The 57,022-nt window shown below is 45.8% G+C and carries 48 protein-coding genes, 2 rRNA genes, 1 other RNA gene and 2 pseudogenes; 19 read left to right on the forward strand and 34 right to left on the reverse strand.

Annotated features, from left to right (window positions below; all coding sequences use genetic code 11):
* The 4 genes and pseudogenes from L5M28_RS18020 to L5M28_RS18035 all read left to right on the forward strand — a co-directional run.
* Nucleotides 1–195, forward strand: a pseudogene (locus tag L5M28_RS18020) (IS5/IS1182 family transposase); the annotation flags it as partial.
* A 55-nt stretch (nt 196–250) separates the two neighbouring features.
* A pseudogene (speC, locus tag L5M28_RS18025) lies at nt 251–1,753 on the forward strand (ornithine decarboxylase); the annotation flags it as partial.
* A gap of 86 nt (nt 1,754–1,839) precedes the next feature.
* Entirely contained in the window at nt 1,840–3,159 is a 1,320-nt protein-coding gene (potE, locus tag L5M28_RS18030; protein ID WP_105250509.1) for a putrescine-ornithine antiporter, read from the forward strand.
* Between the two features lie 124 nt (nt 3,160–3,283).
* Complete coding sequence (locus L5M28_RS18035; RefSeq protein ID WP_263204114.1) at nt 3,284–4,438, forward strand: porin; 1,155 nt, start codon at nt 3,284–3,286, stop codon at nt 4,436–4,438.
* A gap of 374 nt (nt 4,439–4,812) precedes the next feature.
* Here the strand turns inward: L5M28_RS18035 and L5M28_RS18040 are convergent, their stop codons facing one another.
* A complete protein-coding gene (locus L5M28_RS18040) occupies nt 4,813–5,388 on the reverse strand; it encodes a gluconokinase (protein WP_411569184.1) in 576 nt (191 codons plus the stop codon).
* A gap of 70 nt (nt 5,389–5,458) precedes the next feature.
* Between L5M28_RS18040 and gntU the strand changes: the two genes are divergently transcribed.
* Entirely contained in the window at nt 5,459–6,802 is a 1,344-nt protein-coding gene (gene gntU / locus L5M28_RS18045) for a gluconate transporter (protein WP_105250511.1), read from the forward strand.
* Nucleotides 6,803–6,855: 53 nt separating this feature from the next.
* Here the strand turns inward: gntU and gntR are convergent, their stop codons facing one another.
* The 3 genes from gntR to L5M28_RS18060 form a co-directional block, all read right to left on the reverse strand.
* Nucleotides 6,856–7,854, reverse strand: coding sequence for a gluconate operon transcriptional repressor GntR (gntR, locus tag L5M28_RS18050; RefSeq protein WP_113941439.1), 999 nt, complete (start codon nt 7,852–7,854; stop codon nt 6,856–6,858).
* Between the two features lie 222 nt (nt 7,855–8,076).
* Entirely contained in the window at nt 8,077–10,512 is a 2,436-nt protein-coding gene (locus L5M28_RS18055; protein ID WP_263204116.1) for a YgiQ family radical SAM protein, read from the reverse strand.
* Nucleotides 10,513–10,727: 215 nt separating this feature from the next.
* Nucleotides 10,728–11,138, reverse strand: coding sequence for an MAPEG family protein (locus L5M28_RS18060; protein ID WP_263140982.1), 411 nt, complete (start codon nt 11,136–11,138; stop codon nt 10,728–10,730).
* A 157-nt stretch (nt 11,139–11,295) separates the two neighbouring features.
* Between L5M28_RS18060 and L5M28_RS18065 the strand changes: the two genes are divergently transcribed.
* Nucleotides 11,296–12,516, forward strand: coding sequence for a threonine/serine exporter ThrE family protein (locus tag L5M28_RS18065; RefSeq protein WP_105250515.1), 1,221 nt, complete (start codon nt 11,296–11,298; stop codon nt 12,514–12,516).
* Nucleotides 12,517–12,707: 191 nt separating this feature from the next.
* The gene (locus L5M28_RS18070) at nt 12,708–14,354 is read left to right on the forward strand and encodes a hypothetical protein (protein WP_263204117.1); all 1,647 of its coding nucleotides are present in this window, start codon (nt 12,708–12,710) and stop codon (nt 14,352–14,354) included.
* 64 nt (nt 14,355–14,418) lie between these two features.
* Here the strand turns inward: L5M28_RS18070 and L5M28_RS18075 are convergent, their stop codons facing one another.
* Complete coding sequence (locus L5M28_RS18075; protein WP_263196824.1) at nt 14,419–15,123, reverse strand: DJ-1/PfpI family protein; 705 nt, start codon at nt 15,121–15,123, stop codon at nt 14,419–14,421.
* 238 nt (nt 15,124–15,361) lie between these two features.
* Between L5M28_RS18075 and L5M28_RS18080 the strand changes: the two genes are divergently transcribed.
* Nucleotides 15,362–15,988 (forward strand): TetR/AcrR family transcriptional regulator, encoded by a 627-nt coding sequence (locus L5M28_RS18080; RefSeq protein WP_263196822.1) that lies wholly within the window; start codon nt 15,362–15,364, stop codon nt 15,986–15,988.
* Nucleotides 15,989–16,016: 28 nt separating this feature from the next.
* Here the strand turns inward: L5M28_RS18080 and L5M28_RS18085 are convergent, their stop codons facing one another.
* The 6 genes from L5M28_RS18085 to L5M28_RS18110 form a co-directional block, all read right to left on the reverse strand.
* Nucleotides 16,017–16,271 carry a hypothetical protein gene (locus L5M28_RS18085; protein WP_263204118.1) on the reverse strand — a complete coding sequence of 85 codons (255 nt, stop codon included), beginning with the start codon at nt 16,269–16,271 and terminating at the stop codon, nt 16,017–16,019.
* Nucleotides 16,272–16,282: 11 nt separating this feature from the next.
* Nucleotides 16,283–16,786 (reverse strand): hypothetical protein, encoded by a 504-nt coding sequence (locus tag L5M28_RS18090; protein WP_131525396.1) that lies wholly within the window; start codon nt 16,784–16,786, stop codon nt 16,283–16,285.
* Nucleotides 16,787–16,795: 9 nt separating this feature from the next.
* Nucleotides 16,796–17,119: a DUF883 C-terminal domain-containing protein gene (locus L5M28_RS18095; protein WP_113941447.1), complete on the reverse strand. Its 324-nt coding sequence runs from the start codon at nt 17,117–17,119 to the stop codon at nt 16,796–16,798.
* 193 nt (nt 17,120–17,312) lie between these two features.
* Nucleotides 17,313–18,596, reverse strand: coding sequence for an anaerobic sulfatase maturase (locus tag L5M28_RS18100; RefSeq protein WP_263196820.1), 1,284 nt, complete (start codon nt 18,594–18,596; stop codon nt 17,313–17,315).
* 86 nt (nt 18,597–18,682) lie between these two features.
* Nucleotides 18,683–20,221, reverse strand: a complete 1,539-nt coding sequence (locus tag L5M28_RS18105; RefSeq protein ID WP_411569185.1) for an arylsulfatase — start codon at nt 20,219–20,221, stop codon at nt 18,683–18,685.
* 185 nt (nt 20,222–20,406) lie between these two features.
* Nucleotides 20,407–22,143, reverse strand: a complete 1,737-nt coding sequence (locus L5M28_RS18110; protein ID WP_263204119.1) for an N-acyl-D-amino-acid deacylase family protein — start codon at nt 22,141–22,143, stop codon at nt 20,407–20,409.
* Between the two features lie 204 nt (nt 22,144–22,347).
* Between L5M28_RS18110 and L5M28_RS18115 the strand changes: the two genes are divergently transcribed.
* Nucleotides 22,348–23,376 carry an AraC family transcriptional regulator gene (locus tag L5M28_RS18115; RefSeq protein WP_263196815.1) on the forward strand — a complete coding sequence of 343 codons (1,029 nt, stop codon included), beginning with the start codon at nt 22,348–22,350 and terminating at the stop codon, nt 23,374–23,376.
* A gap of 45 nt (nt 23,377–23,421) precedes the next feature.
* Here L5M28_RS18115 and rnpB read toward each other — a convergent pair.
* Nucleotides 23,422–23,773, reverse strand: an RNA gene (gene rnpB / locus L5M28_RS18120) — RNase P RNA component class A.
* 65 nt (nt 23,774–23,838) lie between these two features.
* Nucleotides 23,839–24,681: a 16S rRNA (cytidine(1402)-2'-O)-methyltransferase gene (gene rsmI, locus L5M28_RS18125; protein ID WP_263196813.1), complete on the reverse strand. Its 843-nt coding sequence runs from the start codon at nt 24,679–24,681 to the stop codon at nt 23,839–23,841.
* Nucleotides 24,682–24,769: 88 nt separating this feature from the next.
* On the opposite strand from rsmI, the gene L5M28_RS18130 reads away from it, so the two are divergent.
* From L5M28_RS18130 to dolP, 4 genes are all read left to right on the forward strand, one after another.
* Entirely contained in the window at nt 24,770–26,665 is a 1,896-nt protein-coding gene (locus L5M28_RS18130) for a penicillin-binding protein activator (protein WP_113941449.1), read from the forward strand.
* Nucleotides 26,662–26,988: a YraN family protein gene (locus L5M28_RS18135; RefSeq protein ID WP_105250524.1), complete on the forward strand. Its 327-nt coding sequence runs from the start codon at nt 26,662–26,664 to the stop codon at nt 26,986–26,988. The genes L5M28_RS18130 and L5M28_RS18135 overlap by 4 nt, the downstream gene beginning before the upstream one ends.
* A 108-nt stretch (nt 26,989–27,096) precedes the next feature.
* Entirely contained in the window at nt 27,097–27,690 is a 594-nt protein-coding gene (locus L5M28_RS18140) for a phosphoheptose isomerase (protein WP_105250525.1), read from the forward strand.
* Nucleotides 27,687–28,253: a division/outer membrane stress-associated lipid-binding lipoprotein gene (dolP, locus tag L5M28_RS18145; protein ID WP_105250526.1), complete on the forward strand. Its 567-nt coding sequence runs from the start codon at nt 27,687–27,689 to the stop codon at nt 28,251–28,253. Before L5M28_RS18140 ends, dolP begins: the two co-directional genes overlap by 4 nt.
* A 75-nt stretch (nt 28,254–28,328) precedes the next feature.
* Here dolP and L5M28_RS18150 read toward each other — a convergent pair whose 3' ends face one another.
* Entirely contained in the window at nt 28,329–29,213 is an 885-nt protein-coding gene (locus tag L5M28_RS18150) for a DMT family transporter (RefSeq protein WP_131525400.1), read from the reverse strand.
* 120 nt (nt 29,214–29,333) lie between these two features.
* On the opposite strand from L5M28_RS18150, the gene L5M28_RS18155 reads away from it, so the two are divergent.
* Nucleotides 29,334–30,206 (forward strand): LysR substrate-binding domain-containing protein, encoded by an 873-nt coding sequence (locus L5M28_RS18155; protein WP_173248100.1) that lies wholly within the window; start codon nt 29,334–29,336, stop codon nt 30,204–30,206.
* 61 nt (nt 30,207–30,267) lie between these two features.
* On the opposite strand, the gene trpS is transcribed toward L5M28_RS18155, so the two are convergent.
* The 3 genes from trpS to rpe form a co-directional block, all read right to left on the reverse strand.
* Nucleotides 30,268–31,266: a tryptophan--tRNA ligase gene (trpS, locus tag L5M28_RS18160; protein ID WP_113941452.1), complete on the reverse strand. Its 999-nt coding sequence runs from the start codon at nt 31,264–31,266 to the stop codon at nt 30,268–30,270.
* Nucleotides 31,267–31,334: 68 nt separating this feature from the next.
* Nucleotides 31,335–32,012, reverse strand: coding sequence for a phosphoglycolate phosphatase (locus L5M28_RS18165; protein ID WP_173248102.1), 678 nt, complete (start codon nt 32,010–32,012; stop codon nt 31,335–31,337).
* Between the two features lie 2 nt (nt 32,013–32,014).
* Nucleotides 32,015–32,689, reverse strand: coding sequence for a ribulose-phosphate 3-epimerase (rpe, locus tag L5M28_RS18170; RefSeq protein WP_012090481.1), 675 nt, complete (start codon nt 32,687–32,689; stop codon nt 32,015–32,017).
* 276 nt (nt 32,690–32,965) lie between these two features.
* On the opposite strand from rpe, the gene L5M28_RS18175 reads away from it, so the two are divergent.
* Both L5M28_RS18175 and L5M28_RS18180 read left to right on the forward strand, forming a co-directional pair.
* Nucleotides 32,966–33,331 carry a hypothetical protein gene (locus L5M28_RS18175; protein WP_105250531.1) on the forward strand — a complete coding sequence of 122 codons (366 nt, stop codon included), beginning with the start codon at nt 32,966–32,968 and terminating at the stop codon, nt 33,329–33,331.
* Nucleotides 33,331–33,516, forward strand: coding sequence for a DUF2970 domain-containing protein (locus L5M28_RS18180; RefSeq protein ID WP_105250532.1), 186 nt, complete (start codon nt 33,331–33,333; stop codon nt 33,514–33,516). Before L5M28_RS18175 ends, L5M28_RS18180 begins: the two co-directional genes overlap by 1 nt.
* 18 nt (nt 33,517–33,534) lie before the next feature.
* On the opposite strand, the gene L5M28_RS18185 is transcribed toward L5M28_RS18180, so the two are convergent.
* The 9 genes from L5M28_RS18185 to L5M28_RS18225 all read right to left on the reverse strand — a co-directional run bounded on the left by L5M28_RS18185 (nt 33,535) and on the right by L5M28_RS18225 (nt 42,537).
* The gene (locus L5M28_RS18185; RefSeq protein ID WP_131525404.1) at nt 33,535–34,374 is read right to left on the reverse strand and encodes a Dam family site-specific DNA-(adenine-N6)-methyltransferase; all 840 of its coding nucleotides are present in this window, start codon (nt 34,372–34,374) and stop codon (nt 33,535–33,537) included.
* Between the two features lie 48 nt (nt 34,375–34,422).
* Nucleotides 34,423–35,841: an AAA family ATPase gene (locus tag L5M28_RS18190; protein WP_263196805.1), complete on the reverse strand. Its 1,419-nt coding sequence runs from the start codon at nt 35,839–35,841 to the stop codon at nt 34,423–34,425.
* A gap of 18 nt (nt 35,842–35,859) precedes the next feature.
* Nucleotides 35,860–36,936 carry a 3-dehydroquinate synthase gene (aroB, locus tag L5M28_RS18195; protein ID WP_113941457.1) on the reverse strand — a complete coding sequence of 359 codons (1,077 nt, stop codon included), beginning with the start codon at nt 36,934–36,936 and terminating at the stop codon, nt 35,860–35,862.
* A gap of 9 nt (nt 36,937–36,945) precedes the next feature.
* On the reverse strand, nt 36,946–37,461 hold the full coding sequence (gene aroK / locus L5M28_RS18200) for a shikimate kinase AroK (protein ID WP_006083542.1): 516 nt from the start codon (nt 37,459–37,461) through the stop codon (nt 36,946–36,948).
* Nucleotides 37,462–37,677: 216 nt separating this feature from the next.
* A complete protein-coding gene (locus L5M28_RS18205; RefSeq protein WP_113941458.1) occupies nt 37,678–39,729 on the reverse strand; it encodes a type IV pilus secretin PilQ in 2,052 nt (683 codons plus the stop codon).
* A 21-nt stretch (nt 39,730–39,750) separates the two neighbouring features.
* Nucleotides 39,751–40,266 (reverse strand): pilus assembly protein PilP, encoded by a 516-nt coding sequence (locus L5M28_RS18210; RefSeq protein ID WP_105250537.1) that lies wholly within the window; start codon nt 40,264–40,266, stop codon nt 39,751–39,753.
* Nucleotides 40,266–40,889: a type 4a pilus biogenesis protein PilO gene (locus tag L5M28_RS18215; protein ID WP_105250538.1), complete on the reverse strand. Its 624-nt coding sequence runs from the start codon at nt 40,887–40,889 to the stop codon at nt 40,266–40,268. Before L5M28_RS18215 ends, L5M28_RS18210 begins: the two co-directional genes overlap by 1 nt.
* The gene (locus tag L5M28_RS18220) at nt 40,886–41,470 is read right to left on the reverse strand and encodes a PilN domain-containing protein (RefSeq protein WP_105250539.1); all 585 of its coding nucleotides are present in this window, start codon (nt 41,468–41,470) and stop codon (nt 40,886–40,888) included. The genes L5M28_RS18215 and L5M28_RS18220 overlap by 4 nt, the downstream gene beginning before the upstream one ends.
* Nucleotides 41,458–42,537, reverse strand: a complete 1,080-nt coding sequence (locus tag L5M28_RS18225) for a pilus assembly protein PilM (protein ID WP_105253014.1) — start codon at nt 42,535–42,537, stop codon at nt 41,458–41,460. Before L5M28_RS18225 ends, L5M28_RS18220 begins: the two co-directional genes overlap by 13 nt.
* A 188-nt stretch (nt 42,538–42,725) precedes the next feature.
* Here L5M28_RS18225 and L5M28_RS18230 point away from each other — a divergent pair, with 188 nt between their 5' ends.
* Nucleotides 42,726–45,260, forward strand: coding sequence for a penicillin-binding protein 1A (locus L5M28_RS18230; protein WP_263196803.1), 2,535 nt, complete (start codon nt 42,726–42,728; stop codon nt 45,258–45,260).
* Nucleotides 45,261–45,360: 100 nt separating this feature from the next.
* On the opposite strand, the gene argH is transcribed toward L5M28_RS18230, so the two are convergent.
* The 5 genes from argH to argC form a co-directional block, all read right to left on the reverse strand.
* Complete coding sequence (argH, locus tag L5M28_RS18235; RefSeq protein WP_263196802.1) at nt 45,361–46,728, reverse strand: argininosuccinate lyase; 1,368 nt, start codon at nt 46,726–46,728, stop codon at nt 45,361–45,363.
* Nucleotides 46,729–46,836: 108 nt separating this feature from the next.
* On the reverse strand, nt 46,837–48,075 hold the full coding sequence (locus tag L5M28_RS18240; RefSeq protein ID WP_168826067.1) for an argininosuccinate synthase: 1,239 nt from the start codon (nt 48,073–48,075) through the stop codon (nt 46,837–46,839).
* 60 nt (nt 48,076–48,135) lie between these two features.
* Nucleotides 48,136–49,041 carry an ornithine carbamoyltransferase gene (locus tag L5M28_RS18245; RefSeq protein WP_105250543.1) on the reverse strand — a complete coding sequence of 302 codons (906 nt, stop codon included), beginning with the start codon at nt 49,039–49,041 and terminating at the stop codon, nt 48,136–48,138.
* Nucleotides 49,042–49,053: 12 nt separating this feature from the next.
* Nucleotides 49,054–49,836, reverse strand: a complete 783-nt coding sequence (gene argB, locus L5M28_RS18250; protein ID WP_212601371.1) for an acetylglutamate kinase — start codon at nt 49,834–49,836, stop codon at nt 49,054–49,056.
* Nucleotides 49,837–49,867: 31 nt separating this feature from the next.
* A complete protein-coding gene (argC, locus tag L5M28_RS18255) occupies nt 49,868–50,848 on the reverse strand; it encodes an N-acetyl-gamma-glutamyl-phosphate reductase (protein WP_263196800.1) in 981 nt (326 codons plus the stop codon).
* An 884-nt stretch (nt 50,849–51,732) separates the two neighbouring features.
* On the opposite strand from argC, the gene ppc reads away from it, so the two are divergent.
* Together ppc and L5M28_RS18265 are read left to right on the forward strand one after the other, a co-directional pair.
* A complete protein-coding gene (gene ppc, locus L5M28_RS18260; protein ID WP_219251825.1) occupies nt 51,733–54,402 on the forward strand; it encodes a phosphoenolpyruvate carboxylase in 2,670 nt (889 codons plus the stop codon).
* A complete protein-coding gene (locus L5M28_RS18265) occupies nt 54,402–54,947 on the forward strand; it encodes a DUF1439 domain-containing protein (protein ID WP_263204120.1) in 546 nt (181 codons plus the stop codon). Before ppc ends, L5M28_RS18265 begins: the two co-directional genes overlap by 1 nt.
* A gap of 90 nt (nt 54,948–55,037) precedes the next feature.
* On the opposite strand, the gene L5M28_RS18270 is transcribed toward L5M28_RS18265, so the two are convergent.
* The 3 genes from L5M28_RS18270 to L5M28_RS18280 form a co-directional block, all read right to left on the reverse strand.
* A complete protein-coding gene (locus tag L5M28_RS18270; RefSeq protein WP_219251827.1) occupies nt 55,038–56,312 on the reverse strand; it encodes a CinA family nicotinamide mononucleotide deamidase-related protein in 1,275 nt (424 codons plus the stop codon).
* A 311-nt stretch (nt 56,313–56,623) separates the two neighbouring features.
* A 5S ribosomal RNA gene (rrf, locus tag L5M28_RS18275) occupies nt 56,624–56,739 on the reverse strand.
* A gap of 137 nt (nt 56,740–56,876) precedes the next feature.
* Nucleotides 56,877–57,022: ribosomal RNA gene (locus L5M28_RS18280) — 23S ribosomal RNA — on the reverse strand; the annotation flags it as partial.

Raw genomic sequence — 57,022 nt, forward strand, 5'->3', positions numbered from 1 at the left:
AAGCAGTGGAAAAAACGATATGGTTATCATCGCCGTTCAATCTCAGAAACCGCCATGTACAGGATAAAACAACTGCTAGGAGGCACGTTGAGCATGCGGAATTATAACGCTCAGGTGGGAGAAGCTTACGCGATGATTAGGGCTTTGAACAAGCTTACTGGGCTAGGTATGCCTGAAACCCACTATGTAGCTTGATATTTGAACAATGATGAGAGTTTTGTTCGCTGACTCGATTTAGGAAACAAAGCCCCGCAATAACCACAAATCAAACCACCATGGCGCATTAATTCAAGCTGGTGCTACACCTGTTTATTTAGAAACGGCACGTAATCCCTTCGGATTTATTGGTGGCATTGATGCCCACTGTTTCCAAGAGTCCTATTTAAGAGAGCAAATTCGTGAAGTCGCGCCAGAAAGAGCCGATGAAAAACGCCCATTCCGCTTGGCGATAATCCAACTCGGCACCTATGACGGCACCATCTACAATGCTCGACAAGTTATTGATAAAATTGGCCATCTTTGTGACTACATCTTATTTGACTCGGCTTGGGTGGGTTATGAACAGTTCATCCCTATGATGAATGACTGCTCACCACTCTTGCTCGAACTGACTGCTGAAGATCCAGGCATTATCGTGACTCAGTCGGTACATAAACAGCAGGCGGGTTTCTCACAAACCTCGCAAATCCATAAAAAAGATAAACATATCAAAGGCCAAGATAGATATTGCAACCATAAACGCTTCAACAACGCCTTTATGATGCATGCCTCTACCAGTCCCTTCTATCCTTTATTTGCGGCGCTAGATGTAAACGCGAAAATGCATGAAGGCGCAAGCGGTCGTTATCTGTGGCGCGAAGCGGTAAAAGCGGGTATCGAAGCACGTAAGCTATTGCTCAAAAAGTGTAAATATATCAAGCCATTCGTGCCAACAATGATCGACGGCCGCCTATGGCAAGACTATGAAACCGAACAAATGGCCGATGACTTACGTTTCTTCGAATTCGAACCTGGTCAGAAATGGCACTCCTTCGAAGGTTATGAAAAAGGCCAATACTTTGTTGACCCTTGTAAGTTCTTATTAACAACACCGGGCATCGATGCTGAAACAGGCAAATATACCGAATTTGGTATTCCAGCGACTATTCTGGCTAACTTCTTACGGGAAAATAATATTATTCCAGAGAAGTGCGACTTGAATTCGATTTTATTCCTAATGACACCTGCGGAAGATATGGCCAAGATGCAACATCTGGTATCACAAATATCTCGTTTCGAGAAATTAGTCGATGAAGATGCGCCATTATCTGAAGTATTACCTAACGTTTATAACGCCAATAAAGCCCGTTATAAAAACTATTCTATCCGCCAACTCTGCCAAGAAATGCACAATCTTTATGTCAGCCATGACGTAAAACAACTGCAGAAAGAAATGTTCCGTAAAGCGCATTTTCCTACAAAAGTGATGGACCCGCAGGAAGCAAACCTAGAGTTTATTCGTGGCAAAGTAGAATTAGTCCCACTCTCGCAAATTGAAGGAAGAATTGCAGCAGAAGGCGCACTCCCTTACCCACCAGGCGTGTTATGTATGGTGCCAGGTGAAATATGGGGCGGTTCTGTTCAGCGTTATTTCCTTGCCCTTGAAGAAGGCATCAACCTATTACCTGGATTCTCACCAGAACTGCAAGGTGTTTATCTCGAAAATACCGCAGACGGCAAAATTCAAGCAATGGGCTATGTACTAAATAAATAATGAAGACTGACTGCAGGGTTTATTAACCCCACTCTGCAGTCAAATTCATGCCTCCTATAATAAGTCACCTAAATTAGGTTATTAGTATGAGTAAATCAGAAAATAAAATTGGCGTCGTCCAATTAACTATTATCACCATAGTCAACATGATGGGTTCGGGCATTATTATGCTACCAACCCAATTAGCTCAAGTCGGTACTATCTCCATTTTATCTTGGTTAGTAACAGCAGCAGGGTCAACTGCCCTCGCCTTCGCCTTTGCTAAGTGCGGTATGTTCAGTAAAAAATCCGGTGGTATGGGCGGTTATGCCGAGTATGCCTTCGGCCGTTCTGGCAACTTTATGGCCAACTACACCTATGCCGTCTCGCTGTTAATCGCCAACGTCGCGATTGCCATCTCTGCCGTGGGTTACGCAGCCGTGTTGCTGGAAGTTAACTTAAGCCCGATGGCAATTTGTCTTGCGACCATTGGCGTACTTTGGTTGGCAACCATTGCTAACTTCGGTGGTGCACGTATCACGGGTCGCGTCAGTAGCGTGACTGTGTGGGGGATTATTCTGCCAGTGATTGGCGTATCTTTAATTGGTTGGTTCTGGTTTGACATCGACCTCTATAAAGGCGCATGGAACCCGCATGATATGCCATTCTTCAAAGCGTTAGGCGGTTCTATCGCTATGACTTTGTGGGCGTTCCTCGGTTTAGAATCGGCCTGTGCAAACTCAGAAGCCGTCGATAACCCAGAAAAAAACGTACCTATCGCCGTGATGGGCGGTACCTTAGGTGCAGCAGTGATTTATATCGTTTCCACTAACGTCATTGCTGGTATTGTGCCAAATGCCGAGCTTGCCATGTCGAATGCGCCATTCGGTTTAGCCTTTGCACAAATGTTTAATCCAGTAGTCGGTAAAATCGTGATGGCCTGCGCCATTATCTCCTGTACTGGATCACTCTTAGGTTGGCAGTTCACTATTGCCCAAGTGTTTAAAGCCTCTGCTGATGAAGGATTTTTTCCTAAAATATTCTCTAAAGTCAGTAAAGCCGATGCGCCAATTTGGGGCATGACTATTATCGTCTCGATCCAAACAGCATTATCACTGATGACCATTAGCCCATCACTGAGTAAGCAGTTCGAAGCACTCGTTAACCTCGCCGTCGTCACCAACATTGTGCCTTATATCTTATCTATGGCCGCGCTTGGCATAATGCAAAGACAGCAAAAAGTGCCTATCAATAAAGCCCGCGTTGCCAACGTGATCGCCGTAATCGGTGCGTTATATAGCTTCTACGCTCTGTACAGCTCAGGCGAAACCGCAGTGATGCTTGGCGCCATAGCCACCTTCTTCGGTTGGACAATTTTCGGCGTGATCTCAAACCAAGCGCCTGTTGCCGACACACGTCCAGCCTAAATACGGCTAACGCATGATCGGAAACAATTAATACCAACATCCACATCAAGACTAACGATAACTCAGGGATCATAGGCCAAGCCTATGATCCCCTGGAGAATACTTGCTCATTATCGGGGGATTTATGAATAAGACTTGTCTCGCTTTAGTGTTACCTATGCTATTAACGGCCACCAGCAGTCAGGCGGTTGAACTCTATAAAGATCAAAAAAACACCTTAGATTTAACGGGTTGGTTAGGGTTTGCAGCATTAAATGACAGCCACGATACTTCAGTTATCGACGACTCGTCACGCCTAAGATTCAGCTTCGAGCGCAGCGAGAAAAATGGCTGGACCGCTTTCGCTACCACAGAATGGGGGATCAACATGGTCTCCAGCGACGATGGGCTAGTGATGCAAGGGGGCAAACTCGCCGCCGAAAAAACCGATGATTTTCTCTATAACCGCTTAGGTTATGTTGGCATGTCCCATGATACATGGGGCAACCTGAGTTTCGGTAAACAATGGGGCGCCTATTACGATGTCGCAGGCACTACAGATTTACCGAACGTATTTGCAGGTTACAGCGTTGGCGCTTACACCTTCGGTGATGGCAGTCTCACAGGTACAGGCCGTGCCGATTCCGCCTTCATTTACCGTAATCATTTAGGCCCAGTACAAATCGCCCTGCAATATGCAGCCAAAACCAATGGTGATGTCAGCCTAAAAAACGATGACGGTAGCGAGATGACCAACTCAGAACTGAGTTTTGACAGCAGCTACGGCGCCAGTATCACTTATGCGGTAACCGATAAATTTAAGCTACTCGCAGGTTTTAACCGCGGTGATTTTGAAGGCCACTTAGGCAATACTCAAGTCGATGAAACCAATGAAATTGTCGGCATTGGTGCCATGTATGGTGACTACTATCACTATGCCGAAGGACGTGAGGCCAACGGTCTCTATGTGGGCTTTAACGCTCACAAAAGTAAAAATAATGAACTGGTCAACGGCGATCTCTACGACGCCACTGGTGCCGAGTTGATGACGGCCTATCAATTCGACAACGGTTTTGTGCCTATGGTTGTACTCAGTTATTTAGATTTAGACACAGATGCAACTACGCCTATCCAAGGTAAATGGACTCGCCAATTTGCCATGCTGGGACTGCATTATCGCTACAGTAACGACACTGTGATGTTTGCCGAGATGAAGCTAGATTTCAGTGATATGGATGATCCTGCACTCGAAGCACAGGAAGACAACAGCTTCGCAGTCGGGATTAATTACTTCTTTTAAGGCTCAAGGGGATATTAACCAAGGTTGCTAAAGCGCTCATTCAACTTTGGCATTCCTTAGTCGCATGAAGCAGGACGATTTTGAGTATAAGTCTTTAGTGACAGTTCTAATCACATGTTGAGTTAAATCATGTTTAGCAGGATAGGCAGCTCGCGTCATCGCTCATATGCGTGAGCTTATTTGAGACTGAGGTGCGGCGCACGTTCCGTCTACAAACACTCGCCGTAACACTCATTGGATGGTACCGCAGGCTTACCATTATCTCTACGCCACTCCAAGTTAGTTTCTGGAGTGGCTTTTTTTCTAAAAAATTGAGCGGTTTAAGCCGATGTGCATTACGACTTTGCGCTTGACTTCAATGGCCAACGTTGACCTTACCCTTCGCCATTTATCGCATTAATACAGCGTTGTACGACTTCTTCGAAAGTGCCATCTATGCTCACTTGGATAACGTCAGCTTCATCGGTCGCGGGCATTTCCAGCGTGTCGAACTGACTCTTGAGTAGCTCAATCGGCATAAAGTGGGCTTTTCTGGCAAACATGCGTTCTTTGACTAATTCAAAATCTCCATATAGATGAATGAACACCAGCTTGCTGTTGTTCTGACGGATTAAGTCACGATACTGACGACGCAGTGCAGAGCAGACAATAACCCCCTCTTCACCCTTTTGCTCAATGCTATACACAGCATCGTTGATGCGCTCAAGCCAAGGAGCACGATCGCTATCATTGAGCGGTGAGCCAGATTTCATCTTGATAATATTGGCTCTAGGATGCAGATCATCACCATCAATAAATTTCGTCTCTAACGCCTTTGCGACCGCGGCACCAATCGAAGATTTGCCACAACTAGAGACGCCCATGAACACATAGCTATTGCCTTTTTTTCTCTCAGTCACTTTGTTAACCTCATGCCAATTCTCGAATTTAGTCACTTCCCACTCTACCATATTACGGGTAACATGTTACCGGTAACCTACAAAAATGTGGACAACTTAACTAACAAGGAAAAGTCCTCTTATGTCTGATATGTCATTGATTCTGACAGCGCTGGGTTCAATTGCCCTGCTACTGTTCTTAGTGATGAAAGTGAGATTACATGCAGTAGTATCACTGATACTGGTGTCGATCATTGCCGGCCTTTTCTCTGGCATGAACCCAGCTGATATTACCAATACAATTCAACAAGGTATGGGGGGAACACTGGGCTTTGTTGCGGTGGTGGTCGCTTTGGGAGCCATGTTTGGCCGGGTAATGGAAGAGACTGGCGCGCTAGATCAGATAGCCCATACACTGCTGAATAAATTTGGTAACGACAAAGCTCACTGGGCCATGACCTTTACAGGCTTTATCTGTGCGCTCCCCCTCTTCTTCGACGTTGCTGTGGTACTGCTGATTGGCATCGCCTTTGCCGTGGTTCGTAAAGGGGGCGGCAGCGTCGTTAAAATTGGTATTTCACTGCTCGCGGGTATTGCCACATGTCAGGCATTTCTCATCCCTGCACCGGGGCCTATTTTGGTCGCTTCCCAGCTCAATGCCGACTTTGGCTACATGATAGTCTTCGGTTTATTGGCATCGATTCCGGCGATGATTCTAGGCGGCCCACTCTTTGCCAGCCTCATCTCCCAAAAAGTCCATGTTGAGCTGCCTGCCCACGAGCAGCAGGAAAAAGGTGAACGAGAAGGTGGACCAATCCCCTCATTTGCGCTATCAATCAGTATTGTGGTGTTCCCACTGCTGCTTATCGGTTTAAAGACAGTGGTGTCACGCTTTATTGATGAAAAATCCGATCTGCATAATTGGCTCGCCTTGATAGGTCATCCATTCACCGCCATTTTGCTAGCCTGTTTAATCGCATTCTATGTACTGGGCGTGAGACGCAATATTCCCAATGAGCGCATCATGGAAATCTGTAGCAGTGCGTTACAACCTGCTGGGATCATTATTCTCGTCACCGGTGCTGGCGGCGTGTTCAAGCAAGTGCTGATTGACTCGGGTGTCGGCGATGCATTAGGCAATATGTTGGCAGGTTCGGGATTACCGATTGTAATACTGGCATTTATTTTGTCGGCTTCGGTGCGCGTAATCCAAGGGTCGGCAACCGTGGCCATGTTAACGGCTTGCGGCCTTATCATCCCAATACTTGAACCACTAAACTTAGATGGTGCTCAATTGGCGGCAATTACGATTGCCATTGGCGGTGGTTCGATTGTGCTCTCACACGTCAATGACTCAGGCTTCTGGCTCGCTAACCGTTTTCTTGGATTGTCAGAAAAACAAACACTGCAAACTTGGACTGTAATGGAGACCATTATCGGCACGACGGGCGGCATAGTTGCAGTCATCATCTCTGCGTTTCTCTAACGATAACCTGTGATGATAAACATAAGTCGTTAAGCGAAAGAACGAGGGGAAGTCTACAGTGTTTCCCCTAAATCAATACGATAGCCAAGATCGATAACCGATTCTGCTATCTCTTTGCCATTTAGCCTGTCTAATAGCTCAGTGGCAGCAATTCGACCAATCTCTTTTCTTGGCGTAATAATGCTCGCCAATTTTGGCGTCATAGATTGGCCAATATCATGGCCATGAAACCCTGCAACGCCAATTTGTTCAGGGATCTTGATGCCTTGTCTTTGACACTCAAATATCACCCCCGCCGCCAAATCATCGTTGGTGCAGAAAAAGCTATCCACATAGGGATATTTCGCTAATGTTTGTTGCAATAACGACGCCCCCAACGAAAACGACGAGGCCTCATTTGTGGTCATCGCCAAAGGTGTAAGCTGAGCTTGCTGCATCGCTAACTCGTAGCCTCGCATCTTAAGCTGAGTGCGAATATCCATGCGCGCGCCTAGGTAGGCAATGTGGCGATAGCCTTGTGCAATCATGGCCTTAACCATTTCGCATGCGGCCGCGGTGTTATCGAAACCCACACACTGTTGAATAGAAGGCGACACGCTATCCATCATTTCGATGACCGGAATGCCCGCCGTTTCAATCATTCGCACGGTACGCGGCGTGTGGTAACTTTCGGACAAGAGTAAGCCATCGATATTGTAAGAGAGCAGTGATGCCACCCGCTCTTCTTCTAATTCGGCCTGATACCCGTAGTGAGCCAGCATGGTTTGATAACCGCGTTTGCCGGTCACATTCTCGATACCGCGCAGCACTTCAGCAAATACTTGGTTGGTTAACGAAGGCACTAACACGCCAATAGCGCGACTGGTTGCTTGCGCTAAAATTTCCGGCGCGCGATTAGGAATATAACCTAAGGTTTCTAGTGCGACAGCAATCTTCTCTTGAGTGCTTTGCGCCACCCTTGTTGGATTTTTTAAATAGCGACTCACCGTCATTTTGGTGACCCCAACTTGATCGGCAACGTCTTGAAGACTGGGTCTACGCTTTTTATTCATAGTATCTAATGTTAGTTAACGAACCGCGGATATGGGTAAGATGTATAGCTAAAATATCGAATATAAACAAATAGTAGACATAAACATCAGACAGGGATCTTATAATAGTTCGCCCAGCGATACCAGTTGAGGACTATTTTAGCGGCATGACCATGCTAGCTAGGCCACTCCAAACTCATATCTGGAGCGGCCTTTGAACATTATTTGTGATGGCGAAAAGTGTTACTTAGCCTGTTGGCGACCCTGAGAGGGCTTTCCTGCAGGTTTACCACCCGTTTTTGATGGGTTTCCGCCTTGAGCACTGCTGTTCGCTTGAGCGCCGCCGGCCTTAAAACCAGACTGGCCGAAGGGCGCTTTTGCTCCCGGACGGCTCGAATGGACTCCACTAGGTTTAGAGCCAGTTGGTTTAGATCCCGTTGGCTTAGCGCCATTCGCTGCTGGTTTTCCACCTTTAGCTGCTGGTTTTGACTCAGCACCAGCCTGAGTTTGCGCGCCGCATTTCGCCGCACCTTTAGATTTTCCATCGCCCTTGCGGTCATCAAATTGATTGCCCGAGAAGCGCGTAAAGGCTTTTTGGCCTTGGTTAGCATCTTTCATCCACTTAGGTCCGCGCTCATTTCGACCTTCTGGCGGCACTAACTGATGCGGACTATTACCGATCAAGTCTTCACGCCCCATGGCGGTTAAGCCTTCACGGATTAATGGCCAACCCGCAGGATCGTGATAACGCAGCAATGCTTTGTGCAAGCGACGTTGGCGCCCTTTCTTCGGCACAGATACCACTTCGCTGGTGTGCTTGACGTTTTTCAGCGAGTTTAACTCGGTATGATAAATCGTGGTCGCATTCGCCATCGGTGACGGATAAAAGTTCTGTACTTGGTCGAGCTTGAACTTACGCTCCTTCAACCACAGCGCTAAGTTCACCATGTCTTCGTCGGTCGTGCCTGGATGCGCCGAAATAAAGTAAGGGATCAGGAACTGCTCTTTACCCGCTTCCTTAGAAAACTTGTCGAACAATTCTTTAAACTTATCGTAGGCGCCCATGCCGGGTTTCATCATCTTGCTGAGCGGACCTTCTTCGGTATGCTCAGGGGCGATTTTTAAGTAGCCGCCCACATGGTGCTGCACTAACTCTTTAACGTAAGCCGGATCTTCGATCGCCAAGTCGTAACGCACGCCAGAGGCAATCAATACTTTCTTGATGCCAGGGACGGCACGCGCCGCGCGGTACAGGTCGATAGTGTGTTTATGATCTGTGCCTAAGTGGCCGCAAATCGATGGGAACACACAGGATAAACGCCGACAGGTTTTTTCGGCCTTTTCGCTAGTACAACCTAAACGATACATGTTGGCGGTTGGGCCACCTAAATCGGAAATCACCCCAGTAAAGCCAGGCACTTTTTCCTGAATATCTTTGATTTCTTTAACAATCGACTCTTGTGAGCGACTCTGAATGATTCGACCTTCATGCTCGGTAATCGAGCAGAAAGAACAGCCACCAAAGCAACCACGCATGATGTTGATAGACGTCTTGATCATGTCATAGGCAGGAATTTTTTCCTTGCCGTAAATCGGATGAGGAATACGCTGGTAAGGTAAATCGAATACGGCATCCATCTCATCGGTATTAAGCGGCCATGCGGGCGGATTCACCCAAACGGCGCGGTCGCCATGGGGTTGAAATAACGCACGGGCACAACCTGGGTTTTGCTCTTGGTGCAAAATCCGTGAAGCATGGGCATATAAATATTTGTCTTCAGAGACTTTTTCAAACGCTGGCAGCAGCACATAGGTTTTATCCCATGGCTTAGGTTTAGGCGGTTGAACGCTAATAGGCTTAGGTGCTTCGTTATCGAATATCTTCACATCCGACGGGCCAGACAAGTTAGCACAGCCCACATCATCGGCGCCGTAAGGATTCGGCAGCGGCTCTATCTTGTGCAGTTGGTCAATCTTGCGCGAGTCCATACCGCGCCATTCGGGCAGCGGCTCTTTACGGATAACGGCTGTGCCGCGCACATCGTGCAGCGAGCTAATGGGTTCGCCGGCAGCTAAGCGGCGTGCCACTTCAACTAAAGGACGCTCGGCGTTGCCGTACATCAAAATGTCGGCCTTGGCATCGAAAATCACACTGCGACGCACTTTGTCCGACCAATAATCGTAATGGGCGATGCGGCGTAAACTGGCTTCGATACCACCAATAATCACAGGCACATCTTTAAAGGCTTCTTTACAACGCTGGGTGTACACAGTCACGGCGCGATCTGGGCGCTTACCACCAATATCCCCCGCAGTATAAGCATCATCGGAGCGTAAACGACGGTCGGCGGTGTAACGGTTAATCATCGAATCCATGTTACCGGCGGTGACGCCAAAAAACAGATTCGGGCGGCCCAATTGCATAAAGGCTTCTTTGCTCGACCAATCTGGCTGGGAAATAATCCCAACTCGGTAACCTTGAGCCTCTAACATACGGCCGATCACCGCCATGCCAAAGCTTGGGTGATCCACATAAGCGTCGCCTGTGACTATGATGATGTCACAGCTATCCCAACCAAGCTTATCCATCTCCTTGCGAGACATAGGTAAGAAAGGCGCAGTGCTGTCGCCCGTGGCCCAATACTTGGGATGACTAAAGAGTGTGGATTCAACTTGCATGGATTGTGACCCGAAAACGTAATGTCAAATAAAGGCGCCACGAAAATAAGTTACGCCAATTTAGGGACGCGGAGTATAGCAGGGAATGGAGGATAGATGCGATTAAAAAAACACCAATCGAGGCATTTTCAGGGGTATTTGAGCCAGAAGCGTAATACCCCTAAATCCGCTATGGATATGGCTTAGGGCGGAATTGACCGCCCAAACCTGCGAGCCTAGAGACCCTTTCCTAAACCTTGAGCAAAATGCAGCAAATTCACCAACGCCAAACTGATAATCACTAGCCAAGTGAGCAATACGCCCCAAAAACGACCAAAATGGTAACCACCTTGGCCTTGAGTTAAGCCAATAGCATGGAGTAAGCGCGCCACTATCCACACAGTCCCAAAACAGTGTAAATAAAATGCAGGCAAGCCACCCGCTTCGGCCACCAGCATTAAAATCAATACGATAGGCGCATTTTCGATCAGGTTAACATGCACTCGATTAGCCAAAGCTAAGGCGCTGTTACCACCATCCCCTAGGCCGATTTTCTGACCTCGCCTTAATTTCACTACTCGATAAGCCAAAGCGACAATTAATAGCCCTGTGAGGCTAGCGTAAAGACCCGTTACCATCAAAGACATGCCTATTTCCCCTTATCAAAAAGCTGACTATAGCCCGAGCTGCAAAAAATCAGCAATTTATTTGTATTAAGGTTAAAAGCCATTAACCTTTTATAGACAAGATAGGTTAATATGCGCGCGTCATTCCCTACAACTTTTTATACAGTGAATACCCCGATTGGATAACGACGAGTTTATCGAAAAACGCAGATTTATCATAAAGCTAGGCAAAGCCTTGCATAAGTTTGGCACACCCGCTTATCGTCTAGAAACCCACTTACAAACCGTTGCTCGCACCTTAGGTATCGAAGGCTATTTCCTTATATCTCCAACGTCGATGACCTTCGTTTTGCAACATGATACCGATCAAGAATATAACCATGCAGCTCGCGTTAAGCCCGGTGAACTCGATTTAGGTTCACTCGCCCGCACCGATGAATTGGTCGATGAGTTAACCTCAGGTAAACGCACTTTGGCCGAGGCCTTAGATCGCTTAGAAGAAATCGCCAATAAACCCAACCCCTATGGCCCTGTATTAACTTGCTTTTCTTTTGGAACTTCTGCCGCCGCTTTCGCTATGCTGATGGGCACGGGTTGGAACGATGTATTTTGGTCAGGATTATTAGGCTTATTCGTCTATGGCTTGGTATATCGTGCCGAACGCTCTGCCCGCATGGCAGAAGTGCTCGAACCCTTCGCCACTATCCTTTGCGCTATCGCAGCCTGTGGCATAGCGCGTATCGATCCAAATATTAATATCCCAGTAGTGATCCTCTCCTCCATTATTATTTTTATTCCCGGCTTAGCCTTAACCTTAGGTTTAGCCGAACTCGCCGCACGGGATTTAATTTCTGGCACGGCGCGCATCATGGATGCGAGCATGCAATTATTTAAGCTGTACTTTGGTGCAGTGCTCGGCATGGCAATCGGTAAGGCTATGTTCGGCGAAGCGATTCACATAGAACCTGAGGGTTTACCTCGCTGGGCAATTTGGTCGGCGGTTCCGATTCTATCTATGGCGCTGGTTTTTATCTTCAAAGCAAGGATGCAAGATTCGCCTTGGGGCGTATTGGCTGGGATAGTGGCGTTTTTCTCAGCCATGCTCGGCGGACATTATTTTGGTGATTCGGTGGGGATCTTCTTTGGTGCCTTGGCAGTAGGAATTTATTCTAACCTCTTCGCCCGCTGGATGAAGGCGCCAGCCTCCATCGCCCTGTTGCAGGGAATAGTGATCTTAGTCCCCGGCAGTAAAACCTATATCGGACTCAATGCACTGATCTCAGGTGAGACCATGCTCAATCAGTCGCACATAGGCTCGCAAATCTTTCTGATTTTTATGTCGCTGATTGCGGGGCTCATCTTTGCTAACGTCGCTGTCCCACCTAGGCGTACACTGTAACAATCGCTAATCCGGCTGGAGCCCGCGCCCAGCCGCCACCTCAAGATAGTCTTAAGCTAACCTTAAGTAAAATAAGAAACTTATTAAAATGTTTCCTTGACTAACACTCGTTTTCCATGTGTTATTAAATTGTGAATTGCAACGTGAAATTGTTTTCGCTGCAGTCGTCGATTTCATGGGAGTGGCCTTTTATGCAGAAATTTTTTCAGTATGCATGCATCCTATCTTGTTGTGTTGGCAACCTAATCAGGGTTGCCCAAGCAGAAGAGGCTAAGCTCGCCGATCCCGCAAACCAAGATCAAACAAAACAAAAAGTCAGCAAGATTGTGGTGGTCAACAACCCCATTTTTGATGAGTCAGATCCCGATGCTTTTTTCATTCACCGCTGGGCTAACGCCCTGCATATCAATACCAAAGAATATGTGGTTCTCGATAATCTAACCTTCAGCGAAAATGATACTGTTACACAAAAAGATCTCGACGAATCCCAACGCCTGTTACGCGCAGTACCTTACATTCGCGACGCCAAAATTTATATCGCCGAGAAAGATCCCCAAGCCGATGTCGATCCATCCGTTGAGTCCGTGGTGGTGGAGACCTGGGATAATTGGTCATTATTACCGACAGCGAGTTTAAGTAGTTCAGGTGGCGACACCCGTTACTCCTTCGGGCTCAAAGAAGACAACTTGCTTGGAACTGGGATCCGCACTCGACTTAAATATCAATCTAATGAATCCCGGAATGGCTATAAATTTGCTTTCGAAGCGCCGCTCAGCATTATTGAGCACGGCACAGTTGCCGCTGAGTTCTACGACAATAGCGACGGCCAAGCTAAACACGTTTATGTCAGTAAGCCCTTCTATTCCCTCAATACGAGTACCATGTATTCGGCGGAGTTTTTAGACGATAACCGTACAGATACCCTCAGACAAAATGGACAAGAGGTGAATGAGTTCACACACACAGTCGACTATCTCAATCTGCAATATGCCTGGTTAATTAATAAAAACAGTCGGCACCTTTCTCGCTTTATTACTGGTGTCACCCAAGACAAGCACGAGTTTGCCCATTCTGAGCGCTATCCTACTTCCATGCTCCCTCAAGACAGGGACTTTATGTACCCTTGGGTCGCCTACGAGTTTATCGAAGATGATTTCCACGTACTGAATAATGTTCACCTGATCACCAACAATGAAGACTTTAACTTAGGTTGGCATCACTATGTACAATTCGGCATAGAAACCAATGATATAGGTGATAACAATCCCTTAGGCTACCACGTTAACTGGCAAAGCACTGGCGGGTATAAGTTTAACGATCAACTGTGGCTGTTAGAAATGGGGGGGACAAGCACTATCGGCACCACCCAAAAAGATACTTATAAGGTCGATATTCAAGCCGAATACTTCTATCAAATTCATCCTAAGTGGACGGCTTATGGCAAAGCTTGGGCTAGCCTTTCACAGAACACTTATCTGGATCTAACAAAAGGATTAGGGGATGAAACTGGCGTGCGCGGTTATCCAAACGAATACCAACAAGGGGATAATCAGTGGTTACTGACCGCCGAGATACGCAATTACCCCAATATCAACTTATACCAACTGGCTGAATTAGGCTGGGCAGTCTTTGCCGATCTGGGTCAAGCCTCCGGCGGCCAACTCGCCGAGAATAACGAAGTCAGCGGACCACTGGGTAGCATAGGCATAGGCGCGCGGATTTATTCCTCTCGATCCAGCTATGGCAACGTAGCCCATATTGATTTTTCACTCCCTTATACGGGCGGCGAGTCAGTAAACAGCTGGGAATGGCGATTCCTAGTGAAAAGCAGTTTTTAAACTAAGGTACATAATAATCGTATGAACTATGTACTTTTTAAGACAATCTTTGGCGCCTTGTGGCCTAAAATAATCCTGACGCTATCTGCCTGACCTCCTGTTCAACCCTCTGTACCAGAGAAGCGTCTGCCAATATGGGAGAACCGCAATTAAAGGGAGGTTTAGGATCATATTCAAACAATAACTGCAGTGTTTTAGCCTGTTGTTCACCCTCTATATTGGCAATGAGTGCCAAAGCAAAATCGAGCCCTGCAGTAATACCGCCGCCACTGATCCGATTACGGTCAATCACAATACGTTTATTTTCAAAGGTAATTTGAGGATATTGTACCAACACTGAAGCATAAGCCCAGTGAGTGGTCGTACGATAACCATTAAGTAAACCTGTTGCCGCAAGAATCAAGGCACCAGTGCATACAGATGTAATGTATTGTGCTTGCTCCCCCTTGCATTTTAAGAAAGAAATGACTTGCTCATCCTGTATTTGCGCCAAAGGATTTGCGCTCCCAGGCACTAAAAGGATATCTATCGGCGGACAATTATCGAAATCGTAATTAGGCTGTAAGTTAACGCCCGCATCACAGGGTAATAGCGTGCTGGTTTTCGCAAAAGTGAAGGTTTCAAATGATGGCACAAAGGCTAAAAACTGTAGTGGCCCATAGGCATCGAGCATCGTCATGCCGGGATAAAGGAAAATACCTACTCTTAATTTGTGCTTGATTGGATTATTTGTTTTATCACTTTGAGCCGCTTCAATATTTTCACTCATCACAGATTCTCCATCGGTAGTGACAATTTCATATTTCAGGTAACACTGTCGTTGCAGTTAACCCTATGACCGTCACTATAAAGCCCATTATTCCTAACCATCAGGCACAAACTCGCCCGAATGTTTCAAATGGTACACCTGAGCCTATCTGTTCCACTTAAGCAAAAATCACAACACAAGAGCCATTGAGGCTAATGTATAATCAAACGCCTGAATTGAATTTGGAGCAAAATCCAGTATGCACACCAAGCCCCACATGCGCATAGAACAAAGCCCACGAGCGATGCTCAAGGTTCTCCACGTTTTCAAGGAAATGCTTAAACAACAAGATTATCGTGATATTGCAGTGGCAGATATTGCGCACAAAGCCGATGTCGGGCGCACGACGTTTTATCGCTACTTCAAACGCAAGTTGGATATTCTTATTGCACTACATCAAAATATTTTTGAAAATATCTTTGAAGATCTACGGTCAACCGAAGACTGGCTTTCAACTAACACACCACCCTCATTGGAAAAACTGCTTATTACTTTTAGCCGAAACAGCATGTTTCGCCGCTCCATGTCATTTAGACTAGGTAGCGACCTCGATGCAGCAACTAAACAATTACAAACTAAACTTGTGCAACATATCGAAAATAAATTGATCAACACCTTCAACACTGACGAATTTATTATTCCAAGCTACACATTAGCCCATAGCATATGGGCTCTTTATTTAAGCCAAATTCAACAACTTATCGCCAGTCCCACACCTTGTCCTATACAACAAGCAAAATACTTACACTTACTGACTCGAGGCATAATTGTAGCGGCATTGACGACAACTAATAGCAGCGAAACCCACACCAATGGAAATCATTAAGGTAAAAATCACAGCATTTACATCATTCTCAAGCGATGAGTTTGGTAATCCAACGCAAGCCAAAAGTGCTACGCAGTAGTTTTACAGTGCTGTTATGGCGCATTTGAAACAGACAGCCAAGGCTAAAACTGACGATTAAACCTGGTGTCGACCCTATAAAATCACGACTGCTTTGCACTAATTGTCGTTTCCTCATCAGTAACAAATCATGCTGCAACTGGCCTTGTTCCGTCAGCACAGTCAGCTTCAACTGCTGTTTTTTAAGTAACTGTTGAATTAGCATACTCGCGCCCCCTATTTTTGATGTTCCGACTCTCGAGTCGAGAGCAAAAGCTGTAATTGCTGCCAAGTCTTCGAAAAGCCAGTTTGTGACAGCACATAGCCAAGACTACGCCAACACCAAAGCAATAAAACAAACTGTAGCACCACCAAAGCGCTCACTGTGGCCAATAACGAACCGCTCAATTGAAACAGCATATAGCCCAACAGCAATAAAATACTGCCCCAGAATAACGTAATGCCAGTACCAAAACAGACGACTAAAGCCGCAGCGATAATCAGGCTACGCCCTGTTAACCGCCATTCTGCAGTTGCTATTTTCCCGGCCAACTTCAACTGCTCGAGATAGGCTTGCTTCACTGAACTACTAAGAACAGCTATTTCAGCCAGTTGCTCCATTGCCTGATCAATAACTTTATGCTGGGCAGCAGCTGATGCTGTCTGCCCAGTTTTGGCGGTTTGCGCACTATGCTGGACGGGCCTTTGTTCTGGCGCCTCTGACCTTGCACGGTTTTGCATAAATCCACCTTAGCGACGGCGCAATAAAGCCGTTAATACCACACCAGCGGCAAAGGCAATCCCAGCTGTAGCCAATGGATTTTGCGCTGCCAATTCACGGGTTTTGCTATAAGAACTTTGCAGTTGTAATTTGATTTCCTCCTGCTTGAGCGCCAGAGTTTCCTGTGAGCTAGCCGCCGTTTTACGCAAAGTGTCTTCTGCAACTGCGGCTTTCTCTGCCACTGCATCAACTGCATGGTGCGTCACTTCAGTTGCTTTCGCTGTTGTGGGTGAATTTAAAGCACCGCTATCTTTACTGTTAGTTTGTTCTGCTACGCTTTTTGAACTGGCCATAAAAAGCCTCCTTGGTGAACACTGTGCAATGCAACAAGATGCTGCACTTTGCGTACAAACCAATGCAATGGCTATACCAAACAATATAAACACATAAAAACAAAAGGTTAGAACTCCATTATTTCTATTAACCCTCCAAGTTAACTGTAGATGTTACCTGCATTGAGTAATTTTTACCTACCCTATCAATACGTCACTTATTCGCTTGCTGCAGTAACGCTGCAATGCCGTAGAGTATAGGCGTAGCATGATCAAAAAAAGCACGAAATCCAGAACACAAGTAGTTCAAACCAAGCTCGCCATCTGGTGCTCGAATGAGACGATTTTTAGGACATTCTCCCCAGCACAATTTGAGATGCGAGCACTGTAAACAATAACTGGGCAGATTATCGCGCTTTGCCATCCCAAAGGCTTCTTGGCGAGTCGAAAAAACCAGATCATTCAAACCGTCTTTGGCAATGTCGCCAAGTTCGTATTCAGGATAAACATAGTGATCACAGGAATACACTTTGCCATCGTGCTCTACCGCAATGCCTTTGCCGCAAAACTCCGCCATCACGCAAATTTGAGCCGGCAAGCCCATCACCTGCGCAACTGCGGTCTCAAATAAGTTCACTAATACTCGGCCTAAATCATGATTCACCCACTCTTCAAACACGGCTATCAAAAAGCGCCCCCACTCATCGGGATCAACAGACCAATCAGTGACCACAGACATAGGATGCCCAGGTTTAGCAAGCTCCGTACCTATGATAGGTAACATCTGCTCTTGCCAAAATTGTGGTGCGGTTTGCTTAAAATTATTCGCCTCAACACAAGGGGTAAATTGAATATAGGTGGCGCCGAGTTCTTGGGTAAGAAAACGATAAACCTCTAACGGATACATCACATTATGACGATTGATGACGGTCAAGGCATTGAAGGGAACTTGATGCTTTCTCAGCACAGCAGCCGCAGCCATTACTCGCTCAAATGTGGGTTTGCCGCTACGGGTGACGCGATATTTATCATGTAATGCTTGTGGACCATCAATTGACAAGCCGACGAGGAAATCATTCTCTTTGAGGAAAATCGCCCAGTTATCATCAAGTAGAATGCCATTAGTCTGTAAGTCATTTTTAATATTTACATTACTAGGCGCGTAAACTTTCTGTAGCTGGACGACTTTGTTAAAAAAATCCAGCCCCATGAGGGTAGGCTCACCGCCCTGCCATGAGAACACTATTTCATCGCCATCTTGGCTGTTAATGTAATTTTCGATAAACAATGCCAGTGTATCATCGGACATATATGTCTGCTTCGGTTGCCCTAACAACTCAGCTTTATGCAGATAGAAACAGTACTGACAATCAATATTACATTTCGAACCACTAGGCTTAGCCATCGCATGAAAACGTCGCACATATTCTGGGGTGTCACTCAAATCTTTCTTGGCTGTCAATAAGGGAATCACAGGCATATACGTGCTCTTTTTCATGGAAATAACACCATTTAAATTAATCCAATAAAACAAGTGCCCTGAATGCAATCGCACGCAGGACACATGAACACACGTTACTTTGTTTACTTTACAAAACTTGCTGGCTTTTGCCTGGGCGGGTAAGCGGCTAATGTTTGCTTCATTTTGGCGACTTCCGCCAGTGCTGGCATCATAATAAATGCATGGTCATACCACCAACGTTCGTATCCGATTCCAGTGTCTCCACGTTCGAAAGGATCGGTTTCCATATCAAAGAGCAAGGGCGCACGTAGCTGAGTAAAAGGCTCACGCCACACATCCATTCCGTTACTTTTCTGAATGTTAAAATGTATCTTCCAACGGCCATAACGCATAGCTAATAAGTCGCCATCATCACTCCAGTAGAAGAAGTTTTCCCGTGCGGTTGCCCCCTTACCTTCGATGAGTTTACTCTGGTCAAAGCCATCAAGATGAACCTTGTAAGTTATGTCGTTAACTTTATAGCCATTGAGCAGCTTGTCTTTCACTTGAGCGTCACCAGCAGCGGCCAATAATGTAGGAAACCAATCTTCACTGGCAAACATCTCCCTAATCACTGAACCCGGTTGAACATGCCCAGGCCATTTAATCATCGCAGGCACCCTAAAACCGCCTTCCCAGCCAGTATTTTTTTCACCGCGAAACGGTGCCATGCCAGCATCAGGCCAAGTGGCAATCATAGGACCGTTATCTGTGGTATAGATAATGATAGTGTTATCGTCTATGCCTAACTGCCCCACTTTATCGAGTAGCTTCCCCACTTGGTCATCATGCTGCAGCATGCCATCAGCATAAGTATTTAAGCCCGTTTTATCTTTGTATTCAGGGGGAACATGCGTCCAATTATGCATTCTAGAAGGATTCACCCACATAAAGAATGGCTTATCAGCCTTCACTTGACGGGTCATAAAATCAGCAGCAGCAGACATGAACTCATCATCTACTGTTTCCATGCGCTTACGCGTTAAAGGGCCAGTATCAACCACATCACCCGGAGTTGGCGCTACGCTGCCCCTAGGACTGTCTTTTTCGGCACTTTTTGCGGTTGCTTTCAACACCCCTCTTGGCGCAAAGTTTTTCAAAAACGCGGGATCTTTAGGATAATCCGCATTCTCCGGTTCTTCCTCGGCATTGAGGTGATATAAATTGCCGTAAAACTCATCGAATCCATGTCGAGTTGGCAAATACTCATCCCGATCGCCCAAATGATTTTTACCAAATTGGCCCGTGGCATAGCCCAGATTTCGCAACAAAGTAGCCATGGTCGGATCTTGCTCTGAAATACCCACCTTCGCCCCTGGAAAACCAACTTTACTCAGCCCAGTACGAATAGGCATTTGTCCAGTAATAAATGCCGAGCGGCCCGCTGTCGAACTCTGCTGAGCATAATAGGATGTAAACTTGGCGCCTTCTTTGGCGATCCTGTCAATATTAGGTGTGCTGTAACCCAGCATACCTTGGTTAAAGGTACTGAGATTCCAATAACCAATATCATCGCCCATAATCACTAATATATTCGGTTTATTTGCAGCGTAGATATTAGTTATATTACCGCCCAAGATTAACGTCACCGCTGTGGTAAGTAATTTTTTCTGCATGTGCATAATCCTTTCCCTCTCCTTGCTGTGATAATAAATTTATTATTTTTTATCCCGCAGCCATCGATTAATATAATAACCTGCACTCTGTAATTAAAACCGTTCCCATCTACAGAAGCTCTACACATTTCCACAAGGCTTTGTGCCATCGTTCAATATTTGATATCACCCTAATGAGATAATTTTATAAATTACTTTGCGGGTAAATACTGACCAAATGCATTGACCACACCTAAATCATGATTAATTTCATCATTTTCAAAAGCTATGTTGCCATTAATTATTACGGTATCAACTAGATGTGAATTTCGATTGACCAAACGTTGTAAATCAAAGTTTTCCATTTCAGCCCAACTGACCTGCTCTAAATCCAAATTAAAATACTCAGGATTAATAATGACAATATCAGCTCGATCACCTTGACGAATTTTCCCAGCGTCAATACCAAACCAATCGGCCTGATCACCAGTCATCTTCCACACCGCTTTTTCCATGGTCATAATTGCTTTACCTTCATCCATGCTTTCTTTAACTAACTTCAGCATTCTTAGCGGTAAATTATAAAAAGCCATATTTCGGATATGCGCACCAGCATCGCTAAAGGTGATCAGCGACTTATCATCCCCGACCATTTTCTTCAGCACGTCTTTTCGATGATTCGCGACTGTAGTGTACCAGCGCAGCTTAGTGCCAAATTCAACGACTAAATCAAGAAATAGATCAACAACATGCACATTACGGCTCTTAGCCACCTCAGAAAAGTTTTTGCCTATGATGCTATTATCGGGACAATCTAAAATAATCGCGTCGCCAAAATCCCGCTGCCACACTCTCGGACTTAACTTTTCCCCATAAAACTTCCTGAAGTTTCTGCGATAGGTTTCATCTTTTAATAATGCGTTACGCTCCACTTCGGCTTTTAAGTTTAAAGCCATCTCACCCGCGCCAAACTCTTCAAAGAACACCACATCAATGCCATCGGCATAAACGGTAAAAGGAGTAGGCAACACTTGCCAGCGAAAATCCCCCCTAAAGAAATTAGTCACTTGCGCCGCAATATTAGTGATCTTGCTTAAATAAACACTGCCCTTTAGATCCATTCGACTAATTAACGTTGTTTTTAACGGCTTTTTAAACAGTCCCATGCATTCACGCATATACTGATTAACTTGCAATATAGCGGCAGCATTCGGCGCCCCTTGATGCACACGATCAAACTTGCGCACCAGCGCATTTAGACGCGAGATCTCTTTCCATGGCGCATAGGTACTCGGCAAGCTTTTAGACCAAGCCCTATCACCATCCAATTTGTCCCACTTTAACCGCATAGTCGACAGTCCAATGAAACCAATCTCTAACGCTTCCTCGAGCAAGTCCTCCATCTTTTTGATTTCACTAGCACTAGGCACAACATTACGATCGGTGGCCCTTAATAGCCCCATAACACCGACTCTTAAATCGCTATGACCCAACATAGTAATGACATTTGGTCCAAGCGGATGCCCCTTAACAAAATCAACCCATTCCTTAGGTGTACTCCAGGTTTTATGCTGCTTTAAAATAGGTAACACTTTTTCCCTCGGCACAGTCTCTACTCGGGTAAAGATATCGGCGGCATCTTCATAATCACTGCAAATCATGCTCAATGAACAACTACCCACCAGCACCGTCGTTACCCCATGACGCACTGACTCAGATAGGCTCGGGCTTACGATAAGCTCTGCATCATAATGTGTATGACTATCAATAAAACCAGGCATGACCCACTTGTGATTGGCGTCTATCACTCGGTGACTTTGAGATTCATCTAGAGCCGTATCGCTCACTCGCATAATCTTGCCGGATTTAATACCGATATTTTGAATTGTGGCAGTATTCCCCATGCCATCAAAATAGAGTCCATTTTTGATAATTATGTCAAATTGCATCCTAAGCCTCGCCTTGTTATTGTTATTAGTCCAACCTGCCTTGTAAGGTAACAACATTTAGATTACGCTTTGCTAATTCAAAATTCTTGTCATTTGACGACATTTAAAAACATGAAATAAACAATAAAAACAGTGATGTAACAATTTCGCAGTGGATTTTATGGAAAATATAAGACAGCAAAACTGTGCCGAGGAAAGAGGCCAATGGAGCAGGAATATTTGATCCGCAGCGGATCTCTTCAAGGTTATGCCGAGCTAATGACATCTTTACAGGGTGATACTCATGCGCTGTTAAAACAGGTGAACTTATGCATTGACGATCTTAAAACCCATGAAAAACTCATTTCATTCAATTCAATGCAAAAGCTACTAGAAATTAGTGCCGATCAACTTAATATGCCCCATTTGGGACTCACACTATCACAGCGACAAAATATTGAGATGCTTGGGCCTTTAGGATTATTAATGGCGAGTTGCAACACAATAAAAGAAGCAATCTATACGGTGCAGCGATATATGTCTGCCCACTCTCCCGCAGAAAATTGGATATTAAGTGAAATAGGCAATACCGCATCCATCACTCGCTTTGAATACGCAACCAATACCATCCCATTAAAACAAGTCAAAGAATTAGCGCTGGGGGCATGTTACAGGATGCTGACTTTATTCATAGGGAATCAATTTAATGCCATCAGGCTTGAATTATCCCATAGTGCAATTTCTGACATTAAAATTTATCGCCACATTTTTAAAACGGATGTAAAATTCAATCAAGATGCAGATAGAATTATTTTTGATAAAAAATATCTCGATTATCCCGTAATATTCAATAGCAAAGAGAGAAGTCAATATTTAGAAAATTACATTAATCTTGCAACCCAACCCTTTGATAACCTCGAACGCAAAATAATTAGCTTAATTTCACAGGGAATAGAAACCAATCAGTCATTACTGGACAGTATTTCTACCGTACTCAAGATGAATAAAAGAACCCTACAACGCCACCTGACAACGCAAAACATAAGTTTTAAGGATCTTGTGGCACATGTTAAGGGAACTAAAGCTTGTTGGTACCTTAGTGCGAGTCAAATGAGTATTACCGCTATCAGTGCCGCGCTGGGCTACCACGATTGTAGTGCATTTTCAAAAGCCTTTAAGAAACAACATGGATGCTCGCCACTGCAATGGCGCAACAACAAACAAAATACAGCGAATAAACCTAACGCTAGATAACAAAAAGCCCGTTTGTCATTACGACAAACAGGCTTTTTGTTGAATGAGGTGAGTTGGCCGATAAGCCGGGTCCTGTCTTGGACAGTCATTCATCTAGGCCTGCAATCGCTCACAGGCTCAAGCGACCTACCCGGTTCCAACGCGAGCCACGCCATACGGAACCCTATTTGGTCTTGCTCCGGGTGGAGTTTACCTTGCTACGAACTATTGCTAGCCGCACGGTGCGCTCTTACCGCACCCTTTCACCCTTACCGACCTGATAAATCAGGTAGGCGGTCTACTCTCTGTTGCACTTGTCGTCGGTTCGCACCGCCCAGGCGTTACCTGGCACCCCGCTCTTTGGAGCCCGGACTTTCCTCCCCGTTCTTGCGAACGCGGCGACTGTCTGGCCAACTCGGCGCGGATTATAGCCTAAGCCACCCTGATGCACCACAGATAATCCGCACGTAACCGTTTTAGCGCTTATAAATCAGACTCTAGACCGTATTTGTACAGAGCGTTCTTTTTAAGTCCATGAATTTGCGCGGCAATTGCTGCGGCTTTCTTCAATGGCAATTCCTCACATAAGAGTTTGAGCGTATTAATAGCGACGGTGGGAATCGCTTCGTCATCACTCAAATGGTAGCCATGCACCATAAGCACGATTTCACCCTTCTGCTGATTCGGGTCAGTACTTACGGTGGCAAGCACCTCTGAGACAGGACCGGATAAAAAAGTTTCGAAGGTTTTGGTCACTTCACGCGCCATGACGACATGGCGATCACCGCCCAGCACTTCGGCCATAGTCGTTAAGCTATGCTCGATGCGGTGCGGTGATTCATAAAAAATCAGCGTGCGCGGATCTTCTTTCAGTGCCAATAACTTATCGGCGCGGGCTTTTTCTTTTGAGGGCAGAAAACCTTCGAAAGAAAAACGGTCCGATGGCAAACCCGAGGCGCTCAGGGCGGTAATTGCCGCGCAAGGGCCGGGTAAGGGGATCACATTAAACCCAGATTGGCGCACATGGGAAACCAAGTGATAACCCGGATCGGAAATCAACGGGGTACCCGCATCTGAAATTAATGCAATCGACAACCCAGCCGCAAGCTGATCGACAATCCACTGGGCACGAGCGCGCTCGTTATGGTCATGCAGCGCCGTAGTTTTTGTGGTAATACCAAAGTGGCTCAATAACTTACCGCTGTGGCGAGTATCTTCACAGGCGATCAATGAAACCTGATTCAGCACCTCTATTGCCCGTGAGCTCATATCGCCCAAATTACCTATGGGAGTAGGAACTATGTAGAGTGCGACGCTTTGGTCCATATATACCTCTGTAATGACAGTGCCAAGACTTTCGTCAAGCGCGAGAGAAGGTTAAACTAGAGGCTGCATCTTACCAGAGTGAAGCCCAGTGTTAAAAAGCCTGAATACAACTAAGTTCGTTTCCGTGGCCATTTTATCGGTAATCTTGGCGGGTTGTGGCACTTCAACGCCCACCTCGACCGGAACTGCACCCACAGTGGCTACCTCTTTAGCATCCGCACCTTTGTCGGCCAATGTGTATTTGGCACAAGCCGCCAATAGCAAAGATCCGCAGCAGCGCGATACTAATCTGCTGCTCGCAGCCCATGCCTACATCAATGCCAACGACTACGCAGCGGCGCAGAAGCTACTAAAATCGATACAGCCAAGCTTGAATCAGAGCCCAACATTTCTGGCCGAACATAAATACTTGACCGCACGCGTGCTTGAACACACGTCCACCTATAGTGATGCACTTAAAGTTCTGAATTATCCAAGCAATTGGAGTTTGCCAAGCTGGCAGATGACGGCTTATCACCAATTCAAGGCGCATTTATATCAATTGAATAAACAGCCTATTGAGCAAGTGCGTGAACTGAGTTTACTGACGACTTACTTGCCCCCCGCCCAAGCCAACGAGGTGAATAACGCGATTTGGCAAGTTCTGCAGCCAATGCACGAACAAACCTTAAAAGCCTTTACCCAAGATGCTAAGACTCCTGTGTTTACGGGTTGGTTGCAATTGGCTTATATTGCGAAACATTATGCTGTCGATCCGACACAGTTGGTACGCTACTTAGGAGAATGGCAGAAACAAAATCCTTATCATCCTGCAGCGGCTAAGCTACCCGCCGATCTTGACAGAGCCTTAAATGCTAAGCCATTTACGCCAAAAAACATTGCGGTGCTGTTGCCGCTGACGGGCCCAAGAGCTAACGCTGCCAATGCAATTCGCCAAGGCATATTAGCCAGTTACATGGCCAAGCAAAATGACCAAGTCGCAGTCAACTTTTATGACACGGCAAACGATGCTGCCAGCGCTTACCAACAGGCACTAACTGCGGGAGCCGAATTTATTATTGGCCCATTATTGCCTACTGAAATTGAACAACTGCAAGTGATCAATGCGGCAAACGCAGCCACCACTAATGCGGTGACTAATACTGCTAACCCAGACAAAACAGCCAATACAGCACCTGCTACGCCTGTGCCGCAACTATTTTTAAATCAGGTTGATAAGTTCACACCCGATCCGAATAAGTTCTACTTTGCATTATCTCCCGCACAAGAGGCGGCTGATGCGGCGGAGCATTTATATCAAGATGGCGTAACTATGCCGTTACTGCTGGCCAGTAACGATGCCCTTGGCAAACGCATGGCCGAAAGCTTTATTCAAGCATGGAAAAAGAAGAGCGATAACCCTGTCGAAGTTCACTACTTCGATGGCGGTGATAAAATGCGCACCACAGTACAAGATGCCCTTGGCGTGCGCGATAGCCAAGAGCGGATCGCCCGTATTAAAGAGCTGTTAGGCAATTCAGTACAAGCCGACTTCCGCTCGCGCCAAGATATTGATGCCATTTATATGATTTCAACGCCACAGGATCTAACCCTGCTCAAGGCCTTTATCGACGTAAACTTTAGCGTTTTCACACAACCTGTGCCTTTATATACCTCAAGCCGCAGCCGAGTTGAAAATGAAAGCACACAAACGGCGCAGGATTTAAATAACCTGACCCTAAGCGACGCACCTTGGCTAATGCAAAACGGCGAAGAAAATCTGATGGTCAACACACTATTTTCGGGCTGGAATAACAGTCAGAAACGTTTGTTTGTTATGGGTTATGATGCAATGGATTTGATCGGCCGTTTGGCGCAAATGCGCTCATTCACAGGCTATCAATTCAATGGTCGCAGTGGTGCTTTATCTGTCAGTCCAGATGGTATAGTCAACCGCCAATTAAGCTGGGGACGTTATGAAAGAGGTAGCTTCCGCCAGTTATGACACTCGGACAGCAGGCAGAATCGCACGCCCAACGTTACCTTGAACAACAAGGCTTAACTTTTGTCGAACGTAATGTCCGCTATCCGTTTGGGGAAATTGATTTAATCATGCGCCATAAAAACCATTGGGTATTTGTCGAAGTGAAGTATCGTTCGGCAAATCAATATGGCGGCGCATTACAGGCCCTAAGCAGCGCGCAGATTTCGCGAATTCGCAAAGCGGCTAGCCACTATTTACAACTCAATAGACTCGATGTGCCCTGTCGTTTCGATGTCATCGCCATGGAAGCCGATCAAATTCATTGGCTGGTCGATGCCTTTTAAGCGCCAATAGTGAAAGAGTGACTACACAAATTATTTTAACGTCTGTGCCTCAACACGCTTGTGGAAATATGGCATGATAGCAACACTTTATCCTGAAAGGATTTATCCATGTTAGAACGCATTAAAGACAGCTTTACTGAATCTATCCAGACAAAAATCGATGCAGCCGAAGCACTGCCAGAATCAATCGCCAAAGCGGCCGAGATGATGGTGCACTGTCTTTTGGGTGGCAATAAAATCCTTGCTTGCGGTAACGGCGGCAGTGCTGGCGATGCGCAACATTTCTCAGCAGAATTGCTAAACCGCTACGAGATTGAACGTCCACCCTTACCGGCCATAGCTCTGTCTACCGATACTTCAACCATCACAGCGATCGCCAACGACTATAGCTATGATGAGATTTTCTCAAAACAGATTTTTGCCTTAGGTCAACCGGGCGACATTCTGCTAGCTATCTCGACCAGTGGTAACTCAGGTAACGTGATTAAAGCCATTGAAGCCGCATTAAGCCGCGACATGACTATCGTAGCGCTAACAGGTAAAGATGGCGGCGCTATGGCTGGCCTACTGAGCGTGAACGATGTGGAAATCCGCGTACCTTCAAATGTCACTGCACGTATCCAAGAAGTGCACTTACTGGTGATCCATTGCCTGTGTGACAATATTGACCGCACCCTCTTCCCACAGGACGAGCAGCAATGAGACACGCTGCCCCGCTGTTAATGGTTTGCTTGCTGCTTCAAGGCTGCGCCGGTGCCGTTATGGTGGGCGCAGTCAGTGGCGCTATGATGGCCAACGACGAACGTACTGTTAAGACTCAGCTTGATGATACCAATACTGATTTTAAGATCACCAGCGCACTGCTAGAGCAAGAAGATCTTAAAAAACAAACGAATATCACAGGTGTATCCGTCAATGGCAATGTACTTATGATAGGCCAAGCCCCTAACTCTACGTTAAGGGATAAAGCCATCAAGGTCGTACAAGATCTTAAGCTCGGCGGCAAAATACATAATCAAATCCGCATTGGCAATCCAACCTCTTTCACCACCCGCAGCAATGACACTTGGGTTACAACCAAAGTGAAGGGCCGCATGCTGAACGAAAAAGATTTGGATGTGACTCGCATTAAAGTCATCACTGAAAATGGTGAAGTCTTCCTGCTGGGAGTTATTCATCGCTCACAAGCAGACTTAGCTGTTGATATCGCCCGTAATACTGCTGGCGTGCGTAAAGTGGTGAAAGTATTTGAGTATGCTAAGTAATTTTGCAGTTTACCTATTTAAAACTTGAGCCTAAGTGGTGAGCTAACTCGCCCACTTAGGCTTTAACCCTTGCTGTTATTTTCCCGTGAGTGTATCCGCTATCTTAGGTGCCGATTTTGATAGGAGCGATCCTAGCCAAGGTAAAAACAACGAAGGCAATACGATTAAGGCGGCACCGAGCCAACTTAAGTTATCCAACCATTCATCGAACAACAACCAGCCTAAAAAGACAATAAACAACAAGCCTGTGTATTCCGCAATCGCGATATCACTCGCCTGTGCCTTGCGGTAAGCCAGCACACAAAACCAGTGATAAACCAATAAAAATGCGTTGCTCAGCAAGGCCACGCCCACCAGCTCCCAACTCAAACCCTCAATCCCCTGAAACGCTGCAATCACTAACGTTGCCGGAATACCCAGCAAGTTATATAGCATTAGCGTTAGCACGGGATGCTCAGCATGGGGTACTTTTTTAAGTGCTAACTGATTCACTGCAAAAGTAAAAGCAGAAAACAGTACAGCAATGCCGTACCAGTTCATTTCGCTCGGCCGCAGGATAATCAAGATGCCGACAAAACCTAAGCCAGTACAGATTGTCTGAGCAGCGGTGATCCTCTCGCTCAAGAAGAAATACCCCATCAAAATAATCATTAGCGGTGCGGAGTAAAACAATGAGCTAACTGTCGCGAGCGGCAATGCCATTAAGCCAATAATTAAAAAAAGCGCGCCAACTGAGCCTATGTTGGCACGCCAAAGGTGAACTGAGATATGTGTCGTCATCGGACGCTGCGAATACAGCCACACTGGCAACAACATAAATACTGAAGAGATTTGCCTGACAAGGAGGAAAGTCGAGGCACTCGCATCGTCCGGTAACCACTTGATCGATACATCATAGAAGGCACTGAATAGGTTACCTACTATCAATAAAATCAAACCAATAACTACTGGGCGTTGCATTTTTTAACATCCATAAATCTCAATGGCGGCATGATAATCCTCGCAAAACTTAAGCTGAAATGATGCTTTCTCATGCTAGATGAATTAAATTCATACTAAAGCCTTTAGATATTGAAAATCATGAGAAAGCTCCCGCCATTACGCGCTCTACAAGTGTTTGAAGCTGCCGCCAGACAGCAGCATTTTTCTAAGGCCGCCGATGAACTGTGCATCACCCAAAGTGCAGTGTCGCACCAAGTGCGAGTATTAGAAGAGTATTTTGGCGAGCTACTGTTCGACCGTCAGGGGCGTAAACTGCAGTTAACGCCTAAGGGGCACGGACTATTTTTAGAGTTAGAGCGGATATTCAACGAGTTAAGCGACCTCAACTTGAAAGTACGCGATACGCCAAATCAACAGCTCTGCCTAGCCGTTTACAGCTCATTTTCAGTAAAATGGTTGATCCCAAGACTCGCCGATTTTCGCCGCCAATATCCGAGCGTGAAAATCCGCCTCGAGATGATCACCCAAGATCCTGATCTAAGCACCAGCACTGCGGATATCTTCATCGCCGGTAAGCTAAATCAACGTGGTTATTGGCAACAGTTACTGCACAAAGAGCGTTTAATTCCTGTATGCAGCCCCAGTTTTTACCTTAAATGGCGCGATATAAGCCTGAGTAATTTCCAGCAACAAGCTCTGCTGGTGGTTGATGAAGGACCATTAGGGCTCGACTGGCACAAGTGGTCATCGGCGCACCAAATACCACTCGATAACGAACAACAGCATGTGTTTAGTCATATTGTGATGGCGATTGAAGCGGCGATTGCTGGCCAAGGCTTAGCCCTAGCGCCGGACTTTATGGTGGCTGGCGATATCACAACGGGGCGTTTAGTCACCTTGAATCTGCCCGATGTACATACCGGATTTGAATTTACCTTCTTTTGTAAGCAACGCCGTTTATCAGAACCTGCGATTGCCGCTTTCTCATCTTGGCTAAAATCACAGGCTTAGGATGAATTTACAGGCACAAAAAAGCCGACGCGAACGTCGGCTTAATTTATCGATCGATTGATTACACTAACAAACCAATCTTCTCATACACTTTCTTCAGGGTCACTTCGGCGCGCGCCTGCGCACTCTGTGCACCAGCTTTCATCACTTGGTCTAAGTAAGCGCGATCGCTACGAATCGCGCGGTAACGCTCTTGCAGTGGCTCTAACATGCTCACAACCGCTTCACCTGCTGCACCTTTCAAATGACCATACATCTTGCCTTCAAACTCGGCTTCTAGGCTCGCAATGCTTTGCCCTGTCACACCCGACATGAGACTCAGCAGGTTAGAAACACCCGGTTTATTATCCACATCAAAACGCACGACTGGCGGCTCATCACTGTCTGTCATGGCTTTTTTCAGCTTCTTCAGCACTGATTTCGGATCTTCTAGCAGGCCGATAACGTTATTACGGTTATCGTCTGACTTAGACATCTTCTTTAGCGGCTCCTGCAGCGACATGACTTTAGCGCCAAGTTCAGGAATAAACGGCTCAGGAATGGTGAAAGTATCACCATAGGCATTGTTAAAGCGAGTAGCGATATCACGCGTTAACTCAAGGTGTTGCTTCTGATCTTGGCCAACGGGGATTTCGTTCGCTTGATAAATCAGAATATCCGCCGCCATCAACACTGGGTAGCCAAATAAACCCACGTTGATGTTGTTGGCGTGCTTTTGTGATTTATCTTTAAACTGAGTCATGCGGCTCAACTCACCCATTTGGGTATAGCAGTTTAATGCCCAACCCAATTGCGTATGTTGTGGCACCTGTGACTGGATAAACACTGTACTCTTTTTAGGATCGACGCCACAGGCCAAATACAGGGCTAAGGTATCTAAACACGCTTCGCGCAACGCTTTAGGATCTTGGCGCACAGTAATGGCATGCAAATCAACTACACAATACAGGCAGTCGTGGCTATCTTGCATCGCAACCCATTGACGCAATGCACCCATGTAGTTACCTATGGTTAATTCGCCGGACGGCTGTGCACCGCTGAGTACTATGGGTTTGGTCATTACGTCATTGCTCCACTATCTATATATAAAAAGACTAAAAAAATCGACTAAAAAACAGGTAACCCCCATTACTTGGTAGGTTTTACCCAGTTCAGAATCTCACTAAATTGCTCACATACGGCATCTGGGCCACTGAGCCCAATATCTTCACCGTAGTTGTAGCCGTAGGTCAAGCCGATTGACGCTATCCCAGCCGCTTTCGCCGCTAAAATGTCGTTTTTAGAATCGCCGACCATCAATAACTCAGTTTTCTCCAATTGCCACTCATGCAATAAATGCTGCAGCGGCAAAGGGTCGGGCTTCATCTTAGCTAAGGTATCGCCACCTAACACTAAGCTGAAAAAGTCGTTAATCCCAAAAGCATTGAGTAATGGCATGGTAAAACGATAGGGTTTATTGGTGACAACCGCTAACTTAAAGCCTGCATCAAACAAAGTTTGCAGCACTTGATGCACGTCGCTATACAGCGCACTGTGCTTTTCAAGATTTTCTTGATAATGATGCATAAAAATCGGCATAGCCGCATCAAGGGTTGTTTGCTCAACATCCGTACCCAAAGTATGACTCATAGCACGGCGCATCAACATCTCTGCACCGTTACCGACCCAAGTACGAACTTGCGCCTCAGAGCAGCTCTTCAAACCTAACTCGGCTAAGGCTTCCTGCGTGGCAACGGTTAGGTCAGGCACACTGTCAATCAGCGTGCCATCTAGATCAAACGCAATCGCTTTAATCTTATCCCACATGGCTATGCCCCAACTTTAGCAAGTTCGGCACGCATCTCATCAACAACGGCCTTATAATCGGGCTTGCCGAAAATAGCCGAGCCCGCAACAAACATGTCCGCACCGGCGGCCGCGATTTCGGCGATATTGTCGACCTTAACGCCGCCATCGACTTCTAAGCGAATATCGAACCCACTGGCATCAATACGCGCACGCACTTGGCGCAGCTTATCTAAGGTTGATGGAATAAAGGATTGACCACCAAAACCAGGGTTCACTGACATCAATAGGATCACGTCGAGTTTATCCATCACATGGTCAAGATAATGCAGTGGTGTCGCAGGATTAAACACGAGACCCGCCTTGCAACCGCACTCTTTGATGAGCTGAAGAGTGCGATCGACGTGCTCAGAGGCTTCTGGGTGGAAAGTAATAATAGACGCGCCCGCTTTAGCAAAATCAGGCACGATACGGTCAACCGGCTTGACCATCAAATGCACATCAATATCAGCGGTAATACCGTAGTTACGCAGTGCCTGGCACACCATAGGGCCAATCGTTAAGTTAGGAACATAGTGATTATCCATCACATCAAAATGTACTACGTCGGTTCCCGCATCTAACACAGCTTTTACATCGTCACCCAAACGGGCAAAATCGGCAGATAAAATTGATGGAGCAATCAAGAATGGACGCATAAAACACTCGCTGCTATTTGGATAAAAAGTGCCTTATTTTACCCTGAGCCAAGCTAAGCCTCTATAGCTAAAGCCACATTTCTGGCAATTGATCCGCTATGCCTATGTCAGCAAAGCAGCACACTCTGCAGCTATCGCAGTAAATTGGGGCTTAGATTCGGTAAAATAAGCTAATATTTCCGAGCATTTTGGCTGGAATTGATAATTTTTTGTTCATAAACTAAGCGAGTTTGTTATACTCGAGGCGCAGTGCTGGTTCATTCCAAAGGAAGCGTTATGATGGAACGGTTTAGTCAGTTTTCACACTATGTTAGGTCGGTGACATTCAAGTCATCTATGATGTTGGCATTTACTGCAGTTGTAGTGGCCACGCTAGCTTTTGGCGTTGAAAAACTTACGGAAAATACCGAAACTGCATCTTGCGCTTGTAGCAATGACACTCGTTACAACAATGCACTGCCCAGTAGCCACCCTAATAATCGCTGCGCCGATCAAGCACAAACCTTAAGCTGGAAAACGTGGCTTACAGGTAAAAACCGTTCGAGTCAGTTCCACTTTGTCGATCTACTTGAGCTATTACATGGTCATCAAGATAAACCTATGGATGATCTCAAGCCCACTACGTCGCATCTCGCCTATTAATGCTTAGCCGCATTTGGCAAGTATTCCACAGTACCGTTGCCGCCTTTTTCGGGGTACAAACTAGCGAAAATCGTAAAAAAGATTTTCAAACCAGTTCCCCATTGCCCTACATAGTGATGGGCATAGTGTTAGCTGTTATCCTAGTGGCAAGTCTGATGTTTCTCGTAGGACAAGTGCTTAGCTAAACGTTATTTATGTTGAAACTAGTCGTCTTTTGGATCGTAGTTTTCATCATATAGCGCCATCAACTCATCCACTTTGTTACGACCACTGCCATTTTGGCTAATGTTGCGTTGCACTTGAATTTTCGCTAAATGCGCGCCGCGATATAACTCGCGAGTTAATGGAATATCGTGATTACTAATCAATACCGGAATACCACGCTCTAACGCGGTATGGCGCGAATGACGAGCCAGCAGTGCTTGATCGTCTAAACTAAAACCTGCGCCAACATATGTCGTGAAACTGGATGTAGTAGATAACGGTGCGTAAGGTGGATCGCAATAGATAACATCGCCACTGCGTGTCTGCTCAAAGGCTTTTTCGTAACCAATGCATTTAAACTCAGCACGTTGCGCTTTTTCAGAAAAGGCCCAGATTTCCTTTTCGGGGAAATAAGGTTTTTTATAGGAGCCGAAGGGCACATTGAAGCCACCCTTACGGTTATAACGGCATAAGCCATTAAAACCATGGCGATTTAAATAAAGAAAATACACAGAACGCTGGAAAGGGTCGCGACATTTATTAAAGTCGGTTCGCACCTGATAGTAAGCTTCCTTTTGATTCATCTCATCGACAAACAATGCTTTAGCTGCGGCAATGTATGCTTCTGGTTGATGCTTCACTATCTGATATAACTCGATCAAGTCCTGATTAATGTCACAGAGCAGGTAGCTAGGATAATCCGTATTCAAGAAAACGGATCCTGCACCCACAAACGGCTCGACCAAACGGTCTCCTGCGGGTAAATAACTGGCTAAATCATCCACCAATTTAAATTTACCGCCAGCCCACTTAAGGAAGGCTCTGTGTTTTTTTATCATTTAACTTGATGAATGCCGACAAAAATAAAGGTCATGATTGTACTCTGTTTATTCTGAAATTTCACGATTTGAGAGACTTTCTTCTACTTGATAATCTTTCAAATCGGCCCATTTTCTGACCCAAGGTTGCTCAAAACGATACTCCTTAACCAATTGAGCCGCCGCATTCGAAGCCAATTTGCTACTGCTGTAGTGACCAACGAGAACAACCCACCGCTGTTTATACTTTGCGACTCGAACGCCCTCGACATTCTCAAGACTCTTTAATGTCGAACTCAGGGTATCTAACTGAGCAACACTCGCTATTTGTACGGTATAACCTTTGAGTGGCTTTTGCGGTTCCAAAACTGTTTTATCAACCTTTGCAGCCTCTGGCGCTGGAGACTGAACATCTACCATTTTAGCTTGAGGCTCATCATCACCAAAAGACTTGCTACTCACTTCACCAACACTCACTAAGGCTGCATCATCAGGCTCTGGATGTGGTGCCTCACCATGAAATTCACTTAATGGATCGACAGCCTGTTCTGTTTTGGCTTTGGATGTATCTAGTTCGTTAACTTTCACGGTTACGGCCGCAAACTTTAATTGTTCAGCGCGCAGAGCAAAATAGGGGGCTAAGATTTTTTGCCCATAGGACAAGAAAGCGGGTGAATCTATCGCAGGAAAAGTCGCAGTCTCTATGGCTTGCTCTTCAGAAAATGGTTGAGTAACACCAAGCCAAATACCTAGCGCTAACAACATGCTCACAGCTGTCACCATCACAGCTTTATATTTCATCCAAGAAGATGTTTTCTCTTGCGGGCTATGCAAGGCTTTATCTAACAGATTGACCACTTCTTGCGGCGTACCCGTTTGCTTCTCAAGCTGACTGCGTACGATTTCCCTTGGCGTAAAAGGGTTTTGATCGCTGTATCTCAGTAATGTTTGATACAAAGCTTCACGCTCTGGCATGGCTAACGGCTCAATACTGATAGGTAATATTTGCCGCCGCAATTGCTCGGGTAATTGTGGCAATAGGTCCGCTAAGAATGCCGGTGGAACCGTGAGCGTGACGGCAATATTCTTACCCGCACACTGAATTTGATTGAGAATAATACACTCAGCCCATAGCGCCTTAGGCAATAAATGCGCATCATCGATAATGATATGTAGGGGTTTAGTTTGCGTGCTCGCAAGCCGCAACAGAGTATCGGCGAGGGGAATGTCGTCGTCAAAAATAGGGGATGAAATTAGCTGGACTAGAATTTTGCGGCGTATCTCAGCGTTATCGGCATGCATAGGACAAATCACAAATGCCGCATTTGACTCGTCAAAATCGGTCGCTAATCCGGTAACTAAGGTCGTTTTTCCTGAACCGCTGACACCAGAAAGCACCAGCAGCTGATCGCTATAACTGGCAACATGATGCATTCTTTGTATGAGGGCTTCCTGAGAAGGAAGCAAGACAGAACCCTGAAACGTCACTCGCCCACCACACAGTTTTTATGCGCAGCGAATAACCTGTTCAAGGGTAGATTCTGTGACTTGACTAAACACATCCGCGCGGCCTATTGCCGTTGGGAGCACCAGTCGAATCTGACCGCCTAAAACTTTTTTATCGCGTCGCATATGTTGAATGAAACTGTCGAAATCCATAGATTCCGGCGCACTCACTGGAAGATCAAAAGCTTGTAGTAACTGTATGATACGACAAACTATTGACTCATCGATAAGCCCCAGTGCCTTAGCTGTTTTAGCAGCAAGGACTGTGCCAGCTGACACGGCTTCACCATGCAGCCAATTACCGTAGCCCATTTCGGCTTCAATCGCGTGACCAAAGGTATGACCCAGATTCAACAAAGCACGCACGCCCTGCTCAGTTTCATCTTGGCTAACCACATCGGCTTTAATCTCACAGCAACGAGAGATAGCATAAACTAATGCTTCGGCATCTAAGGTTTTTAGCGCCGTTACATTATCTTCAAGCCATTGAAAAAAATCAGCATCCCACATGATGCCATACTTGATGACTTCCGCCATTCCCGCCGCAAACTCGCGCGCTGGAAGCGTATGTAAACATAAAGTATCGATAAGCACGATTTGTGGCTGATAAAAGGCCCCAATCATGTTTTTACCAAGAGGATGGTTAACAGCCGTTTTACCGCCGACGGAAGAATCCACCTGCGACAATAAAGTTGTCGGAATTTGAATAAAATCGATCCCACGTTGATAACATGCCGCGGCAAAGCCCGTCATATCACCAATCACGCCACCACCCAAAGCCACCAGCACAGAATCTCGACCATAGTTTTGCTGCAGCAATGCAGTAAAAATAGTATCTAGATGTGCTAAGTCTTTGAATTGTTCGCCATCGGGAAGGATAACACTCTCTACCTCACCAAACGAAGCCATCGTCTCTTGTATCTGTTTAAGATACAAAGGCGCGACAGTTTCATTGGTGACGATAAGAATACGTTTTTTAAGCAGGTAGCGAGACAAAGTCTCGCCATCACTCATCAAATTCTGGCCAATGTAAATGGGATAACTACGTACACCTAAATCAACCTGAATTTGCTTCATAAATTCTGCCTAAAAACCTAATTGCTCAATGATCTGATTTGCGACGATCTTTGCGCTTTGATCATCGGTTTTGACAATCACATCGGCAATTTCTTCGTACAATGGATTACGGATCTCTGCAAGATTCTCCAACACTTCTCGAGGATCATCCACTTGCAATAATGGGCGTCGCTTGTCTCTTTGAGTACGAGCGACCTGTTTGTCGATAGTGGTTTCCAGGTAAACCACAATGCCACGAGCAGACAGATGATTACGGATATCTTTGCTTTGTACTGAACCACCACCGGTGGCAAGGACGATACCTTGTTTCTCAGACAAATCAGCAATAACCTGAGCTTCACGACGACGGAAGCCTTCTTCACCTTCGACGTCAAACACCCAAGCAATATCAGCGCCTGTGCGTTGTTCAATCTCTTGATCCGAATCGTGGAATTCTAAATGCAGCATTTGCGCCAGATGGCGACCAATTGTGCTTTTACCTGCGCCCATAGGGCCTACCAGAAAAATATTACGTTTTTCAGCCATTTCTTGTACGTCTGAATCTTATTGAAAAGTATGCCTATATCGACTCAACATCAAGCCGACCTATATGTTACCTTGCTCTTATGAGACTTGACCGAGGATTATCTCAGCTTAGGGTCTACTATGGCAAGCCATGTGCGCTATTTATGCAAAGAATTGTATTCCAGTAATAATAAAGCCAGCAATCACTGCTGGCTTTAGTCGATACATAGCAAGTGCTTAGATCTTCTCACCGACTATTTTTGGGGTTACGAAAATAAGTAGCTCTTGGCGCTCATTTTTGTCTGTTGTGTTCCTAAACAGGAAACCGACTAAGGGAATGTCACCGAGAATAGGGACTTTACTCACACGGCTGATCAAGTTTTGCTGATAAATACCACCAAGGACTATGGTTTCACCGTTATCAACTAGCACTTGAGTGCCAATACGCTGGGTATCGATGGCGACAGCGGGGCCCGTTGGTGTGTCAACCGTCTTGCCCTGAGAGTCTTGGGTGATTTCCAAATCTAAAATAACGCGGTTATCAGGTGTAATTTGTGGTGTAACTCGCAAGGACAACACGGCTTTCTTAAAAGTGACCGAGGTTGCACCGCTTGAAGTCGACTGCACATAAGGGATCTCCACACCCTGCTCAATATAAGCCGCCTTTTGGTTAGAGGTGGTAATACGAGGGCTGGCGATAATTTCACCCTTATTTTCTTGCTCTAACGCACTCAATTCCAAATCAAGAATAGTACCATCTGCCAACTTAGCAACGTGGAATGCGATACTTGTTGGATTGGTCACTGCCGCAGGCAAATTAACGTTTAAACGTTGGTCTGGAGTTGGAATGATGCCGTTGGCAATACTCTGAGCACCTTCTAATGTACCAGAGGTTCCCTTACTGCCCTGCTGATCCGTTACGCCCCAACGTATGCCTAAGTCTTCAGAGACATCATCTTTGACCGTTACCATACGTGACTCGATCAGTACTTGACGAATAGGGATATCGAGTACTTCGACTAAACGATGGATGTTCTCAATCGTTTCTGCCGTATCTTTCACGAGTACAGTGTTGGTACGTTCATCGACCGCAACTGAGCCGCGTGGCGATAGTAAGCTAGAATCTGCGCTTTTCAGCAGCTCAGCAATGTCGATCGCTTTGGCATAGTTAATTTGCAAGTACTCAGAATACAAAGGTGCTAACTCTTTAACTTCTTGCCTATTTTTGAGATTTTGGCTTTCACGAATAGCCAACTCTTCGCTCGGTGCCACCATTAAGATGTTGCCTTCGATACGCTTATCTAGGCCTTTGGTTTGTAGAATCAAATCTAATGCTTGGTCCCAGGGCACATCGTCCAACCTCAAGGTGATGTTGCCTTCAACAGTATCACTCGTGACTAAGTTAAAATTGTTATAGTCAGCAATGATCTGCAAAACAGTACGTACAGGGATATTTTGAAAGTTAAGCGATAAAGTACGGCCATTGTATTTTTTAACATCTTTCTTGGCGGCAACTCTCTCAACTTTATTCATAGAGAGTCTAAAGAGATTATCCTCTTGCTTATAACTGAACTCATATTCACCAGCAATATCAACTAAAATGCGCGTTGTTAGATCTTCTTTAAATGTCTCGAAGCTTTTTACTGGCGTTGAAAAATCTTTCACATCCATAACATAAAGCAGATCACTATTAATATCAGTGTTATATAACTTAACTTCGAGTTTAGCGCCCACTTGCTCAACGTTAACGGCAACAGAGCGGTTATTCAAATAGACCAATAACTCACCGCCACCATTTTCATTACGACGAAAATCGATATTTTTAATGCTATTAACGAAGGGATTTTCTGCCTGAGTCTGAGCGCCTGCAACCTCATCATTAATAGTGAGTCGATATGAGTTACCCATGACTGAACCTTGGTAAGGTTTCACTTTGGACATACCTAAGGTGACTTTAAGACGAGTATCTTGCTGCTCAGTCATCATGTCAGTTACACCGACTTGATTAATGGGTAAGCGATCCTTAGATAAACCAGAAATACTATTATCAAAGGTTAATACGAGCTCTGCAGGCGAGGCATTAGAGTCAATAACTGGCGGTGTTACCGCTTCTTCAAATACCAACTCTAGCTCTAACTGATGGTCAACCAAGGCATGGTACTTAACATCCATTAATCGGTTTGCAGCATAACTCGATGGCAAAATTCCAAATACCAATGCGATCCCAATAACAGACTTGATTAAGCCTGAAGAAATTAACGGGACTTTTATCGCGGCAGAAGATTTCATTATTCCCTCATCCTTCGCTCGTTATTCTCCAGAAAGTTCTAAATTGCTCGTCCTTTCGGACCAACAACCTGAACCATCTGGAATTAATTCTACTACTTCGACATTTTGTGAAGTAACTTTAGAAATGCGTCCATTAAACAGACCTAAATACTCACCAACGCCCATCCGATAAACACTGCCGTCATTTGTTTCAACTAACGCCCAAGTTGTATCGGCTTCACTTAAGGTGCCACGCATTTTTAAATTATCTAAAGGATAAGTTTCTAATCGTCCTTTTCGACGCTTTAAGTCCGGTTGTAAACAATCTTTGCTGGTATCAACAACTTCTTCCGTTAACTCACGTGAAGGTGGTACAAAAGGGCTACGCATTAACTCGGCTTGATAGGCAAAGTGCTCAAATCTTGGCGGCTCTTTCAAGGGCGGGATATGAGCAACGTGTTGCGCTTTGGTTGTAGTAACAAATAGCTCTAAATCACTACGATCGCCAACACAACCCATTAAAAAAAGACTCAAGGCTAACAAAGGTAAGAATTTCATTATTTCTTCCCCTTATTAGCAGGTTTTTCAGGCGGTAATTCAGCCCCTTCTTTAAAGCGATATGTCTTGGCTAAGATATCCATTGCTAAGTTGCCGGCTTCATCTCGCTTAATGGTGAAATCATGGAGGCTAACGATACGCGGCAGCTTAGCGACACCACTCACCATACTACCTAGCTGATGGTAATCTCCCGTCACAGACATTTTAATTGGAAACTCAATATAGAAATCCCGCTGAATTTCGGCCTCCCAATTCAAACTATTAATTTTGAGTCCTGCATCCGTAGCCACAAAAGTTAAATCGTCTAGCAAACCTGGCATTTCATTTTCAGATGGCAGCATCTTCAGTAACTCTGCAAACTGTACTTCCATCGTCGCTAGCTGATCTCGGTAGAGTTTTAAATTTGCCGCAAGTTGATACTTATTCTTGAAATCATCTCTGAGCTGCACTTCTTTATCTTGCTCTGCGGTATAAATATCTACCGAATCGGAGACGACCAAGAAATATCCCGCAGCAAAAACACAGAGTGCTAAAAGGATCGCGAAAAAGGTTTTAACTTGATTTGGCCAACCACCAATATTTTCAAAGTCGATATCATTAAATTGACTTAGATCGAGTTTCATTTACTCGCTCCTTTTGTCATTTTCTCAGGCTCATCTACACTCGCGCCTTTAATAGTGACTCTCAAACTAAAACGCTGTAATTGCCGTAACTCTTCATTTTGGGTCACGATCGATTGCATATTAGGATCGGTTAACCATTCGGAAGTTTTCACTTTTCGCATCATGTTGGCGACGTTATTGTTCGATTCACTACGCCCTTCAATCAGCAACAAACTGCCCTTTTTCTCTAGGCTAGATAGATATATTCCTGGAGGTACAATTCGAACAAGCTCATCTAACACGTGAGTAGGCAAATTACGGGATTGCTGTAGATTAAGAATAATTTCTGTACGCCGCTCAATATCTTTCTTACGTTCAGTAATTTTCTTGATCTCAGAAATTTGTGTTTCAAGCAGACTGATTTCCGATTGCAAATAAGCGTTACGTGCTTTTTGCTCATCTGTCATAACATCTAATAAAGAGACTGCGACATAGACTAAAATCGCCGACGCTAAAAATACTGCCGCTAAAATACCAATATAGTCGCGCTTTTGTTTTTCTCTCGCCTCTTCTCGCCAAGGGAGTAGGTTTATGTTCGCCATTGACCGTAACTCCTCAATGCTAAGCCACAAGCAACCATATATTTGCTGATTGTAGGTTGCAGCGCACTTTTAACAGACTCATCGGCATGCAAACACCCTTGAAAAGGATCGGCGATAATAGTGTGAACACCCAATTCATTCGTCAGTAAATTAGCCATACCTTCTAATTTAGATGTCCCACCGCATAATACGAGGTAGTCGACTTTATCTTTACCGCTGGAAGTGCAATAAATCTGCAGCGTACGTTTTATTTGTTGTAATAGCTGAGTTTGAAAAGGTGACAAAACTTCAAACATATAATTTCGTGGTAAGTCGCCTTCAATCTTTGCTTTCTCAGCTTGATCATAAGACATGCCATAGAAGGATAATATTGACTGAGTAAATTGCTCACCACCGAAAGCTTGCTCACGAATAAAAGTCGTCTCACCCGATTCAACCACAGAGAAAGTCGTCATATTCGCGCCGATATCAACCATAGCGACGGCTTTATGTTTCGCTCCTTCTGGAAGCTGAGCCAGAATTAACTCGGCAGCTCGACCTAAAGCGTAACCTTCAACATCCACCACTTTAGCCTCAAGTTCCACGCTATCCAGCGCATCGACTCTGACATCAATATTATCAGTGCGGCATGCGCTCAACAGCACATCAACTTTAGTAGGATCGGTACTGTTTACGTTTAGCGTTTCAAAATCTATGCTAACTTCATCGAGTGAATACGGAATAAGGTTATCGGCTTCAATTTCTATCTGTGCCTCCATTTCTTCCTCACTAAGGGAGGCATCCATGTAGATCACTTTCGTCATCACAGCAGAACCCGAAACAGAAACAGCGGCATATTTAACGGATTTAGGCAGGCTACGTTTTATTTGCTTAAGGCATTCAACAACGGCATCAGCATCACGAATATCATGATCGTTAACGGCCCCCTTCTTAATGGGTACCGCGGCATGACTCAATATTTTGTATCCGTCAGCAGTCTTACTCAACAAAATGGCCTTAACTTCATGGGAACCGATATCGATTCCCACCATCTGCGGAGCCTGACGCTTCCATAAATTTGAAAGCATATCCATTGTCACTTTTTTATTTATATTTCAGTAAAAGAGATTAGCACAAAATCAACTTGTTATACTTACTTGTATCGAATGTTTCATCATTTTACAAATGCTATTTTGTGAGTCTCACGTTTTTACTTCACCAAGACGTGTGCGCCTTATATACTGTCGCACTTAACAGAACATTAGGATAAATTTTGGTGAAGTGGTTAAAACGTATTGTTATAGCACTATTCAGTCTAGCCCTTTTGGGCGTAGGCGCCATTGTGGCAGCATACTTTTATGTTTTGCCGGATTTACCGGATGTTTCAACACTAAAAAATGTGCAACTTCAAACACCTTTACGTATTTACAGTAGTGACGGCAAACTTATTTCTCAATTCGGTGAGAAACGTCGCATTCCACTAACGTTAGACGAAGTGCCAAAACCTCTGCTACAGGCGTTTATCGCAACCGAAGATGCCCGCTTTTATGAACATGGTGGTATAGATCCTGTTGGCGTGCTTCGCGCTGCATTAGTGATGTTGACCACTGGCGAGAAAAAGCAAGGTGCGAGTACGATTACCATGCAGGTCGCACGTAACTTCTTCTTAACCCGCGATAAGACTATTATTCGTAAAGTGAAGGAGATTTTTATCTCCTATCATATTGAAGAGTTACTCACCAAAGATGAAATTTTAGAGCTCTACGTAAACCGCATTTACTTAGGCCAACGGGCCTACGGTGTTGGGGCTGCTGCGCAAGTGTATTTCGGTAAAAACGTGCAGGAACTCAGCTTATCTGAACTGGCCGTTATTGCAGGCCTACCCAAGGCGCCCTCTACACTCAATCCAATCACGTCACCTTCGCGTGCATTGGCTCGCCGTAATGTCGTCCTCATGCGGATGAATGAAGTCGGCTACATCAGCCAAACCGAATACCAAGCGGCACTACAAGAGCCATTGGTGGCCAGATATCATGGCGCTGAAATTGATCTCTATGCCCCTTATATTTCTGAAATGGCTCGGGATTACATGGTACAGAAGTACGGTGAAGAAGAGGCCTATACCAATGGCTACAACGTCTATACGACTATCTCATCGGATCTACAACTTAAAGCTCAACAGGCACTGCGTAATAACGTCTATGCCTATGATGAACGCCATGGCTACCGTGGTCCTGCTGCCGTATTGTGGACGGACGAAAAACCTGAGCCTGCTCAAATCAAAACTGAACTAGCCAAGATTGCTTCAGTACAAGAATTGCAACCCGCCGCAGTCATCAGCATTGCAGATCAGCAAGCCAGTATAATGACCGCCAAAGGCGAAACTAAAGTCATTACTTGGGATGGATTGAAGTGGGCACGTAAGTTTATTACTGATAAGCGTCAAGGCAGTGTACCGAAATCAGCTTCTGACATGCTCAAGGTCGGCGAGCGTATTTGGATCCGTGATAACGGCCAATATTTGCAACTATCGCAAGTACCAGAAGTCGCCAGCGCAACAGTATCACTCGACCCCAAAAATGGTGCTATTCGCACTTTAGTTGGTGGTTATAGCTTTAGCCAAAGCCAATACAACCGAGTGACTCAAGCGAAACGTCAATTAGGTTCGAATATTAAACCTTTCATCTATGCCGCAGCATTAGAGAAAGGCTTTACCTTAGCGACCCTCATAGACAATGCGCCAATTAATAAACCTGATATCAGCCAAGGCACTGCATGGCGCCCTAAAAACTCACCCGATATCTATGGCGGCCCCACTCGTTTACGTGTGGGTTTAGCGCAATCTATTAACGTTATGTCTGTGCGTGCAATGCGACATGTCGGACTCGACGAAACCATTGCTCAACTTGTTGAATTTGGTTTTGATCCTAACGACTTACCTCGCAACGAATCGATTGCATTAGGTTCGTCTTCAGTCACGCCATTGCAAGTAGTTACTGCATTTAACGTATTTGCTAATGGCGGTTTCTTACTCGAACCTTTCTATATTGATCGCGTAGAAGATGCTTACGGCAATGTTATCGAAAAAGCGAACCCTACATTGGCCTGTAAGCCTAGCCAAAGTCTTAGCCAACCAGTTACACCGAGCGATCCTATGGCGTTCAGCGTAAGTGGAGACTCTAGTGCTGAACCTAGTGCCCCCGTTGCGCAGTGTTTCGAACAAACTGGTCGCTACGCTCCGCAAATTATTTCAGAGCAAACGGCATTCCTCATTACCGAAGCACTGAAGAGCGTGATCTGGGGCGGCGGCGATTGGAGTAAAGGCACGGGTTGGCAAGGTACGGCTTGGCGCGCGGCAAAATTGATTAAGCGCCATGATATTGCAGGTAAAACGGGTACTACCAACGAATCGCGCGACACTTGGTTCAGTGGTTTTAGCCCAGTCATCACTAGCACCTTCTGGGTCGGTTTCGACGATCACGGTCGCCAACTGGGTAGAACCGCATGGAATGCAAACGGCGAAAAAGATCAGATAACTGGCGCCGAAGCGGGTGCGAAAACAGCTGGTCCGGGCTGGAACGAGTTTATGAACAGTGTCTTACAAGGCACACCTGAAACAACCTCGATTCCACCAGAAGGCATAGTTTCGGTACGCATCGATTTAGCGACGGGTAAACTGACCCGTAAAACCGACTATACCAGTGCGTTCGAGTACTTTATTTCAGGTACAGAGCCGAAGGAATACATCAGCGAAACTCAGGATGAAAACAATTTATTCATCGATGCACCAACCGATGATTTATTCCAATAAACAAATGCTAAAAAGTCATTACCACTAATTGTGGCCCAATAAAAAACGCGACCTAATGTCGCGTTTTTTATTGGCTTGAATTGTGGATTTGAATAACTCGCTAACGTACTTTCTTGGCCGCAATCGCCTGCTGAATTTGTGGCAATGCAGTACCACCGAGCACGTCACGTTTCGCTAAACAAGCTTCAATAGTCAGATTTGGATAGACATCATCTTCAATGATAGCGGCAAAAGTTTTTAATTCGGCCAAGGAGAAATCCTCGAGCGGAATTTGCTTCGCTATCGCAGCAACCACGACTTCACCCACAACATGGTGCGCCTCACGGAAAGGCATACCTTTAGACACGAGATAATCAGCAAGCTCAGTAGAATTTGCATAACCTTGCTGTGCGGCTAACAGTGCATTAGGACGATTGACCTTCAAACCTGACAACACTAACGCCGCCATATCGAGGCAAATTGCCCAGCTATCGACCACGTCAAACAGGCCTTCTTTATCTTCCTGCATATCTTTGTTGTACGCCAAAGGCAGCGCTTTCATCGTCGTGAGAATGCCCACTAAGCTGCCATAAACCCGGCCCGTTTTACCACGGATAAGCTCTAATGCATCAGGATTTTTCTTCTGTGGCATCAGGGATGAACCCGAAGTCACTTCATCACTCAGGGAAATAAAGTTCGCTTCACCTGAGTTAAAGAAAATCAAATCTTCAGCCATACGGCTTAAGTGCATCATGCTGATCGATGCGGTTGAACAAAGCTCTACCACGTGATCTCTGTCTGATACGCTATCTAAGCTATTCAGCGTTGGCGAGGCAAAATTCAGCGCCGCGGCCAGAGCATGTCGATCCATCTTATAAGCTGTGCCTGCTAATGCTCCAGAACCTAAAGGACAGGTATTAGCGCGGGTTAACGCATCGCTTAAACGGCTGATATCCCGCTCAGTCATTTCCACATACGCTAAACACCAGTGGCCAAATGTCACAGGTTGCGCGCGCTGCAAGTGAGTATAACCCGGCATTACCGCATCAAATTCACGCTCAGCCAACGCCAGTAATTCAGCATGTAAACCTTGAAGGCGCGCGAGTAATGCTTTGCCTTCGGATTGACACCAAAGCTTTAAATCGGTGGCAACTTGATCGTTACGGCTACGACCGGTGTGCAATTTCTTACCGAGATCGCCCACTTTGGCAATCAAGGCCGACTCGACGAAACTGTGAATATCTTCAGCGCCCGAGGCGAGAATAATCGCCGGATCGCCCTGTACTTCCACCAGTAAGTCATTAAGCGCTTTTTTCAAGTCACTGCATTCTGTGGCTGTGATAATTCCCACGCTGGCAATCGCATCCGCCCAAGCAATGGAGCCGACCACATCCTGTTCGAACAAGCGATAATCCACAGGCAACGAATCGTTGAATAATTTGAATAGCGCGCTCGTTTCGCCCTGAAATCTTCCACCCCATAAAGCCATGCTAACTCCCCTTACTCACTGCTTATTTAAAATCGACTCATCTGAATCAAAAACTAAATCAAAACCTAAAAACAAAAAAGGGCGCTAGGCGCCCTTTTACACGACCTATTACTTACCCTTAACGTCATTAGCGTTGAGTGCGCGGATGCGGCTCGCTAATGAGTACAGGCGGATAAAGCCTTCTGCATGCTTTTGATCGTAAACTTGATCTTCACCGAAGGTGGCAAACGCTTCAGAGTACAAGCTGTTGGGTGAACGTTTCTTCACTGCGCTCGCTTGGCCTTTATAGAGTTTTACCACAACTTCACCATTAACTGACTCAGCCAATGACTCAGATGCTGCCAACAGTGACTTACACAGTGGTGTGAACCAACGGCCGTCATACACTAAATGCGCCATTTGTGCGGCGACTTGCTCACGCCAGTTACGGCTAGTCTTGTCGAGTACAAGCTCTTCAATCGCACGTAGTGCTGCGAACATCACAGTGCCGCCGGGTGTTTCATAACAGCCACGAGACTTCATGCCGACTAAACGGTTTTCAGTGATGTCGATACGACCCACACCGTGTGGCGCAGCAATCGCGTTTAATGTCATCAGTGCAGCATAAGGCGTTAGGGCTTCACCATTCACTTTAGTAATACGGCCATGTTCTACTTCTAGCGACACATATTCAGGCTTGTTCGGTGCATCTTCAGGATCGGCAGTCAGTGTCCATACGCCTTTGCTTGGCTCGTTCCATGGATCTTCTAACTCACCACCTTCATGGGAAATATGGAAAGCGTTGGCATCACGGCTATAGATTTTAGTCGCTGACGCTGACGTCTTGATGTCACGTTCAGCTAAATAGGCCAGCAGATCTTCACGGCTCTGCATAGTCCATTCACGCCATGGTGCAATCACTTTTAAATCAGGTGCTAATGCGGCGAAGCAACCTTCGAAACGCACTTGGTCGTTACCTTTGCCGGTACAACCGTGACACAGAGCATCGGCGCCCACTTTACGAGCCACTTCAACCTGCGCTTTGGCAATAATAGGACGCGCCATTGACGTACCGAGTAAATAAGTGCCTTCGTAAATCGCACCGCTCGCAATCGTTGGGTAAATATAGTCTTTAACGAATTCTTCTTTTAGATCGACGATATGACATTCAGAAGCACCTGAAGCTAAAGCTTTTTCAGTCAAGCCAACCAGCTCTTCTTCGCCTTGGCCAACGTCGGCGCAGAATGCGATGATTTCGCAGTTATCGTAGTTTTCTTTTAACCAAGGAATAATGGCCGAGGTATCTAGACCACCTGAATAGGCTAAAACCACTTTTTTCACGCCAGTATTTTTTATCTCGATAGACATCTTAAATTCCTATGACTCGTTTCTCACCTAGGAGAAAACAGGCTGCTAAACAGGGTTAATTTAACTAAATAAGGTTACCAGTACCGCATTTTGGGCATGCATCCGATTTTCGGCTTGTTGCAGAATTAAGGATCCTGCACCGTCCATCACTTCATCTGTTACTTCTACACCACGGTGGGCGGGCAAACAATGCATAAAAAAGTTAGCGCCCGCTTTCGCCATCAGAGCTTTGTTTACTTGGTATGGTGCAAACTTCGCTTTGATATCCGACAAAGGCGTTGGATCGCCCATTGAAATCCAAGTATCAGTATAAATAGCGTCGTGACCTTCAATCGCATCGATATCTGAAGTCAGCACTATCTTGCCGCCATATCGTTTGGCGAGCTCTTGCACTTCTGCCACTACGTAGCCATCAGGAAAGTGACCCGCAGGGCAGATCACTGTCATGGTGGCACCGAGAATAGCCGCACAGTACATCAGCGAGTTAGTGACATTATTACCATCACCAACATAAGCTAATTTAGCTTTACTGACATCCTCAAACTGCTCTGCCAGTGTTAAAAAGTCAGCTAAGGCTTGGCAAGGATGATAAAGATCCGACAGCGCATTGATCACGGGCACTGAGCCGAACTCGGCTAATTGTTCGATAGTGGTGTGTGAATAGGTTCTCGCCACAATTGCGTCGGCCCAACATGACAGGTTAGAAGCAAAGTCAGCAACCGATTCCCGTTTTCCCAGTTCACCATTTTGCTGGTCTAGGTATAAACAGTGGCCACCGAGCTTATTAATACCGATATCAAAGCTAACGCGTGTTCTGAGTGAGGGCTTTTCAAATAACATCACCACACTCTTGCCATCCAGCGCATGACGATACTCAGCCGGATTGGCTTTAATCGTTTTTGCCAAGGCAATTAGATCCTGTAACTGCTGCTGGGTTAAGTCTTTTATCGATAGTAAATGCTTCATAACCTACTCCACTTATGGTTGGATTTGTGTTCCTACGGCTTCACCTTTTGCTAATGCGATTAGTTGGCTTGCATCACGCCACGAGGCAACTTGTACCGCCTGCCCCATCCACTGTGCTACTTCGAGCGCAGCTTCAACTTTGACCTTCATTCCCTTTTCGATCACACCTTGCTTAACAAGGTCTGCTATCTGCTTGCCATTTAAACTATGGATGAGCTGGCCTTTACCATCGAGCACCCCAGAAACATCCGACAGCAGCACTAACTTGCCGCCCACTAATTTGGCTAATGCCGTCGCCGCTTGGTCTGCATTAACGTTAAGCATTTGGCCATCGTCCATCATGGCGATGGAGCTACAAATCGGCATCCAACCTTGCTCGAGGATAAACTTAAGATAAGTGCCATCGTTTGGCGTGACTTCGCCCACTAGGCCTAAACGCTCATCTTTAATCTTAGCCGAAACAGTATTGCCATCGGCGAGGCTCATGCCCACACTCACAATGCCAGCCTTAGTCGCTGCGCCTTGAAGAATTTTGTTCGAAGTACCCGCAAGTGCGCCGGCAATAATCGGCATTTGCTCAGGCGGAGTCACACGCAAACCTTCTAACTTGACGGTTTCCATACCATTCGCTGCTAGCTGCTCATCCACCAGACAGCCGCCGCCATGCACCATCAACACTTGCTGACCATTGGCTAACATAGCCGCAGCCGTATCCATCAATCGCGCCATCCCCATTTCACATTGCAGCAGCGCGCCGCCCACTTTAAGCACTAATACTGAGTTGTTTGTAGACATCTTGACGACTCTCTTAAATAAGGATGAACAATTAAAGGTTAAAATGAATCTTTATGCATTGCAGCGCTTGGCTGGCAGCACCTTTCATCAAGTTATCGATGGCACTGGCTACCACTAAGTAACCACTATTCTCATCAAACTTCCAACCTAAGTGACAGTTAGGTGTCAGCACCACATCGTCCACTTTCGGGAACTGATTGTGCTTTACGGTTACCAATGGCGCCTGGTCATATACACTATAGGCCGCTGCCACATCGGCAGTCGTAGTGTCTGGTTTTAGCTGCACAGTAATGGTCGCTAAAATGCCACGCTTAAAGTTGCCAAGGTGCGGGGTAAATATCACTTCTTGGCCAAGTTGAGTGGCGATCTCGGGTTGATGTCTATGGCCTAATACGCCGTAAGGTGTCAGGCTCACTTCACAAAAACTGGTGTGTAACTGCGCTTTACGGCCCGCCCCTGTTACGCCGCTCACGGCATTGATAACCGGATAAGCCGATGTCAGTAAACTCACTAGCGGCTTTAACGCTGTCAATGATGCGGTCGGGTAACAACCTGGCACGGCAATCATCTTAGTCGCAGCGATTTCTTTAGCATTCCATTCGGCAAGGCCATACACGGCTTTGGCTAAAACTTCAGGATATTCATGCTCAAAGCCATACCACTTCGGATATTGCGCCACATCACTGAAACGATAGGCACCGCTTAAATCGAATACCGCTAACCCTTGGCTATAAAACCAAGCCGCTAAATGCAGGCTCACCGAGTGCTCAGTCGCGAGCACCACAGCATCGGCTTCGGCAACGATTTTTGCCTTAGCTTCATCGGACAATGGCGACAGCGTTAATGCGATATGGCTGTAGCTAGGATACAAATCCGCTAAAGGTTTACCTTTATCTAAACTGTTTTCAGAAACATACAAACCCTGAATCGTCAGATCTGCTTCTGCATGGATTAAAGCGGTCAGTTGCGCGCCTGTGTAACCACTGGCACCAATAATGGCGATATTTTTCATGTTTTTTGTCTTATTAACCGAATCAAAGAAACTTAAAGAGTAGATGAATAGCTTACACGCAACCGCGCATATCTATGATGACAAGACTATCGTCGCAGGAAATCGTAATAGGTTGTTATTTTATTCACTGTCAGGTTAATGCTGTGCATCATGATATTCACTCTACAGGTCACAGGGGGTGACTCATCTCAACTGATGGCTAGACTACCACAAAGATCTACTTATGCAATATATGTGAATATATATTTTTAATTTATTTTCATATTTTAAGCTCAAACTGGGATATCGAAAACACGCCGCCCACTCAGCTAACTCGTTAATAACTCAGTTATCCAGGGTCAATATGAGCCAAATCAGTCCTTTTCATTAACAGCTAAGATACATGTCTGCAAAGCATAAAATGATGCACTTCATATTCACTTGCACTAATCATCAAAAAATATTGCGTGACTTCGCATTTCTATTGAATATTCTTCATCAAATACCGTGATTGGTTGCATATCGGATAAGCCAGTCGTATAAGTTATAAGTTCTGCTGTTGACCATAGCCCCAAGTGATAGGTATTGTGCTAACGGGCTATATACCCAAGCTACCTGAAGATACGAGTTTCAGAGCGCCTAGGGTGCTTCAATTCAAGGCGCATCAATGAAAGAATGTCGGCCACCTTTTAAATTGATGCAACACGGAAGTGGAGTGCCCTAGGTGCTCCGTCCCGGCGGGTTTTAACGCACTTTATGCTGCGTTGGTTATTTTTAACTTAGCCCGCTAGGCCTGCAAATAACTGCCTTGCCTAAAGTGCATTAAACTCCCGCTGAATCCTGCATCTTCAGGTTGTTTGGGTATATACAAAGCGAATTTTCATGTTTTTCTATTCGGAGTAACTATGTCAGTAACCATGGCAGACAATATGACAGATATGTATGCGTCATTAAGATCGAACGTGAGTATGTTAGGCCAAATCCTTGGTGATACTATGCGTACCCATCTTGGGGACTCTTTTCTTGAGAAGGTTGAACAGATCCGTAAGCTTGCCAAAGACTCACGCCGAGGCGATCAAGCCGCCAGAGAGCAAATGCTCGAGTTACTGACAGCTTTGCCAGACGAAGAATTAGTCCCTTTTGCAAAAGCTTTTAACCAATTTCTTAACTTAGCTAACTTATCCGAGCAATTTCATACTATCAGTCGTAATTGCGACGAACTTGTCTGCGTACCAGACCCAGTGGAACAACTCCTAGGCCGCATGCTCAATGGTCGTGTCGACCAAGCTAAAATGCTCGACTGTCTAAAAACACTGGATATCGATCTGGTACTAACAGCGCACCCCACTGAAATTTCCCGTCGCACCCTGATCCAAAAATACGCCGCCATTGTCGACTGCTTAACAGAGCAAGAAAACGACCAACTGTCGGATAGAGAACGTCAACAGATCAATCTGCGCCTGCGCCAATTAATCGCGCAAATATGGCACACCAATGAGATCCGCCGCGAGCGCCCCACTCCAGTGGATGAAGCCCGCTGGGGATTATCCACCATTGAAGAGTCACTCTGGCATGCGGTGCCTGACTTCTTAAGACAACTTAACGATCGAGTGCAGCAACGTACAGGACAACAATTACCGATTGATATCGCGCCAGTGCGCTTTTCAAGCTGGATGGGCGGCGATCGCGATGGCAACCCGTTTGTTACCGCAAAAGTCACCCAAGAGGTGCTCGACCGTAACCGCCATGCTGCCGCCAGATTATTCTTAAAAGATATCGTGCTGCTGGTCGGCGAACTGTCGATGGAAGAAGCCAATGATGAGTTAAAGGCTTATACCAATAACAGCTGCGAACCTTACCGCCACGTGCTGCGATCTATTCGTCAAAGACTGCGCGATACCATAGATTATTTGAATGCGCGCATCGAAGGCCACAATCCTGAAGTCGATAAGTCGAGCCTGATTTGGCAAGAAAGCGATCTCAAAGCGCCGCTAGAAATGCTCTATAAGAGTTTAACCGACTGCGGTATGCGCTTAATTGCCAACGGTTTATTGCTCGACATTCTCCGCCGTCTCGCCTGCTTTGGCATTCATATGCTCAGGCTCGACATTCGCCAAGATGCCAGCCGTCACAGCGATGTGCTCGCCGAGTTAACTCGCTATCTCGGCATGGGTGATTTCAACCATTGGGACGAGACTGAGAAGCAAGCCTTCTTATTACGCGAACTCAGCAACCGTCGTCCACTGATCCCAAGTAACTGGCAACCCTCGGCCGATGTGGCCGAAGTGCTTAATACCTGTCGTTTGATTGCTAAACATCCGGCAAAAGCACTCGGATCCTATGTGATTTCGATGGCAGGTAAACCATCGGATGTCTTAACGGTTTTACTGTTACTCAAAGAAACGGGCTGTTCGCACCCCATGCGTGTGGTACCGCTGTTTGAAACCTTAAGTGACTTAAACAACGCCGCGGCCTGTATTACCGATTTGCTCGATATCGACTGGTATCGTGGTTACACCAAAGGCATGCAAGAAGTCATGATTGGTTACTCTGACTCTGCTAAAGATGCCGGTGTCATGGCGGCGGCTTGGGCTCAGTATTACGCCCAAGAGCAGTTAGTGGCGGTCTGTAAACAAGCGGGCGTCAAGCTCACATTATTCCATGGCCGTGGTGGCAGCATTGGTCGCGGGGGTGGTCCTGCACACAAAGCGATTCTATCGCAACCACCAGGTTCGGTAGATGGCCGTATTCGTGTCACTGAGCAGGGCGAAATGATCCGCTTCAAGTTTGGCTTACCAAAACTCGCGGTTCAAAGCTTGGCCCTGTATACCTCGGCCGTATTGGAAGCAACCCTATTACCACCGCCAGAGCCGAAGCAAGAATGGCGCAATTGCATGCAACGTATCGCTGAAGAATCAGTGGGTGCTTACCGTGGCATAGTGCGTGATGAACCTGATTTTGTGGCTTATTTCCGCGCGGCAACGCCAGAAGTGGAATTAGGAAAACTGCCACTCGGCAGCCGTCCAGCCAAACGTCGTGTCGATGGTGGGATTGAAAGCCTGCGAGCCATTCCATGGATTTTTGCTTGGTCGCAAAACCGCTTGATGTTACCTGCATGGCTCGGCGCAGGTGAAGCACTACAAGCCGCCAGTGAACGCGGTGAGATGGGCTTACTGCAAGATATGGAGCGGGAATGGCCCTTCTTCAGCACTCGCATTTCAATGCTGGAAATGGTCTACGCCAAGGCGGAACCTAATTTGGCCCGCTACTACGAAACCTGTTTAGTACCTAAGGAATTGCATCACTTAGGCGAAACCTTGCGCCAACGCTTAGATCTGGGCATTAAAGTCGTGCTTGAGCTGACAAAATCGGATAGTTTAATGGCGCATACACCGTGGAATCGCGAATCAGTTAAACTGCGAAATCCGTATATCGATCCATTAAACTTCTTACAAACCGAGCTATTAGCGCGGACACGTAAGGAAACAACCGAAACTCCTGCGTCTGAACATGTACAGTTAGCGCTAATGCTGACCATTGCAGGTGTGGCAGCGGGTATGAGAAACACTGGTTAATGAAAAAACTTTCCCGCACGATTTGCTTGGGACTGACTGTACTGCTTGGCGGCTGCGTCTCGCAGTACAGTATCAGCGAGCATGAAATGGAGCAGTACCTCAGTAAAGAGATCCATTTTGAGATTAAACAAAGCAATCAATTAGTTGGCGCAGAAGTACGCATTAACGACATCAGTGTCAAGCTAGGTGCAAAACCTGACACTATGAGCGTAAGTGCCACAACTCAAGTATCAATTAAGAATCCGATCTTTCCATTGAGTGCCAAACTCACGACGACTTTCGAAGCCAAGCCTTGGTATGACAGCGCAACGCACAGTGTCTATCTGCGCCAACTCGAATTAGTCAAAGTGGAATCAACGCCCAAGGATATTGAAAAAGCGATTAGCAGTACCACGCCGCAGGTGATGGGTTATCTAAGGCAATTCTTAGAAAACCAGCCTGTGTATGTACTAGATACCAAGGACAGTAACCAAGCACTGATGGCAAAAATGACCGAAAGCATTCAAGTTGCCCCAGGCAAATTAGTGCTTAAGTTCACTAAATAATCTGCCATTTTGTATCTCTGTAGAAGTTAAAATGCTCCCTCGGGAGCATTTTTGTTGGCGGGCATAAACGGATATATACCCGTATAAGAGTTACTTACTGAATCGCCCAATCGACTGATAATCGACGATCACAGCTTCAGCTAAAAGCTCACGTCTTAGCATATCGTAAGCCACAGCAGCACTTAAACTGCGTACCAGATCCCGTGAACGTCTCGGTAGTTTAATCATTTGACTATAAACACCGCCGCGAGTTGCTAAAGCGATCGCCACAGTGCCCACAGGTTTCTCATCTGTGCCACCATCGGGCCCCGCAATTCCACTGGTTGCCAGCGCATAATCACTGTCTAAAATTTGCCTTGCCCCCTTAGCCATTTCTTCCACAGTCGCAATAGAGACAGCACCATGATCATCTAAGGTTGAAGGATTAACACCTAACACGCGCACTTTAGATTCATTACTGTAAGTCACTAATCCGTGCTGTAAGTAAGATGAACTGCCAGGGAAATCAACTAACTGACTGGTGATCATGCCGCCAGTGCAAGACTCGGCAACGCTTAAGGTCAAGCCTGAGTTAAGTAGCTTATAATGAATTTCTTCGGCAAGAGTGGCTTTATCTTCCGCAACAACCGCAGTACCCAGCACCATTTTGATGTGCCCAGCGACGCGAGGTAATACTGCAATCGCCTTCTCGCCACGGGCGAAAATCTTAATCTCAATATGCGGCATAGAAGAGCGGTAACCAATAGTAATGCCTTCTGGCAGCTCTAGCGGTTCTAACTTATCTGCCAAAGCGGACTCACCTTGGCCTATGGTCAATAGTTTCTTTAAGGCGACCTTAGCATCAAGGTTAAACTCTTCACGAATAAAGGGCACAAACTGCTCTGTAACCATGTGCTTCAGCTCAAAAGGCACACCTGGCGTAAAGAATAACCAAGCGCGGTTAAGCTTAACTCTAAAACCACAAGCGGTTCCCACAGGGTTATCAACCATCACAGCTGAGGCTGGTAGCATAGCTTGCTTGAGATTACTTAAAGGCATTTCACGGTTATTACGGGTAAACCACTCCTCTAAACGCTCACGCCACTCCGCATTCTCAACCAATGGTTCGCCCTTCGCCTTCGCCATCGCTAAAGCAGACATATCATCACTCGTCGGCCCGAGACCACCATTAACGAGAATCACATCGGCATGTAAGCTACGTTCTTGGAAAACCGCAATCAGATCCTCAAGACGATCGCCGACGGTCACTCGACGCTGGATCTCGACACCATGCTCCATCATAGTACTGGCAAACCAAGCGGCGTTGGTATCAACAATCTGTCCCGCCAACACTTCTTCCCCAGTGCAAATCATCTCTAACTTCATCTCAGATCCTTATCTACCCCAATAAATTAAAACATAAGGTAAGTAACCGCTTAACTAATAGCAATAGCTAGGCTCGATCGAAAACTAAGATAGCTGTAGCAAAATCGGAGCATTGACAAAATAACCGTACAAATAACCGACAACTATTACTTATTATTGATGTCATGAAGAGTGAAAGAGAGTGTTAAGGAGAGAAAAAAGGAGGAAAACTGACTAATTGAATAGATACTAGGCTGGATTTAACAAATTACAGACGCAAAAAAGCCAGCTTATTCAGCTGGCTTGGTTACATCTCAATGAGATAATTAGGCGCTTGGCGATGACCTACTCTCACATGGGGAGACCCCACACTACCATCGGCGCGTTTGCGTTTCACTTCTGAGTTCGGGATGGGATCAGGTGGTTCCACAAGGCTATTGTCACCAAGCAAATTCTGTTTATTACCGTGTCCATCTCTGGCTCACGTTAATAATAATTCGGAAAGCTGATTTTCTGTTGAGTCTTTAACTTTATCAAGTGTCGATATTCTGTCTAAGGCTTCTTTGTAAAACCCATCTGGGTTGTATGGTTAAGCCTCTCGAGTCATTAGTACATGTTAGCTCAACGCCTCACAACGCTTACACACCATGCCTATCAACGTCCTAGTCTCGAACGGCTCTTTAGAGGAATTAAATTCCTAGGGATGACTCATCTTAGGGCTCGCTTCCCGC

The organism is Shewanella sp. SW32 (assembly GCF_025653365.1).
In the GTDB taxonomy this organism is placed as follows: domain Bacteria; phylum Pseudomonadota; class Gammaproteobacteria; order Enterobacterales; family Shewanellaceae; genus Shewanella; species Shewanella oncorhynchi.

Coding starts and splice junctions, on each gene's coding strand:
- L5M28_RS18075 (WP_263196824.1), bottom strand. CDS start 15,123: ATGAGTGAAAATATTGAAGCGGCTCAAAGTGATAAAACAAATAATCCA.
- argC (WP_263196800.1), bottom strand. CDS start 50,848: ATGAAAAATATCGCCATTATTGGTGCCAGTGGTTACACAGGCGCGCAA.
- ppc (WP_219251825.1), top strand. CDS start 51,733: ATGTCAGTAACCATGGCAGACAATATGACAGATATGTATGCGTCATTA.
- L5M28_RS18210 (WP_105250537.1), bottom strand. CDS start 40,266: ATGAAATTCTTACCTTTGTTAGCCTTGAGTCTTTTTTTAATGGGTTGT.
- L5M28_RS18090 (WP_131525396.1), bottom strand. CDS start 16,786: ATGCAAAACCGTGCAAGGTCAGAGGCGCCAGAACAAAGGCCCGTCCAG.
- L5M28_RS18095 (WP_113941447.1), bottom strand. CDS start 17,119: ATGGCCAGTTCAAAAAGCGTAGCAGAACAAACTAACAGTAAAGATAGC.
- L5M28_RS18245 (WP_105250543.1), bottom strand. CDS start 49,041: ATGAAGCATTTACTATCGATAAAAGACTTAACCCAGCAGCAGTTACAG.
- rpe (WP_012090481.1), bottom strand. CDS start 32,689: ATGCGTCCATTCTTGATTGCTCCATCAATTTTATCTGCCGATTTTGCC.
- L5M28_RS18155 (WP_173248100.1), top strand. CDS start 29,334: ATGAGAAAGCTCCCGCCATTACGCGCTCTACAAGTGTTTGAAGCTGCC.
- aroK (WP_006083542.1), bottom strand. CDS start 37,461: ATGGCTGAAAAACGTAATATTTTTCTGGTAGGCCCTATGGGCGCAGGT.
- L5M28_RS18175 (WP_105250531.1), top strand. CDS start 32,966: ATGATGGAACGGTTTAGTCAGTTTTCACACTATGTTAGGTCGGTGACA.
- L5M28_RS18185 (WP_131525404.1), bottom strand. CDS start 34,374: ATGATAAAAAAACACAGAGCCTTCCTTAAGTGGGCTGGCGGTAAATTT.
- L5M28_RS18215 (WP_105250538.1), bottom strand. CDS start 40,889: ATGAAACTCGATCTAAGTCAATTTAATGATATCGACTTTGAAAATATT.
- L5M28_RS18035 (WP_263204114.1), top strand. CDS start 3,284: ATGAATAAGACTTGTCTCGCTTTAGTGTTACCTATGCTATTAACGGCC.
- L5M28_RS18165 (WP_173248102.1), bottom strand. CDS start 32,012: ATGTGGGATAAGATTAAAGCGATTGCGTTTGATCTAGATGGCACGCTG.
- L5M28_RS18225 (WP_105253014.1), bottom strand. CDS start 42,537: ATGCTTTCAAATTTATGGAAGCGTCAGGCTCCGCAGATGGTGGGAATC.
- L5M28_RS18220 (WP_105250539.1), bottom strand. CDS start 41,470: ATGGCGAACATAAACCTACTCCCTTGGCGAGAAGAGGCGAGAGAAAAA.
- gntU (WP_105250511.1), top strand. CDS start 5,459: ATGTCTGATATGTCATTGATTCTGACAGCGCTGGGTTCAATTGCCCTG.
- rsmI (WP_263196813.1), bottom strand. CDS start 24,681: ATGGACCAAAGCGTCGCACTCTACATAGTTCCTACTCCCATAGGTAAT.
- L5M28_RS18100 (WP_263196820.1), bottom strand. CDS start 18,596: ATGAAAAAGAGCACGTATATGCCTGTGATTCCCTTATTGACAGCCAAG.
- trpS (WP_113941452.1), bottom strand. CDS start 31,266: ATGACCAAACCCATAGTACTCAGCGGTGCACAGCCGTCCGGCGAATTA.
- L5M28_RS18080 (WP_263196822.1), top strand. CDS start 15,362: ATGCACACCAAGCCCCACATGCGCATAGAACAAAGCCCACGAGCGATG.
- L5M28_RS18270 (WP_219251827.1), bottom strand. CDS start 56,312: ATGAAGTTAGAGATGATTTGCACTGGGGAAGAAGTGTTGGCGGGACAG.
- L5M28_RS18140 (WP_105250525.1), top strand. CDS start 27,097: ATGTTAGAACGCATTAAAGACAGCTTTACTGAATCTATCCAGACAAAA.
- L5M28_RS18040 (WP_411569184.1), bottom strand. CDS start 5,388: ATGGTAGAGTGGGAAGTGACTAAATTCGAGAATTGGCATGAGGTTAAC.
- argB (WP_212601371.1), bottom strand. CDS start 49,836: ATGTCTACAAACAACTCAGTATTAGTGCTTAAAGTGGGCGGCGCGCTG.
- L5M28_RS18055 (WP_263204116.1), bottom strand. CDS start 10,512: ATGCAAGTTGAATCCACACTCTTTAGTCATCCCAAGTATTGGGCCACG.
- L5M28_RS18105 (WP_411569185.1), bottom strand. CDS start 20,221: ATGCACATGCAGAAAAAATTACTTACCACAGCGGTGACGTTAATCTTG.
- L5M28_RS18070 (WP_263204117.1), top strand. CDS start 12,708: ATGCAGAAATTTTTTCAGTATGCATGCATCCTATCTTGTTGTGTTGGC.
- L5M28_RS18060 (WP_263140982.1), bottom strand. CDS start 11,138: ATGTCTTTGATGGTAACGGGTCTTTACGCTAGCCTCACAGGGCTATTA.
- gntR (WP_113941439.1), bottom strand. CDS start 7,854: ATGAATAAAAAGCGTAGACCCAGTCTTCAAGACGTTGCCGATCAAGTT.
- potE (WP_105250509.1), top strand. CDS start 1,840: ATGAGTAAATCAGAAAATAAAATTGGCGTCGTCCAATTAACTATTATC.
- L5M28_RS18205 (WP_113941458.1), bottom strand. CDS start 39,729: ATGAAATCTTCTGCCGCGATAAAAGTCCCGTTAATTTCTTCAGGCTTA.
- aroB (WP_113941457.1), bottom strand. CDS start 36,936: ATGAAGCAAATTCAGGTTGATTTAGGTGTACGTAGTTATCCCATTTAC.
- L5M28_RS18110 (WP_263204119.1), bottom strand. CDS start 22,143: ATGCAATTTGACATAATTATCAAAAATGGACTCTATTTTGATGGCATG.
- L5M28_RS18150 (WP_131525400.1), bottom strand. CDS start 29,213: ATGCAACGCCCAGTAGTTATTGGTTTGATTTTATTGATAGTAGGTAAC.
- L5M28_RS18265 (WP_263204120.1), top strand. CDS start 54,402: ATGAAAAAACTTTCCCGCACGATTTGCTTGGGACTGACTGTACTGCTT.
- argH (WP_263196802.1), bottom strand. CDS start 46,728: ATGGCTTTATGGGGTGGAAGATTTCAGGGCGAAACGAGCGCGCTATTC.
- dolP (WP_105250526.1), top strand. CDS start 27,687: ATGAGACACGCTGCCCCGCTGTTAATGGTTTGCTTGCTGCTTCAAGGC.
- L5M28_RS18115 (WP_263196815.1), top strand. CDS start 22,348: ATGGAGCAGGAATATTTGATCCGCAGCGGATCTCTTCAAGGTTATGCC.
- L5M28_RS18085 (WP_263204118.1), bottom strand. CDS start 16,271: ATGCTAATTCAACAGTTACTTAAAAAACAGCAGTTGAAGCTGACTGTG.
- L5M28_RS18135 (WP_105250524.1), top strand. CDS start 26,662: ATGACACTCGGACAGCAGGCAGAATCGCACGCCCAACGTTACCTTGAA.
- L5M28_RS18180 (WP_105250532.1), top strand. CDS start 33,331: ATGCTTAGCCGCATTTGGCAAGTATTCCACAGTACCGTTGCCGCCTTT.
- L5M28_RS18240 (WP_168826067.1), bottom strand. CDS start 48,075: ATGTCTATCGAGATAAAAAATACTGGCGTGAAAAAAGTGGTTTTAGCC.